The organism is Muricoccus vinaceus (assembly GCF_042433125.1).
Taxonomy (GTDB): domain Bacteria; phylum Pseudomonadota; class Alphaproteobacteria; order Acetobacterales; family Acetobacteraceae; genus Roseomonas; species Roseomonas vinacea.
Map to the genome: position 1 here is coordinate 1 of NZ_JBHLVZ010000010.1, position 55878 is coordinate 55878.

The window sequence follows — 55878 nt, forward strand, 5'->3', positions numbered from 1 at the left end:
ATCGCCTGCGATCGTCGCCCCAGCGCGATCGCCTGCGATCGTCGCCCCAGCGCGATCGCCTGCGGCCGCAGCTCCCTGATCCGCCTGTTCGCGGCCCTGTTCCTTCTGCTGGCGGCGGGCTGCGCGGCGCCCTCGCCGCCGCGGGAGGCCCCGATTGCCTATCCACCCTCCGTTCGCGCCCGCCTGCTGCGCATCGTCGAGGCCGAGTGGACCGAGTGGGGTCGCATCGCCGCCGGTCCCGGCCTGCCCCGTCCCGCCAGCGGCGCCGAGGGCTCTCCCAACGCCTTTCCGCGCGTCCTAGCCTATTGGCGGGCCGTGCCGGACGAGGAGGCGGCAGCGGCCATCGCCCGCAACCGTGCGCGCTGGTCCGCCCAGCTTCCGGTCCAGCTTCTGAACCAGCCATCAGGGTGGACCAGCGCCCCGGCCGAGGGGGTCTGGTCCGAGCCCGCCTGGTCCGCCGCCTTCGTGTCCTTTGTGATGCGCTCGGCGGGGGTGGACGAGCGCGAGTTCCATGCTTCCGCCGCCCACGCCTTCTACCTTGACGCCATCCTGCGCGATGCCCGTGAATTTCCCGCGCAAGCGCCCTTTGTCCCGCATGACCCCGCCGCCCGTGCGCCCGAGCCCGGTGACCTCATCTGCGCCGACCGTTCCCGTCGCCCGCTTCCCTCCTGGCGGGAAAGGGTGCCGGAAACCGGTCTGTTCCGCCCCATGCACTGCGACATCGTGCTGCGCACCGCGCCCGGCACGGCGGAGGCGGTGGGTGGCAACATCGCCGATGCCGTGACGATGAGCCTGTATGCCACCGACGCGGCCGGCTTCCTTCTTCCGCGCCCGGCCGGCGAAGCCGTGGTCTTCGCGGTGATCGAGAATCGGCTTGGCCGCATCCCGCCGTTTCATTTTTCGCCGGTTATCTCAATGAGCAGCGTCGCGCCCTTTCGTTAACCCTCTGCTACAAAGGGTTGCGCGAAGGAAGCTTTTCCCGCGTTTGTGCGAATTCCTGCGCATTCTCCGCATGAACCTGCGGAAAGGGGATCGACAATATCTTCGGATATAACCATCTTCCGCGCCACGCGCTGACCTGGACGGCTTAATGCCGTGCGGGGGCCGCGCGGATTCTGGTATCCCCAAAGGAGGGAATAATGGCCGATTCAGGCGAAGCTGCGTCCAAGCGGAAGTCTGCCTTTGATCTGGACTCCATGAGTGCGCAGGAACTGACCGCCCTGATCGAGGCTGCCGAGGCGAAACGTGCCGAGAAGCAGGATGAGGCGAGGGCCGCGCTGATCGAGGAGTTTCGTGGCAAGGCTGCCCAGCTTGGCCTGGAACTGAACTCGCTCATTCCCGGCGCCGGCGCCGGGGCGCCTTCCTCCTCCCCCGCTCGGCGCACCCGCCGGGATGCCGGGGGTTCCGTTGCCGTGCGTTTCCGCGGGCCGAATGGTGAAACCTGGAGTGGTCGCGGCCGTATGCCTCGCTGGCTTTCGGCCATGGAAGCCGAAGGTCGTAAGCGGGAAGAATTCCGCCTCTGAACGGCACGCCCGCTTAGCGAGGTGATTTTTCATTTCACGATGTCCGGGACCGCCGTGGAAACGGCGGTCCGTTGATTTGTGTTTTCATCAGATAAAACGAAAATCTGTTGTGCTGAATTTCGTCTGGTGCGGCCGCGCTACAAGAATTCCGGGTATGCCCAAACAATCCGCCTCCACCTCTCATAACCGGCACCTGTCCGGAAAAGTCGCGTTATCGGGCGCCACATCGGCTTGGGCCGCCAGCCCGGCATTCTTTCCCCGTGCGAGCGGCGCCGACGCCTTGCCACCTGCCCAATGCGCGCTCCTCCTCCACTCCCGCAAGCCGGAGAAAGCGGTCACGCCCTTTCAGACCAGCGCCAGCATGGCCTGATGCACCGGCCCCTCCGCCAGCGAATAGGCGGTGGCGAAGTGGTTCGTCCCTTCGAGCACGATCGGCGTGACGCCGAGCCGCTGCGCGAAGTCCCGCGACTGCCGGATGAACTCGGGGCTCTCCGCCGTGCCGTAGCCGATCACCACCGGCGCCGCGATCCGCCGGACATGGTGAACCGGGCTCAGCGCCAGCGCCTCTGCCGCTTCCAGCGCCACATAGGCCCCACGTGCCGAGAGAAGCGCGGGTTCCAGGTCATACAAGCCCGACAGCAGCGTGACCGAGCGCAGAAGCGGCCCGACGCGCGGATCGGTGGCCGCCACCGCCGCCACATGCGCGCCGGAGGAGTGGCCGGACAGGTGCAGCGGCCCACGCCTGGCTGCCCAAAGGCAGGCCGCCACCACGTCCTCCACCATATGGGGCAGCCGGAACTCCGGCAGCAGGCGGAAGTCGGGCACGGCCACGTCCAGCCCCGCCGCCACCAGCGCCGGCGCCGCCATCCCGGCATCCGCCCGTGTCAGGCTCCTCCAGGCGCCCCCATGCACGTGCAGGTGAATTCCCCGCGCGGGCGGCGCCGCGCGGTAGAGGTCCAGCAGCCCCGCCCCGGTGTCGTGCACCTCCGGCGGATGCGCCGCGCGCGCCGCGGCGGTGTCCGCGGCATAGCGCGCGATCCAGTCCGCCGCGTCCTCGGCCCAGACCCGCTGGTCATAGGCCGCGTCCAGCCCGGCCTGGTCGTAGTCGCGCCAGATCTTCATGCCCGCCAATCTGCGGGCCGCCCGCGACGCGTCAAGCACCTCACCCCGACGCGACGGACCCCCATAAACCGGCGCCACGCCTTCTCGCTGCTCGCAGCCGCCCCGCTTGCCCGCCTCCGGGCGGCGCCGGCGCAGGCATGTGGGGTGAACTTCCTGCTCTCCTCCATCCGCGTCCTGACGGCCTGCGCGCCCAACACCCGACGGAAGGCACGCGGCCGGAATGCGGGGAAGGGCGTGAAGCCAAACGTCATCCCCGGGCGCCTCGCCTCTGGCGGATCTCTGCGCGCATGGGCTTTTCGGCTGGATGGCCCGGCGCGGCGGTTGGTCAGGCTCCAGGCCCCTCCACCGCCACCCACCAGGAAAAGGCGCGGGAACCGCCAGGCGCCAGCAGCACGATGCCGGGCTTGCCGGAGAACGCCCCGTCCCAGCCCAGCGGGGCGGCCGTACCGCACCAGGGCTCCAGGCACAGGAACGCCGCGCCTCCCGGCTTGGACCAGAGGCCGAGGTCGCCGTAGCCCTCCCATCCCATCTCCAGAGCGGCACCGGGCGCGGCGTAGCGGATGCGGCGGCCCGGGAAGCCGGGCAGCACGATGGCGTCGGCATCGAACAGGCGAGGATGCAGCGGCAGGGTGCCGCCGGTCAGCGGGATCCGCTCCGCCGCGTCCAGCAGCCCGCCGCTCAGCCGCCGCGCCTCCAGGACCCCCGATTCCAGTCCCGGGAAGAACAGCGAGTGCCCCTCCGCCGAGGCCTCCCCCGGCAGGGGCCAGGCGAAGGCCGGATGGGCGCCGAGACTGAAGGGGAGGGGGGCCTCGCCCGGGTTGGACACGGTCGCGGTGCAGCGCAGCCGCCCCGCCTCCACCACCCAGTCCAGCTCCAGGGTGAAAGGAAAGGGATAGGCCGCCCGTGTCGCCGCGTCGTCGGCCAGGCGCAGGGAGCAGCCATCAGAGTCGCGCCGCAGCCACTCGAAGCGCCGGTCGCGCGCGAAGCCGTGCTGGCTCATCCGGTGCTCGCGGCCCGCGTGGCGGAGAACGTCCCCCGGCAGCCGCCCCACCAGGGGAAACAGCACGGGCGCATGCCGCGGCCATGCCGGGCCCGCCTGCCAGAGCCATTCCCCGCCCGAGGCATCCTGCAGGGACCGCAGCTCCGCTCCCTCCGCCGAGACGGCGGCGGTCAGCCCTTGGCTTCCGAAACGATGGAGCTCGCTCATGCACCCAGGGATGCGATGCCGGCGCCCCGCACGCAACCCGCAACCCCCCAGGCGCGTCCCTGTCACAAAGGGCCATGTCCGCAAGGGTGGCACCCGGCCCATGACGGAGACGCCATGCTGCAAGTCCTGCCTGCCGGCCTCGGCCGCGCCCTGTCCCGCATGCGGCCCGGCATCAACGCGCTGCTTTTCGCCGGGGTGAACGTGCCGGCGGTGATCGAGGTGACCAGCCCGGCCTTCCTGCAGGGGGGCGCGATCCCGCCCTTGTACACGGCCGACGGCGCCGGCCTGTCCCCGCCTTTGTCATGGCGCGGCCTTCCAGCCGACGCCGCCGCCTTGCTGCTGGTGGTGGAGGACGCCGACAGCCCGACACCGCGTCCTATGGTGCACGCCATCGCAACCCGCCTGCCGCTGGTAGGCGCGGGGCTCGCCGCCGGGGATCTGGAAGGAATGCCCGGCCTGGGGCTCGGCCGGAACTCGTATTTCCGCAGGGCTTGGCTGCCGCCCGATCCGCCCCCCGGCCATGGGCCGCACCGCTACGCCTTCCAGGTCTTCGCCCTGCGGCGGCGTCCGGAAGGGCTGGGAAGCAACCCCGGCCGCGGCGCCGTGAGGGCCGCCCTCGGGCAAGGGGTGATCGCGAAGGGGTGCCTGATCGGCACCTATGCGCGATCGGCCGAAACCCGGCGCCGCCGGGCCGGCACCCTGATCAGCCGAGGATCTCGCTGACAATCTGCCGGATCTCGGCCTCGCTGAGCGTACCGGCGGAACCGGGGCGCGGGGTGGTGTGGGCGGTGGAAAGAGGCTGGCGATGGGCCAGCGGGCTGGTGTTGGTCTGCATAATCAAATGTTTCTTCTTTGTTTGGCCCGGACGGCGTTTCCGCGTCGCCAGGACGTCTCATGGGCCACCATGGCCCGCACCCATTTCGGAGCGGGCATCGGGCGGCCCCGTGTCACGGCCGTGACGATCACGGCCGAGGTTGCCAAAGCCGCCGGAACTCCCGGCGGATTGCCTTGGCGAAAGATCCCGGCGGAGGGGGCAGGGGCGTCACCGGGCCAATGGCCATGCGACACCCCATACCCGGCCGCGCGGGCGGTTTGGATCACCCATCAACGGGAGGCGGCCCGGGCCGCCCCGTGTCCAGATCGAAGAAGGGCTCAGCCCATCTGGAGGTTGGCGGCGGACATCTTGCCCTTCGGGTCCTTCTGGACCTCGAAGGAGAGCTTGTCACCCTCGTTCAGGCCGCGAAGCCCCGCACGGGTCACGTCCGAGATGTGAACAAAAACGTCCTTGGAGCCATCATCCGGCTGAATGAAGCCGTAGCCCTTGGTCGCATTGAACCACTTCACGGTTCCGGTCGGCATCGATCGCACATCTTTCGCAAGGAGGTTGCCCCACGGGCCGGCCCCGGCCAGGAGGCAGGAACCGGCAGGAAGTCGGGCCCGGTCCGCCCCTGAGGGGCGAGGAACGCGGTCCGGACCAGCGTGGCGCACTGGATTTGGGGCCGCATGAAGGAATTGCAACCTCCGTCGGCCCTGGACCGCTTTCCCGCGCCCTGTGGTTCCGGCGGATGGGCCGGCGCATCTGCCGTGGCGGCCTTTTCCGGTGTCTTTTCCCTGGCCTTCCCACGGGGAAGCCGTCATATAGCCGCCCGCCGGGCTGGACCGCGAAGGTTCCGCCCGCCCTCCGCGTATGCGGTGGGCTGACAGGAACGGCCACGCCGCGGCGTTTCCGGCCACATGGACACCCGTCGCGCAGGAATGGCGCGCGGACCCCATGCCGCCCGAAGCGCCGGGGAACCCCCCACCCGAAGCGCGGGCGGGGCGGGCGCAGAGACCCTTCATCCCATCCGTGTCGCAACACCGTCCCATCAGGCAATCCGGCCGGATGGGGCCGACAGGATGCACGCATGTTCGACAACTACTACCGCAAGGACATCGAGTGGGGCGGCAAGACGCTCACCCTCGAGACCGGCAAGGTGGCCCGCCAGGCCGACGGCGCCGTGATGGCCCGCCTGGGCGACACCATCGTCCTCTGCACCGTGGTCGGCGCCCGCAACGTGAAGCCGGGCCAGGACTTCTTCCCGCTGACCGTGAACTACCAGGAAAAGGCCTATGCGGCCGGTAAGATCCCCGGCGGCTTCTTCAAGCGCGAGGGCCGTCCCTCCGAGAACGAGACGCTCGTCTCCCGCCTGATCGACCGCCCGATCCGCCCCCTCTTCCCCGAGGGCTTCCGCAACGAGATCCAGGTGGTCGCCACCGTTCTCTCGCATGACCTCGAGAACAACCCGGACGTGGTGGCCATGGTCGGCTGCTCCGCCGCGCTGACCATCTCGGGCATTCCCTTCTTCGGCCCGATCGCCGGCGCCCGCGTGGGTTATGCCGGGGGTGAGTACATCCTCAACCCCACCATGGAGCAGGTGAAGACCAGCGAGCTCGACCTCTTCGTCGCCGGCACCGCCGAGGGCGTGCTGATGGTGGAGTCCGAGGCCAAGGAGCTGTCCGAGGACGTGATGCTCGGCGCCGTGGAGTTCGGCCACAAGGCCTTCCAGCCGGTCATCCAGGGCATCATCGAGCTGGCCGAGCGCGCCGCCAAGGAGCCCTGGGCGCTGACCGAGGTGTCGGACGCCGAGCGAGCGCTGAAGGCCCGCATCGCCGAGATCGGCGCCGCCGACATGGCCGAGGCCTACAAGGAGACCGTCAAGCAGAGCCGCTACGCCAAGGTCGGCGCGGTGAAGAAGGCGATCGCCGAGAAGCTGGAGGCCGAGGGCTACGACGCCGCCGCCGCCAAGGGCCTCATGAAGGGCCTCGAGGCCGACGTGGTGCGCAACACCATCCTCGACACCGGCATCCGCATCGACGGCCGCGACACCAAGACCGTGCGCCCCATCGTGGCCGAGGTCGGCGTGCTGCCGCGCTCGCACGGCTCCTCGCTGTTCACCCGGGGCGAGACGCAGGCCTTCTGCGTGGCGACGCTGGGCACCGGCCAGGACGAGCAGATCATCGACGCCCTCGCGGGCGAGTACCGCGAGGACTTCATGCTGCACTACAACTTCCCCCCCTACTCGGTGGGCGAGACCGGCCGCATGGGCTCCCCGGGCCGGCGTGAGATCGGCCACGGCAAGCTCGCCTGGCGCGCCATCCACCCGCTGCTGCCCGAGAAGGACAAGTTCCCCTACACCATCCGCGTGGTGTCGGAGATCACGGAAAGCAACGGCTCCTCCTCCATGGCCACCGTTTGCGGCACCTCGCTGTCGCTGATGGACGCGGGCGTGCCGCTGAAGCGTCCCTGCGCCGGCATCGCCATGGGCCTGATCAAGGAGGAGAAGGGCTTCGCCGTGCTGTCCGACATCCTCGGCGACGAGGACCACCTCGGCGACATGGACTTCAAGGTGGCCGGCTCCGAGCAGGGCATCACCGCCCTGCAGATGGACATCAAGATCACCTCCATCACCTTCGAGATCATGCGCATCGCGCTGGATCAGGCGAAGGACGGGCGCATCCACATCCTCGGCGAGATGGCCAAGGGCCTGTCCGGCTCCCGCGGCGAGGTCGCGGCCACCGCGCCGCGCATCACCGTGATCCAGGTGCCCAAGGACAAGATCCGCGAAGTGATCGGCACGGGCGGCAAGGTGATCCGCGAGATCGTCGAGCAGACCGGCACCAAGATCGACATCGAGGACGACGGCACGATCAAGATCGCGTCGAGCAGCACCGAGGCGACCCAGGCCGCGATCGACCGCATCCGCGGCATCACGGCCGAGGCCGAGGTGGGCGCGATCTACAACGGCACCGTGGTGAAGGTGGCCGACTTCGGTGCCTTCGTGAACTTCCTCGGCGCCAAGGACGGCCTGGTCCACATCTCCGAGCTCGGCCAGGAGCGGGTGAGCCGCACTGGGGACGTCGTCTCGGTGGGCGACAAGGTGAAGGTCAAGGTCATCGGCTTCGACGACCGCGGCAAGGTGAAGCTGTCCATGCGGACGGTGGACCAGCAGACCGGCGCCGACATCACGGAGCAGGTCGGCGCCAAGCGCCCCCGCCCCGAGGGTGAGGAAGGCGGCGATCGCGGTGGCGACCGGGGCGGCGAGCGCGGCCCCCGCCGCGAGCGCGACGGCTTCCGTGGCGGCGACCGCGGCCCCCGCCGCCAGGACTGACCGGCTCCGCGGGGACGGTTCGCCGTCCCCGTGAGGGCATCCGTTGAAAACACGGCTCGTAAGAAGCGTTATGCCGGGCCGGGGGACTGTTTCATTCCCCCGGCCCGCGCCATATGCGGCCCTCGTTAACCCATGTTTGCCCCTGTTGCAGGAACATCCCGGCTGTGAAGGCGATCAACACCATCCGCATGGGCGGTGCCGACGTCCTGCCCCTCGTCGAGGGTGGCAAGGGCGTTTCGGCGTCCAACGGCGCATCCTGCGGCAACTGGGCTGCGGAGGGAGGAATCGGCACCTTCTCCGCCGTCAATGCCGACAGCTACGATGCCCAGGGGCGGATCATCCCCCAGGAATACCACGGCAAGACCCGGCGCGAGCGCCACGAGGAGCTGGTCGCCTACGGCATCGCCGGCGGTATCGCCCAGGCGCGGGAGGCTTATGAGCGCTCCAACGGCCAGGGCCGGGTTCACGCCAACATCCTCTGGGAGATGGGCGGTGCGGAGCGCGTGGCGCGCGGCATGCTGGAGGGGGCCAAGGGCCTCATCAACGGCATCACCTGCGGCGCCGGCATGCCCTACCGCCTGGCCGATATCGCCAGGGAATACCGGGTCCACATCTATCCCATCGTTTCCTCCTCCCGCGCCTTCGCCGCGTTGTGGAAGCGCGCCTATTCCAAGGCCAGCGAGTGGCTGGGCGGCGTGGTCTACGAGGACCCCTGGCTGGCCGGCGGCCACAACGGCCTGTCCAACTCCGAGAACCCGCGCGTGCCGGAGGATCCCTTCCCCCGCGTGCTGAAGCTGCGCCAGCAGATGCGGGAGTTCGGCCTGGGCGACGTGCCGATCATCATGGCCGGCGGTGTCTGGTGGCTGGAGGAATGGCAGGACTGGCTCGACAACCCCGAGCTCGGCCCCATCGCCTTCCAGTTCGGCACCCGCCCGCTGGTGACCCGCGAGAGCCCGATCCCGGATGCCTGGAAGCAGCGCCTGCTGACCCTCAAGCCCGGCGACGTGTCGCTCCAGAACTTCTCCCCCACCGGCTTCTATTCCAGCGCCGTGCGCAACGACTTCCTGCGCGAGCTGGAGGGACGCAGCCACCGTCAGGTGGCCTATACCGCCCAACCCATCGGCGAGCACTCGGCGACCTATGGCGTCGGCCCCCGCAAGCGCCCCGTCTATCTCGTGCCGGCCGATCTCGAGCATGTCCGCCAGTGGGAAGCCGAAGGCCATACGGAGGCGCTGCGCACCCCTGACGACACGCTGATCTTCGTCACCCCCGAGACCAGCCGCCAGATCGTGGCGGACCAGATCGCGTGCATGGGCTGCCTTTCCCAGTGCCGCTTCTCCAACTGGGCCCAGCACACGGACGATCACTCCAACGGCAAGAAGGCCGATCCCCGCTCCTTCTGCATCCAGAAGACTCTGCAGGAGATCGGCCATGGCGGCGATCCCGAGCACAACCTCATGTTCGCCGGCCACAACGCCTATCGTTTCGCCCAGGATCCCTTCTACTCCAACGGGTTCATCCCGACGGTGAAGGAACTCGTGGGCCGGATCATGACCGGGCGCTGAGCGACCCGGCCCGTGCGGCATCGAACGGCCCGGTCCCCGCGAGGGGGCCGGGCCGTCCTCATTCCGTGATGCCGCGCTCCTGGGCCGCCGGGTGACATTCCGTCGGCCGGAAGCCTAGTTTCGCCGCAACAGGAGTCCCCGGGACTCCAGGCGGAGACAGGCGATGCTCGAACTCAAGATCAACGGCCAGGCGAAGCAGGTGGACGCCGAGGGCGACACCCCGCTGCTCTGGGTGCTGCGCGACACGCTCGGCATGACCGGCACGAAATATGGCTGCGGCATCGCGCAATGCGGCGCCTGCACGGTGCTGGTGGACGGCAACGCCACCCGCTCCTGCGTCACCCCCGCGGAAAGCGTGGTGGGCATGGAGGTCACCACGATCGAGGCGGTGGAGCAGGACCCCGTCGGCGCCAGGGTGGTGGAGGCCTGGACCGCCGGGCAGGTGGCCCAGTGCGGCTACTGCCAGTCCGGCCAGGTCATGGCGGCGACCGCGCTGCTCAAGGCCACGCCGAAGCCGACCGACGAGGACATCACGACGGCCATGACCAACCTGTGCCGCTGCGGCACCTACAACGCCATCGCCGCCGCCGTGCGGCAGGCCGCGACGGCCTGAGCGGGAAAGCGCGCATCATGGACGGCATGAACATTCCCCCCACCGACGCCATCCTCGGCCGGCCCCCGGCCGAGGTGACGATCCCCGAGAACGGCGTCGCCAACCTGTCCCGCCGCGGCCTCTTCGGCATCGGCGCCGGCGCGCTGCTGCTGGGCACCCTGGCCGGCAACCGGACCGCCCGCGCGCAGGGCGAGGGCATGGCCGCCGCCGCCCCGCGCCCCGGCAGCCAGGTCGCCGCCTTCCTGGAGATCCGCGGGGACGGCAAGGTCCGCCTCCTGTCGCCCTTCGTGGAGGGCGGCCAGGGCATCGCCACCGCCATGGCGCAGATCGTGGGCGAGGAGCTGGACTTCGACCCCGCGCACTTCATCGTGGACTGCGCGCCGCCCGGCGCCGACTACCTCGTGGTGAACGGCCGGCGCCTCACGGGTGGCAGCCTTTCGGTCCGCTCCAGCTACGCCACCATGCGCCAGCTCGGGGCGAGCGCCCGCAACATGCTCGTCCGCGCCGCCGCCGCGCGGCTGGACGTGCCGGAGGGCGAGCTGGCCACGGAGCCCGGCCGCGTCGTCCACAAGGCGTCGAACCGCTCCCTCGCCTATGGCGAGCTGGCCGAGGCCGCGATGAAGCTGCAGCCGAGCGAGGTCGCCTCGCTGCGCGACCCCGCCACCTTCCGCTGGATCGGCAAGCCCGTCGCCCGGCTGGACGCGCGGGACAAGTCCACCGGCCGGGCCGAGTACGCCATCGACCTTTCGGTCGAGAACATGCTCCAGGCCGCCGTCACCCACGCGCCGCGGCTGGGCCAGGAGCCGGGCGACCTCGCCAACGAGGCCGAGGTGCGGGCCATGCCGGGCGTGCACTCCATCCACAGGCTGCCCGGCGCCGTCGCCGTGCTGGCCGACCGCTGGTGGCGCGCCCGCAAGGCGGTGGAGGCCCTGAACGTCACCTGGACGGAGGGGCGGAGCCCCCGCGCTCTGCCGGCCGACTTCTCCTCCGCGGGCATGCTCGCGGCGCTTCGCGCGGAGAAGGGCGCCGGCAACCCGGCCGAGGAAAGCGGTGACCTCGCCGCCGCCTTCGCGGGCGCGGCCAGGACGGTCGAGGCGGAATACGATGCGCCCTACCTCGCCCACGCGCAGCTCGAGCCTCCCTCCGCCATCGCGCGCTTCAACGGGGATGGCACGCTGGATCTCTGGCTGCCCAACCAGGCGCCCGAGATGTTCCAGGCCACCGCCGCCGGCATCGCCGGGCTGGAGCCGGCGAAGGTGAAGATCCATTCCCCGATCCTCGGCGGCTTCTTCGGCCGGCACTTCCTTTACGACGCCTCGGCGCCCTATCCGCAGGCCATCGCGCTGGCCAAGGCCGTGAACCGCCCGGTGAAGGTGCTCTGGACGCGCGAGGAGGAGTTCCTGCGCGACGGCCTGCGCCCCATGGGCTTCGTGCGCTTCAAGGGCGCCGTGGGCGCGGACGGCATGCCCGTCGCGTTCCAGGCCGCCGCGGTCGGGGAAGGACCCATCGGCCGCTACTTCACCCCCAACCAGCCCATCGATTCCTCGATGGTGGAGGGCATCGCCGGCAAGCCCTACGCGATCGGCGCGAAGCGCGTGGACTGCGTGAAGGTGGCCCAGCCCCCGATCATCGCCTTCTGGCGATCGGTCGGCCACTCGATGAACGACTTCTTCTACGAGTCCTTCCTCGACGAACTCGCCGCGGCCGGCGGCAAGGACCCCTTCGAGATGCGGCTCGCGATGCTCCGCGACAGCCCGCGCCACGCGACGCTGCTGCGCGCCGTGGCGGAGCTGTCCGGCGGCTGGAAGCGCGGCCCCTTCGACGCCGAGGGCGGCCGACGCGCGCGCGGCGTGGCCATGGCCTCGCCCTTCGGCTCGGAGGTCGCGACCATTGCCGAGGTCTCGATCACCGATGGCGAGATCCAGGTCCATGACCTGTGGATCGCGATCGACCCGGGCCGCGCCGTGAATCCCGCGATCATTGAGGCCCAGGTCCGCTCCGCCGCCGCCATCGGCCTGTCCTCCTCCCTTCTGGAGGAAGTGACCTACGAGGGCGGGGCCCCGCAGCAGCGTAACTTCGACGCCTACACCATCCTGCCCCATGCCCGCATGCCGCGGGTGCATGTGCGCGTGGTGGAGAGCGGCGCGGCGCTGGGCGGCGTGGGGGAGCCGGGCGTGCCCGGCGTGCCGCCCGCGGTGGCCAATGCGGTGGCGGCGCTGACGGGACAGCGCATCCGCAGCCTGCCCATGTCGAAGACCCGCCTCGGCTCTGCCTGAGGGACGGGGGCGGGGCGTTTAGCGCCCCGCCCCCTCCCGCGTGAGGGCATCTTCCACCGCGCGCGCCACCGCGAGCAGTCGCCGGTCGCCTCCGTTCTCTCCCGTGAGCATCAGCCCCACGGGCGCCTCGCCCTCCGCCTGGCAGGGGATGCTGATGGAGCAGCGGTCCAGGAAGTTCGCCACGGACGTGTTGCGCAGCAGCAATCTGTTGATCCGGTTGAAGGCGTCCGCTTCGGCCAGTTCCGCGATGGCGGGCGGCGTCAGCGGGCAGGTGGGGGCGAGAATGGCGTCGAGGGGTGCCGTGCGCGGGGCGATCGCCGCGATGATCCGTGCCCGCTCGGCCATCAGCTCAATCAGGTCTGTCGCCGACATGCTGGCCCCGCCCTCGATCCGCGCCAGGATCAGCGGGTCGTAGCGGTCGCGCGCCCGGCCGATCAGCTCGCGGTGCAGCGCCCAGGCCTCCGCCGCGGCGAAGCCCCCGGCGGCGTTGGCGGCCGGTATCTCCGCGATCTCCGGCAATGCCACGTCGATCAATCGCGCTCCCGCCGCCTCCAGCCGCCGCAGCGCGATCTCGAAGGCCGCGGCCACGGGCGGCGCGATGCCGTCGAACAGATAGGTCGCGCTCGGCAGGCCCAGCCGCAGCCCTTCCAGCGGCATGGCCGGGGGAGGGGACTCGTCGTCTTCCCCGGCCATCACCGCGTCCAGCACCGCGCAGCAGGCGACGGAGGGCGCCAGCGGACCGATGCTGTCCAGCGTGGCCGAAAGCGGGAAGGCCCCGGCCAGCGGCACGCGTCGCGCGGTGGGCTTGAAGCCCGTGATGCCGCAGAGCGCCGCCGGCACCCGGCAGGAGCCGCCGGTGTCCGAGCCGATTGCGCCGAACCCCATCCCATCTGCGACCGCCACCGCCGCGCCGGAGGAGGAGCCCCCCGGCGCCCGGCCGGTCTCGCGGTCCCATGGCGCGCGCGGGGTGCCGTGATGCGGGTTTAGTCCCGTGCCGGAAAAGGCGAACTCCACCATGTTGGTGCGCCCCAGCACCACGAAGCCCGCGCGTTCCAGCCGCGCGATGGCCGGCGCGGTCGCCGTTGCCGGCGCCGCGTCCCGCCGCGCGACGGAGCCCGCCGCCGTCACCGCGCCCGCCTGGTCGAACAGGTCCTTCACCGAGATCGGGATGCCCGCCCAGGGGCCGGGCGCGCGGGCCACGCGGCGCAGCTGGTCCATCGCTCCCGCCGCCGCGCGCGCCGCCTCCGCCTGCACGGCCACGAAGGCGCGCCCCCCCTCGCCATCCGGTGCCGCGATGCGCTCGAGTGCCTCCTCCACCAGTTGCGCGGAGGTCGTGTCGCCCATGGCCAGGGCGTCGGCGGCGGAGAGTAGGGTCCTCATGTTCCGAGGATGCGGCCTGCATGACCTAACGGCAATGCGAGCGCCGTTGACAACCCAACGAGCAGGGAAGCAATTTAAGAATAACCATTGGGTTACCGGCGGCCGGATTTATCGGCAACGGAACCCTGAATGAATTCGGGAGAGTGTCCATGTCCATTCAAGCCCCCCGCCGGGCCCTGTTGCTCGGAGCGTTGGCCGCACCCTTCATCGCCGGCCGCGCCTCCGCCCAGACCGTTACGCTGCGCTCCGCCGATGTTCATCCGGATGGCTATCCCACGGTGGAAGCCGTGAAGTTCATGAGCAAGCAGGTGGAGGAGCGCTCGGGCGGGCGACTGCGCATCCAGGTCTTCGGCTCCCGCCAGCTCGGCGAGGAGAAGGACACGCTGGAGCAGACGCGCTTCGGCGTGATCGACCTGAACCGCGTGAACTCGGCCAGCCTCAACTCCCTGATCCCCGAGACGGTGATCCCCGGCCTGCCCTTCCTGTTCCGCGACGAGCCCCACATGCACCGCGTGCTGGATGGCGCCATCGGCGAAGACATCATCTCCGGCGCCACCCGCCACGGCCTCGTGCCGCTCGGCTACTATGACAGCGGCGCACGCTCCTTCTACACGCGCGCCAAAGCGATCCATGAGCCCGGCGACCTGCGCGGGCAGAAGATCCGCGTGCAGGCCTCGGACATGTGGGTGGCGATGATGCGCGGCTTCGGGGCCAATCCCTCGCCGCTGCCGACCGGCGAGGTCTACTCCGCTCTCCAGACCGGCGTGGTGGACGGGGCCGAGAACAACTACCCCTCCTACCAGTCCTTCCGGCACTTCGAGGTGGCGAAGTTCTACTCCGTCTCCGAGCATTCCATGGCACCGGAGGTGCTGGTCATGTCCAAGCGCTCCTTCGACCGCCTGCCCAAGGACATGCAGGAGGTGCTGCGCCAGGCGGCCAAGGACAGCGTGCCCGAGATGCGGCGCCTCTGGCAGGCCCGCAGCGAGGAGGCCAAAGCCGCCGTCATCGCAGCCGGCGCCCAGATCAACACCCTGGACAAGGCGCCCTTCGAGCGCGCCATGGGCCCGGTCTACGATCGCTTCGTCAGCGATGCCCGCATGAAGGGCATCGTCGCCCGCATCCGCGAGACGGCCTGAGCATGCTGGCCAGCACGCAGCGCGGCCTTTCGGCCGCGCTGGATGCCGTATGCCGCGTGACCCTTTTCGTTGCGGGCGTGGCCCTGCTCGCGATGGTCGCGGTGGTCGCCTATGCCGTTTTCGGGCGCTTCGTGCTGAACGATACGCCCGAATGGGCGGAATCCGTGGCGATGATGCTGATGGCCTGGACCATCATGGGCGCCGCCGCCGTGGGCGTCCGCGAGGGCTTCCACATGGGCTTCGACACGCTGAAGGCCCTGCTGCCGGCCCCGCTCGAGCGGTTCTGCGACATCGTCTCGGACCTTTGCATCACCGGCTTCGGCATCGGCATGGCCTGGTTCACCGGGGAACTCGCGGCGGAGGTGTCCGATACCACGCTTCCCACCATCGGGCTGAGCGGGGCGGTGGAATACCTGCCGCTGGTGCTTGGTGGCGTGCTCATCACCCTGTTCGGGATCGAGCGGCTCCTCGCTCATGCAGCCGGCCTGCGGGCGCCGGCGGACATGCACCCCAAACCCATCCTGACCGACGCCTGACGCTGGCCGCGGCGCGGAAGAGAACACACCCATGGATATTGCGGTCCTGCTCGGCAGCTTCACGCTGCTGCTGCTGATCGGCACGCCCGTCGCCTTCGCGCTGGGCATCGCCGCCTTCGTCACCGTGCTCTGGATGGACCTGCCGGCCATCGTGGTGTTCCAGCAGATCGCCTCCGGCATGAACATCTTCTCCATGCTGGCGATCCCCTTCTTCATCTTCGCCGGCGACCTGATGATGCGCGGCCAGATCGCGGACCGCCTTGTCGCGCTGGCCTCCGCCATGGTCGGCCACCTGCGCGGGGGCCTGGGCCAGGTGAACGTGGTGGCGGCGACGCTGTTCGGCGGCGTCTCGGGCTCCGCGGTGGCGGATGCCTCGGCCATCGGCGGCGTGATGATCCCGCAGATGCGCGCCCGCGGCTACGCGCCGGACTACGCGGTGAACGTCACCGCCAACGCGGCGCTGATCGACCTGCTGATCCCGCCTTCCCACAACATGATCCTCTACGTCATCGCGGCCGGCGGCGCGATCTCGGTGGCGGACCTCTTCACCGCCGGGCTCCTCCCGGGCCTGCTGCTGATGCTCGCCATCATGTTCGTCGCCTGGCTTGTCGCGGTGCGCCGGGGCTACCCGCGCGAGCAGTTCCCGGGCTGGTGGGCGCTGCTGCGCCTGGCGGTCGGTGCGACCCCCGGGCTGATGCTGATCGTGATCATCTTCGCCGGCGTGCGCTCGGGCATCTTCACCGCCACCGAAAGCGCCTGCGTGGCCGTGATCTACGCCATGCTGGTCATCGGCCTGGTTTACCGCAGCCTGACCTGGGAAGCCTTCCGCGAGGCGGTGCTGGGTGCCTGCCGCACCACCGGCATGGTGCTGCTGATCATCGGCACGGCGTCCGCCTTCGGCTGGCTGATGGCGCTGATGCAGGTGCCCGTCGCGGCGGTCGCCATGATGAAGAGCATCACCTCCGACCCCCTGGCCATGCTGCTGCTGATCAACGTGGTCCTGCTCGTGCTCGGCACCTTCATGGACATGGCGCCGCTGATCATGATCGGCACGCCGGTCTTCCTGCCGGTGGCCGTCGCGGCCGGGATGGACCCCGTGCAGTTCGGTATCGTGCTGATCCTGAACCTCGGCATCGGCCTGATCACGCCGCCGGTGGGCCCCCTGTTGTTCGTTGCCTGCGCGGTGGGCAAGGTCTCCATGTGGGAGGCCACCCGCACCAGCGCGCCCTTCTACCTCGCGAGCTTTGTGGTTCTGATGGCCGTGACCTACATTCCCTGGATCTCGCTCTGGCTCCCGTCCGTTTTCCGCTGAGGCCCGCATGACCGACAAGACACGCCCCGTCCTTCTCACCGGGGCGTCCGGCAACCTCGGCCGCGCGCTCGCGCCCGCGCTGACGGCGGCCGGCTACACGCTCCGCCTGACCGACATCGCCCCCTTCCCGGACGCCGTGCCGGGGGGCGCCGCCTTCACGAAGGCGGATCTGAACGACGGCCCCACCATCCTGCGCCTGGCCGAGGGGTGCCAGGCGATCCTGCACTTCGGCGGCATCAGCACCGAACATCCCTTCGAGGTGGTGCTCGGCCCCAACCTCCGCGGCCTGTTCCACATCTACGAGGCCGCCCGGCGCGAGAAGGCACGCGTCCTTTTCGCCAGCAGCAACCACGCCATCGGCTTCCACGAGCGCCCGGCGGGCAACGGAGAGCTGCTGGACGCCGACTGCGCCTTCCGCCCCGACAGCTTCTACGGCCTCTCCAAGGCCTATGGGGAGCTGATGGGACGCCTCTACTGGGACAAGCACGGGGTGGAGAACCTCAACCTCCGCATCGGCTCATCCTTCCCCGAGCCGGCCGACGCGCGGATGCTCTCCACCTGGCTCTCCTATGCCGACCTCGCGCGCTGCATGGAGAAATTCCTGGAAGCGCCGCGGATCGGCCACGCCGTGGTGTGGGGCGCATCCAAGAACCCCGCCACCTACTGGGGCAAGGACCACCGCGACCGCATCGGCTGGGAGCCGCAGGACACCGCCGAGGCCTTCCGCGAGAAGGTCGGGACCAAGGTCTCGGGCGACCCCGTCACGGAGCGCTACCAGGGTGGCGGCTACACCGCCATGGACTACACGCGCGCGACGCCCTCGCCCAAGGACCAGTTCTCCCTGGACTGATCCCGCGTGATCGAGATCGCCGGCGGCGATTGGCGCGCGGCGCTGCTGCCCGCGCGCGGCGGCGCTCTCGCGGCGCTGTCCCACGCGGGCCACGACGTGCTGGCCCCGCTGCCCACCGGCGCCGACCCCAACGACCACTGGGCCGGCGCCTTCCTCATGCTGCCCTGGACCAACCGGCTCGATCAGGGTCGCCTGCCGCATCCCGGCGGGATCGCGCGGTTTCCCTGCAACCGCGTCGCCGAGCGCACGGCCCTGCACGGCCTGTCGCGCGAGCACCCCTGGCAGGTCGAGAGCGCGGAGCGCCACCGGGCCGTGCTCTCGCAGCGCATCGACATCGCGCCCTTTCGCTACGCCGCCCGGATGGAGGTGACGCTGGCGCGCGGCTTCTCCCTCGCCCTCACGGTCACGAACGAAGGGGTGGACGGAATGCCCTTCGGCACGGGGTGGCACCCCTTCTTCATGCGCCCGCCCGGCACGCGCCTTTCCTTCCGCGCGACGGGCGCGATGGAGCGCGACGCGCGCAACCTGCCCGTCGCCGTTCTCCCGTCGAACGGCATCGACGGCGGGGAGGACGCCTTCGCGGGTGCCGACACGCACTTCACCGGATGGGACGGCACCGCGCGCCTCGAACTCGGCGCACGATGCTTCGTGCTGCGCGGGGAAGGCGCCTGGTCGCGCAACCTTCAGGTCTTCGCACCGCGCGGCGCCGGCGTGATCTGCGCCGAACCCGTGAGCCACGTGCCCGACGTGGCCAATCGCCCGGGCTTTGCGCCGCTCGGTGACGTCAGGCGCTTGGTGCGCGGCGCGGCGATCGCGGGAGGCGTCGTGCTGCTGCCGCTGGCGTGATGCAGGCGGCAACCTTCGCGGATCGCGCCGCGTTCGGCAGCGGATCGCGGAGTTTTCAACCATGGCATCCGGCACGGCCCGCAAGACCGACCCCAAGCTCTGGGACAAGGTGAAGGCGCGTGTCACGCGCGGCAGCAAGGGCGGCGATCCCGGCGAATGGTCCGCGCGCAAGGCGCAGCTTGCCGTGGCCGAATACAAGAAGGCCGGTGGCGGCTACGAGGGCGGCAAGAGCGCGGAGAACCACCTTTCCCAATGGACCAAGGAGGAGTGGGGCACCAAGTCCGGCAAGGAGAGCGGCAAGACGGGCGAGCGCTACCTGCCGAAGAAGGCGCGCGAGTCCCTGAGCGAGTCCGAATACGCCCGCAGCACGGCCGCGAAGCGGCGTGACAGCGCGGAGGGCAAGCAGTTTTCCCGCCAACCCGCCGATGTCGCGCGCAAGACCGCGAAGGCACGCGACACCGGGCGCGCGGCGCCTGCGAAGGCCGCATCCTCCACGCGCAAGACGGGCACGGACGCCGCCGCGAAGAAAACTGTTGCGAAGAAGCCCGTCGCCACGAAGCCGGCCGCAAGGAAGGCTCCCGCCGCGGTCCGTGCGCCGGCGGCGCGGAAGGCCCCCGCACGCAAAGCCGCTGCGCCGAAGGCCGAGGCCGCCGCGAAGCCGCGCAAGGCCGCTGCTGCACCCAAGCCTGCATCGAAGTCGCCGGCAGCACGCAAGCCGGCGCCCACGGCCACCAGCCGCGCGCGAAAGACCGCCACCGCCAAGCCCGCCGCCGGCCGTAAGCCTGCCGCCACGCCGCGCAAGCCCGCCGCCAAGGCGTCCGCCCGCGCCACCCCGGCCGCGCGCCGCAAGGCCTCCCCCGCCACCAAGGCCCAAGCCAAGGGAAAGACCAAGTGAGCGACCACAGCCCCGATCCGCAGCAGGTCCTCCGCGACTTCCGCGCGGCGGTGAACATGGATCCCTCCACCCTCAGGGACTGGCTCGACACCGAGGAGAGCCGCGCCGTCGGCTTCGTGCACGAGGGTGAATCCGAGTCCGTCGGCCACGAGATGGGTCAACACATCCTTCGCCTGCTGGAGAACCCGCCCGGCGAGCCGTCGGAGGAGGATGTCGCCCATATGCGCAAGGTGGTCGGCTATGTTCACCGCCACATGGCGCAGGGTCCGCAGGAGGACATCGCGCACTCCCGCTGGCGCTACAGCCTGATGAACTGGGGCCACGACCCCATGAAGGGCCCGGGCGCCCGCCAGGATGCCGCGCCCGAAGCCAGCCCCGCTCCCGCCCGCAAGCGCGCCGCCCGCAAGCCTGCCGTCCGCCAGCCTGTGGCGCGGGAAACGGCCGCGCGGAAAACGGCCGCCCGCAAGACGCCCGCGCGCCGTGCGGCATCCGGGCCCACCGCGAAGCCCGCTTCCCGCGCCGCCGCCAAGGCGCCGGCCGCGCGCAAGGCCGAAGAAGCCAGGACCACGGGATCGCGCCGCACCGCCGCGAAGCCCGTCGCCGGCACGGCGGCCAAGGCTCCGGCCCGCCGTGCCGCGGTCGCCCCCGCGAAGCGCGGCGCCGCCAAGCCGGGCGCGGCCCGCGCCGCCGCATCCAAGACCGGTGCGTCCAAGATCAGTGCGCCCAAAACCGGCACATCCAGGACCGGCACATCCAGGACCGGCACATCGAAAACTGGTGCGGCCAAGCGGAGCGCCACCAGGACCGCGGCGGCCCGCGCCACCAAGGCCCCTGCGCGCCGCGCGGCGAAAGTCGCCGCGCCCGCCCGTCCGGCGGCCAAGCCGCGCGCCGTTGCCAAGGCTCCGGCTCAGGCAACGAGGGCGGGCGCGAGCCGCACCGCCGCCAAGCCCCGCACCCGCCCGGCTCCGGCCAAGGCGCCGGCCGCCCGGAAGTCCCAGGCCGGAAAGCCGGCGGCGACGAAGGCGGGTGCCGCGAAGCCCGCGTCCCGCAAGACCCCGCCGCGCAAGCCCGCGCCCCGCAAGCCCCCCAGCCGCCGCTCCTGAGATCCCCGGGTTCCACCGCGCGGGCGGGCGGCGCAAGATGACCCGATGGAACGCGCGCTTGTCCTCGGGGCCGGGATCATGGGCCTCTCCGCGGCCTGGGCACTGGATGCCGCCGGCCACCGCGTGACGGTGGTCGAGCAGGATGCCATTCCCAATCCGCGCGGCGCCTCGGTGGATGACCACCGCCTGATCCGCCACGCCTATGGTGCCGCCACCGGCTACATGCGCATGGTGGACGAGGCCTACGCCGCCTGGGATGCCCTGTTCGAGGCCATCGGGGAGCGTCCCTATGCCGAGACAGGCGTTCTGGCCCTGGCCGGCGGCACGGCGCCCAACACGGACTGGTTCGCCGCCAGTCGCCGGGCACTCCGTGGCCACGCGCTCGTGCTTGAGGACCTGTCCCCGCAGGCTCTGGAGGCCCGCTTCCCCTGGCTCCGTGCCCAGGGGCTCACGGAAGGCTTCCACATGCCGCGGGGTGGCGTGCTTCTCGCGCGCCGCATCGTGGCCGGCCTCGCACGGCACCTCCGGTGCCGCGGCGCCACTTTTCTCCGGGGCCGCGCGACCGCCGTCGATCCCGCCCGTGCCCGCCTTCGCCTGTCCGACGGCACGATGACCGAGGCGGACCGCTTGGTGGTCGCCGCCGGTCCCTGGGCACCACGCCTGCTGCCTGGTCTCGCCGCCCGCGTCACCCCCTCCCGCCAGGTCGTCGTCTACCTTGAACCCCCGCCCGAACAGCGCGAGGCTTGGTCGAGGGCTCCCATGGTGCTGGACCTTTCGGCAAGCGGCGGCTTCTACGCCGTGCCTGCCGTGGCCGGCACGGGGCTCAAAATTGGCGACCACCGCTTCTCCTGCCGGGGCGATGCCGATGACCCCCGCGACGTGACGGCGGAGGAGCGCGACGCCATCCTCGCTCTCGCCCTGCCGCGGCTGCGCGACGGCGCCGCCTACCGCGTCACGGGGGCCCGCGCCTGCTATTACGACGTGGCGGAGGCCGAGCGCTTTGTCGTGGAACCGCTGTCGGACCGCTGCGTCGTGATGAGCGGCTTCTCCGGGCACGGCTTCAAGTTCGCCCCCGCCCTGGGCCGCGCCGTTGCCGCCGCGCTGGACGATCCCGCGCGCATGGCGGCTCTCCCCGCCTGGGCGGCGGGAGAATCCGCCAGGGCATGGGATGCCGCCGCATGATGCCCGCCGCCGAAGCCCTGGCCCTGGCCCTCACCCGCCTGCACGACCTGCCCGCGCTTTCCGCGCGCCTCGGCACCCCGCTTGAGGCCGGGGACATCGCTGCCATCCTGGAGGAAGCCGCCCGCTTCGCCGAGGAGCGCATCTCCCCCGGCCGCCTGGAGGCCGACCGCGCGGGCTGCGCCCTGGAGAACGGCGTCGTCCGCACGCCCGCGCATTATCGCCCCCTGCTGGAGGAATGGCGCGCCGCCGGCTGGCAGGGCATCGCCGCCCCGGAGGTGCATGGCGGCCAGGGCCTGCCCCACGCCCTGCAGACGGCGGTGTTCGAGCTGGCCACCTCGGCCGACATGGCCTTCGCGCTGATGCCCATGCTGAGCGCGGGCGCCATCGAGCTCCTGTGCCACCACGCCACCCCCGAGCAGGCCGGGCGCCTGCTGCCGCCGCTGGTCTCCGCCGCCTGGAACGGCACCATGTGCCTGACCGAGCCCCAGGCGGGCAGCGATCTTTCGGCGATCCGCACCCGCGCCGTGCCGGACGGGCAGGGGGGATACCGGATCACCGGCAGCAAGATCTATATCACCTGGGGCGAGAACGACCTGGCGGAGAACACCCTCCACCTCGTCCTCGCCCGCCTGCCGGAGGCCCCGCCGGGCTCGCGCGGCATTTCTCTCTTCGCCTGCCCGAAGGTTCTGCCCGACGGCCGCCGCAACGCCCTCCGCTGCGGCGGCATCGAGCGCAAGCCCGGCATCCACGCCTGCCCGACCTGCACCATGATCTTCGATGAGGCCGAGGCCGAGCTGGTCGGCGAGCCCCACCGGGGCCTGGCCGCCATGTTCTCCATGATGAACGCCGCCCGCCTCGCCGTGGGGGTGGAAGGGGTGGGGCAATGCGCCCGCGCCACCCTTCTGGCCGAGGCGTATGCCGCCGACCGCGTGCAGGGCGGCCGCCCCATCGCGGAGTACCCGGATGTGGCGCGCATGCTGTCCGAGATGCGCGCCGTGACGCAGGCCGCACGCCTTCTCTCGCTCGACGCCGCCATCTGCATCGACCGCGCCAGGGCCGGCGAGCCCGGCGCCGAAGCCCGCCTTGCCCTGCTGACGCCCATCGTGAAGGCCTGGTGCACCGATCGCGGGGTGGAGGTGGCGGGCATCGGCATCCAGGTCCATGGCGGCGCCGGCTATGTCGAGGATTCCGGCGCCGCCCAGATCTGGCGCGATGCCCGCATCGCGCCGATCTACGAGGGCACCAATGGCATCCAGGCCATGGACCTCCTGCTCCGCAAGCTGCCCCGGGCCCTGCCGGACTTCCTGGCCCTGGCGGAGGAAGCCGGCGCCGCCGATCCCGCCCTCCGCGCCCCGGCCGAAGCCCTGGCCCGCGCGGCCGAACGCCTTTCCACCGCCTCGCCCGATGAAGCGGGCGCCGCCGCCGCGCCCTTCCTGGATGCCGCCGGCTGGGTGCTCGGCGGAGCCTGGCTGGCCCGGGCCGCGGCGGCCGAGCCGGCGCTCGAGGCCGATGCCGGGTTCTTCCTCCGCCGCCTGCTTCCCCGGGCGGAAGCCCGCCTGGCCGAGGCGCTGGCGCCGGCATGAACGCGGCCCGCCCGCCCATCACGCCCGCACAAAGGCGGGCATTCCTGTGCCGCCGCACCCTTGCGCCTCCGCGATCCACGCAAACATCCTGGCAGTCCCTGCCCGCCGGAGTCCGATGAACGCCCTGAGCCGCCCCTCACTGCGACCTGAGCGGCCGCATGCCGTGATCATCGGGGCCGGGCCGGGCGGCCTCGCTTCGGCCATGCTCCTCGCCTCGCGCGGGCTGCGCGTGACGGTCCTGGAAAAGGATCGCGTGGTCGGCGGCCGTAGCCGCACGCTCGAAACGGAAGCTGGCTACCGGTTCGACCTCGGCCCCACCTTCTTCCTCTATCCCCGAATTCTCGGCGAGATCTTCGCGGAATGCGGCACCAAGCTGGAGGAGGAGGTGGAGCTGATCCGCCTCGACCCGCAATATCGCCTGGTCTTCGAGGCGGCGGCCGGCAACGTCACCGTCGACGCCACGCCCGACCTGGCCCGCATGGAGGCGCAGGTCGCCAAGATCGACCCGCGCGACGCCGCTGGCGTGCGCCCCTTCATGGAGGAGAACCGCCGCAAGCTCGCGGCCTTCCGCCCCGTGCTGGAGCGCGCCTTCACCAAGGCGACCGACCTGATGGCGCCGGACATGCTGCGCGCCCTGCCGCTGCTCAAGCCGGGCCGCTCGGTGGATGCCGACCTCCGCCGCCACTTCCGCGACCCGCGCACGCGCCTGGCCTTCTCCTTCCAGTCGAAATACCTGGGGATGAGCCCGTTCCGCTGCCCCAGCCTCTTCACCATCCTGTCCTTCCTCGAATACGAGCACGGCGTGTTCCACCCGCGCGGCGGCTGCGGCAGCGTGGCCACCGCCATGGCGCGCGTGGCCGCCGACCTCGGCGTCGAGTTCCGCCTGAACACCCCGGTGGACCGCATCACCTTCGATGGTGACCGCGCCACGGGAGTGGAGGCCGGCGGCGCGGTGATCCCCGCGGATTCGGTGGTGCTGAACGGCGACTTCGCCCATGCCATGCCGCGGCTGGTGCCGGACGCGATCCGCCGGAAGTGGTCGGACAAGCGGATCGGGCAGGCGCGCTATTCCTGCTCCACCTTCATGCTCTACCTCGGCGTGGAGGGCGAGCTGCCCGACCTCGCCCACCACTCGATCCTGCTGTCCGAGGAATACCAGCGGAACATCCAGGAGATCGAGGAGGGCATCGTGCCGCAAACGCCCTCCCTCTACCTCCACCATCCCAACGCCACCGACGCGACCATGGCCCCGCCCGGACATGCCAGCCTCTACGTCCTCGTTCCCGTGCCCAACCTGACGCATGGCCACGAGTGGACGGAGGCCGACACCGCCCGCTACCGCAAGCTCGCGCTCGACCGACTGCGCGGCCTGGGCGTGCCCGACATCGAATCCCGCATCCGCTACGAGCGCGTGGTGACGCCGCGCGACTGGCGCGACGAATATGCCGTGGGTTATGGCGCCACCTTCAATCTCGCGCATGATCTCCGCCAGATGCTGATGTTCAGGCCCGGCAACCGGTTCGGCGACACCAAGGGGCTCTACCTCGTGGGCGGCGGCACGCATCCGGGCTCCGGTCTGCCGGTGATCTATGAGGGCGCGCGGATCAGCGCCGACCTCCTGTTGCGCGACCTCGGCCGCGCACCCGTTTCCACGAGGATCTGAGCATGGCCAAGGTAGCCGTCATCGGTGGGGGTCTCGGCGGCCTCGCGGCGGCCTGCGTGGCGCAGGCGCGCGGCCATCAGGTAACCCTGTTCGACAAGAACGAGTGGCTGGGCGGCAAGGCCGCCGTGCTGAACCTCGAAGCCCCCGCGACGCCCGCGGGCCGCAACGGCGGCACCTTCCGCTTCGACATGGGCCCGACCATCCTCACCGTGCCCCGCGTGCTCCGCCGGATCTTCGCCGAGGCCGGGCGCGAGCAGGCGCGCGACCTGCCGCTGATCCGCCTCGACCCCCAGTGGCGCTGCTTCTTCGAGGACGGCACGCGGATCGACCTGTCCGAGAACGTCGATGCCATGGCGCGCGAGATGGAGAGCTTCGCCCCCGGCAACGGCGAGGGCTACCGCGCCTTCCAGCGCGAATCCGAGAACCTGCACCGCATCTCCGAGGGCTTCTTCTTCTGGAAGTCCGTGGAGGACCTGACGGACACGATCGACTTCAAGTCCAATATGCAGGCCAACACGCTGAAGGACGTGATGGCGCTGCGCATGGGCAAGACGGTGGCCAAGGTCATCCGCGGCCACGTGCCCGACGCCCGCCTCGCCCAGATGCTGGACCACTACACCCAGTATGTCGGCTCCTCCCCCTATCTCGCCCCTGCCGTCATCTGCGGCATCGGCGACATGCAGGCGAGCGAGGGCATCTGGTACCCCGTGGGCGGCACGCGCGCGGTGGCGGAAGGGCTGGCCAAGCTCGCCGAGCGCCTCGGCGCTGAGCTCCGCCCCTCCACCGAGGTCACCGGCCTCGACCTGCGCGACAACGGCACCCGCATCGCCGGCGTGGTCGCCAAGGGCGAGATCATCCCCTTCGATGCCGTGATCTCCAACATGGACGCCATCCGCACCTACAAGGAGCTGGTTGGCGGCAAGACCGGCAGGAAGTACGAGAAGAAGGGCTACAAGCCCGCCTGCTCCGGCGTGGTGCTCTATCTCGGCCTCAACAAGCGCTACGATCATCTCGGCCACCACGACTTCGTCTTCTCGCGCGATGCGGAGGAGGAGTTCGACGCCATCTACAAGAAGGGCATCCCCGCGCCCGATCCCACCGCCTACCTTGCCGCACCCTCGGGCACGGACCCCTCCGTCGCGCCCGATGGCGGCGAGGCGCTCTACGTCCTCGTGCACACCCCGCATCTCCGCCCCGGGCAGGACTGGTCGAAGATGCTGCCCGAATACCGGCAGGTGATCCTGGACAAGCTCAAGCGCACCGCGGGCATGGAGGACATCGAGGAGCGCATCGTCGTGGAGCGGGCGCTGACGCCGCAGGACATCCACGAGCGCTACAAGGTGCTGGACGGCGCCATCTACGGCCTGGCCTCCCACGGCGCCTTCCTGGGTGCCTTCAAGCCCGGCAACCGCTCCCGCCAGGTGAAGGGCCTCTACCTCGCCGGCGGCGCGGCCCATCCCGGGCCAGGCATGCCGATGGTGATGATGTCCGGCTGGATCGCGGCCGACGCGCTGGACCAGGACATGGGCGGGCGCGGCATGTCCCCCGAGGCCGAGCGCGCCGGCACGCGCGATGCCCTTCTGGCCCGCCAGATGGCGCCGGCGGCCGAATAGGATGGCCGAGCCGTCGCCCGTCACGCTCAGGGACGCGCGGCTCTTCGCCTTTTTCCACGTCGTCTTCTCGCGGCATTTCCGTCGGAGCATGGGCGCGCTGCGCGTGCCGCCCTGGGGCATTCCGCAGGAGCATCGCGGCCGCCCGCTGATCGTGCTGGCCAACCACCCGTCCTGGTGGGACGGCGTGGCCTTTATGCTGCTGGCCGCGCGCCTTTTCCCGTCCCGCCACGTCTTCATCCCCATGGCGGCGGAGGCCCTGCGCAAGTACCGCTTCATGCGCCGGCTCGGCGTTTTCGGGATCGAGCCCGGCGCGCGGGGCGCGGCCGCCTTTCTCCGAACCGCCACCGAAGTCCTGGTGGCGCCCCGCGCCATGCTCTGGATGAACGTTCCCGGCCGTTTCCAGGACGTGCGCGAGCGCCCCGTCGCCATCGTCCCCGGCGTGACCCGCCTGCCCGAGATCGCGCCCGGGGCCATCATCCTCCCGCTCGCCCTCGACTACGTCTTCTGGACCGAGAGCCGCCCCGAGATGCTCGCCGCCTTCGGCCCCCCGATGGAGGCCCGCGACCTCCTGGCGCTCGACCGCGACGCGCGGGAAGGGGCGCTGCGCGATGCCCTGACCGCCACCATGGACCGCCTGACCGCCGAAGCCCTGACCCGCGATGCCACCCGCTTCGATGTGGTGGCCGAGGGCGCGGAGGGCATGGGCGGCCTCTACGACCTGTGGCGCCGCGCCCGCGCCCTGGCCCGGGGCCGGCGCTTCGACCCCCGGCATGTGCGCGACGCAAAATCCGGGTAAACTCCCCCGCGTGACGCCAGAAGCAGCCGACAGGGGGGATGTGCCGTGATCGACATCCTCGCCCTCCTCATCGCCACCTTCCCCGCCAGCATGACGGCCGCCAACCTCGTCCTGCTTGGCCGGGCCGAGGGCACCCCCGCGCCCGGCACCCTCGTCTCCATCCTCGTCCCCGCCCGCGACGAAGCCGCGAACATCGCCGCCTGCCTGGACGCCGCGCTCGCCAGCGCGGGCGTCGCGATCGAGGTGCTGGTGATGGACGACGGCTCCACCGACGGCACCGCCGAGCAGGCCGCGGCCCGCGCGGCCGCCGACCCCCGCCTTCGCCTCCTCCGGGCTCCTCCGCTTCCCCCGGGCTGGACGGGCAAGGTCCACGCCTGCGCCCGCCTCGCCGAGGCGGCCCGCGGCACCCACCTCCTGTTCATCGACGCCGACGTGCGCCTGGCCCCGGACGCCGCCGCCCGCATGGCCGCCCATGCCCGTGCCAACAACCTCGCCCTCGTGTCCGGCGTCCCCCGCCAGCGCATGGGCACGGTGGGGGAGGGGGTCACGGTGCCCGCCATCAACCTGATGATGCTGGGCTACCTGCCCGGCGCTGGCCGCGCCTTCACGAACCACCCCGCCATGGCCGCCGCCTGCGGACAGCTCCTGATGGCCGAGCGCACCGCCTATGATGCCGTGGGCGGCCACGCCGCCTTCCGCCACCGCCTGCACGACGCCCTGGCCCTCTCGCGCAACCTCCGGGAAGCCGGGCACCGGACCGAGGTGGTGGACGGCAGCCGGCTCGCCGGTTGCCGGATGTATTCGGGCTTCGCCGAGGCCTGGGCCGGCTTCATCAAGAACGCCCGCGAGGGCATGGCCACGCCCGCCGGCCTGCCGGTCTGGACCGTTCTCCTGGCCGGGCCCCACCTCCTTCCCTGGCTGCTCCTTCCCAGCCCCTGGGCCATCGTTGCCCTGGCCCTCTCCCTCCTCACCCGCGCCGCCATCACCTTGCGCGTGCGCGAACCGCTCTGGACCATCCCCTTGCATCCCGTGACCGTCGCCGTGGCCCTCGCCATCCAATGGACCGCCCTGGTCCGCTCCGCCCTTGGCCGCCCCGCCGGCTGGAAAGGCAGGGCCTATCGGCCGGCGGACGGCACATGAGCGACGAGGCGATGACCGCGGGCGTCGCGGCGGGCGCCCCCACGCGCGGCCCGGATTCCGAGAACTTCCCCGTTGCCTCCCGCCTCCTGGCCCCGGCGGTGCGCGGCCGCGTGCTCGCCTTCTACCGGGTGGTCCGCCTGTCCGACGACATCGCGGATTCCCCCGACCTCGCCCCGGCCGAGAAGCTCCGCCGCCTGGACGCCATCGAGGCCGCGCTGGACGGCGCGCCCGGCGTGCCCGAGGCGGCGGCACTGCGCGCCAGCGGCGCGGGCGTGGACGAGGCCCGCGCCATGCTCACCGCCTTCCGCCGGGACTCCCGCAACGAGGGCTGCGAGGACTGGGACGCCCTGCTGGACTATTGCGCCCATTCGGCCGTCCCCGTCGGCCGCATCCTGCTCCGCCTCCATGGCGAGGGTGCCGGGCCCGTCCCCGCCGCCGATGCCCTCTGCACCGCGCTGCAGGTCCTCAACCACCTGCAGGACATGGGCGAGGACCGCGCGACGATTGGCCGCATCTATCTCCCTCGCGCATGGATGGACGAGGTCGGGGGCGAGGAGGCCGTCTTCACCGACCCCGCCCCCCGCCGCGCGCTCCTTGATGCCCTGCTGGACCGCTGCGAGGCCCTGCTCGACATCGCCTCCGCCCTTCCCGCCCGCCTCCGCAGCCGCCGCCTGGCGCTGGAATCCGCCACCACCATCGGCTGCGCCCGGCGCCTCCTCGCCCGCCTTCGCGCCGCCGACCCCATGGCCGGGCGCGTCGCGCTCAGCAAGGCGGACACCGTGGCCGCCCTGCTCGCCTCCCCCCGCCCGGCCTCGGACGCCGCCATCGTCCGCGCGGCCGTCGCCCGCGCCGGCTCCTCCTTCTCCCGCGGCATGGCCTCCCTGCGCGGGGAGCGCCGCCGGGCGCTCTACGCCGTCTATGCCTTCTGCCGCGCGGTGGACGACATCGCCGACGGCGCGGCCCCCTTCGCGGAGAAGCGCCGCTTCCTGGCGGACTGGCGCCGCAAGCTGGACGCGCCCGACTGCGCCCTTTCGCGCGAGCTCGCCTGGGCCCGTGCCCGCTTCGACCTGCCCCAGGCCGAATGCATCGCCATGATCGAGGGCATGGAAACCGACGCCGCCGCGCGGCTGCGCCTGCCCGACGAGGCCGCGCTGGAGCTCTACTGCCGCCGCGTCGCCGGCAGCGTCGGCGCCATGTCCGTGCGCATCTTCGGCGCGCCGGAGGCCGTGGAGTTCGGCCTCGCCCTTGGCCGCACGCTGCAACTCGTCAACATCCTGCGCGACATCGACGAGGACGCGGCGCGGAACCGCGTCTACATCCCCCTCTCCTGGCTCGGCCCCGACGCCGCGGCCGAGGAGCTGATCGCCCGCCCCGACCTGCACGAGGCCTGCCACCGCCTGCTCGGGCGTGCGGAGGCCGGCTTCGCCGCCGCCGAGGCCGAGCTGACCTCGGCCAATGCCGGGCCCCTCCGCCCGGCGCGCGTGATGATGTGGGCCTACCGCCGCATCCTGGACCGCCTGATCGCCCGCGGCTTCCACCCGCCGCGCCTCCGCCCGCGCCTGGGCACGGCCGAGCGCGCGCGGCTGGCGGCCATGGCGCTCGGCTGGGGCTAGGTGGTCAGGCGGCGTCCCGCAGCCCGGCCCGGATCGCGGCCAGCATCGCCTCCGGCCGCTCGGCGCCGGAGATGATCACTTGTTGCCCCAGGATCACCGCCGGCACGCCCCCCAGCCCACGCGCCCGGGCGGCGTCCTGCTTCACCTCGGCCGCCCATTCGTCCCCCGCCAGCATTGACGCCGTGCGGCCCGCCGGCAGCCCCGCCGTATCGCCGATCGCGGCCAGCACCGCGCTGTCCCCGATGTCCCGCCCTTCCGCGAAATAGGCGGAGAACACCGCCTCCGCCGCCGCGTCGGCCAGCGCCGCCCCGCCCTCCTCCATGGCGAGCCGGATCAGGCGGTGGCTGTTGAGCGAGTTGGGCGTCCGTTCGATGCGCTCGAAGTCGAAGCGCAGCCCGTCCTTCGCGCCCTCCGCCGCCAGCCGCGCGTCCAGTTCCCGCCCGCGCTCGATGCTGCCGAACTTCCGCGCGCGGTATTCCGCCCGGGGCATCCCGCCCGCGGGCATATCGGGGTTGAGCTGGAAGGGGTGCCACTGCCGCGCCAGCCGCAGGCCTTCCCCGGCCAGAACCGCCAGCGCCGCGTCCAGCCGCCGCTTGCCCACCCAGCACCAGGGGCAGACGGTGTCCACCACCACCAGCAGCGTTGCCTCGGCCGTCCTCGCCATCGCGCGTCTCCCTTGCCCTGTCGGGGCGATGCAACCATTTCTCATCCGGTCAGGCCACCGGAGCACGCGGCAGGGGCCTTCACCCGCTCGTGAACCGGCGACTGGCCCGGCTCAGGCGTTTCGGCCGCAGACAAGAACGTGGGTGACTATCGTGTTGCGTCAGGGATTTCTGCTCGCCGGGCTGCTGGCACTCGGCGGGTGCTGGGAAGACACCCCCAAGGGCCAATCCATCAATCCCCTGGCCGCGAACGCCCAGGGCGCCGGCGCGGCGGCTGGCAGCGCTCGCATCCGCGCCGCGGCGGAGGAGCGCGTGCGTGGCATCGCCCGTGAGCAGGACGGCCTCCGCTTCCGCGCGGTGGAGGTGCACCGCCAGGTGGCGCCGAACACCTATGCCGTTTGCGGGCAGGCCACTGTTTCCGGCGGCGCCATCTTCATTCCCTTCGTGTCCGTGGTGAAGACGGGCGGGGAGGCGCTGGAGGTGGAGCAGTTCGTCGGGCGCACCAACCTCGAGGCCACCCGCGTTTACGTGGAGCTGGTGAACCGCTGCTTCGATGGCGGCGGCCCGGCGATGCGCGCCGGAGGCGTGCCGGTCGGCCAGCCGACGCCGCCCCTGCCCATGGGCCTGCCGATCCTGGAACAGGTCGGCGAAGCGCCGCCGCCCGCGCCGGAGCTCGTCTCGGCCTCGGCCGCCCCGCGCCCCATGGCGGGCGGCACGCTGGTCATGCGCCAGAACGGCAACCTCCGCTCCACGCCCGGTGGCGGCGGCGGCGTGCTGCGGGTGGCGCGCCCGGGAAGCACGCTCACCATCTTCGGCACCGCCCCGGGTGGCTGGTATCAGGTCGGGGATACCGCGCCGGAGGGCTGGATCCACGGCAGCCTGGGATCCGTGCAGGGCAATACGCTGGCGGTTGCCCAGTAGGGCGCGCCGGCGCTCAGTCCACCTGCGCGCCAGAGCGCCGGACAATCTCCCCCCAGCGCGCCACATCCGCTTCGTGGATGCGCCGGAACGCCGCCGGCCCGGCATCGGCGGGCGGCGTGATGCCCTGGCTGTCCTTGAGCCACGTCACGAAATCCGGCTCCGAGATGATGCGCGCCACCTCCCGCGCCATGCGCTCCTGTATGGGGGAGGGAAGGTGCGGCGGCGCCAGCAACCCGTACCAGGTGCTGCTCTCGAAGCCCGGAAGCCCGCAGGCGTCCTCGACCGTGGGCACGTCCGGAAGGGGCGCGAGGCGCGTCCGCGTGGTCACGCCCAGGGCGCGTAGCTGGCCCTGCTGCACCGGCCCGATGCTCGGCCCACTCTGGTTGAAGAAGAAGGCCGATTCCCCCGACAGCAGGGAGATCATCGCCGGACCCTGCCCGCGATAGGGCACGTGCAGCACGTCGATCCCCGTGGCGGAGGCGAACTGCACGGCCGAGAGATGGGTGGAGGCCCCGTTGCCCGTGGAGGCATAGGCCAGCCCGCCCGGCCTCGCCTTGGCCGCCGCGATCAGGTCGCGGCAGGTCCGGATGTCCGGGGTGTGCTGCGGATTGACCAGCAGCACGTTGGGCACGTCGCCGAGGATGGCGACATGCGTCACGTCCTGCAGCGGATCGAAGGGCAGGGACTTGTAGAGCGTCGCGTTGATCGCGTGCGTGCCGGCCGTGGCCAGCAGGAAGGTGTAGCCGTCCGGCCGGGCGCGGGCGACGTATTCGGAGGCGATGTTGCCGCCGGCCCCCGTGCGGTTGTCCACCACCACGGGCACGCCGAGTGCGCGCGACAGCGGCTCCGCCAGCTTGCGCGCGTAGATGTCCACGCCCGAGCCGTTGGGAAAGCCGCCCATGATCGTGATGGGCCGGTGCGGCCAGGGCGCCTCCTGCGCCGCGGCTGGCAGGGCAAGGGCGGCGAGCGCCGCGAGGGCAAGCGCGGTTCGGCGGAGCATGGGCGGGGTCCTTTCCTTCGGTGCCAGGTCAGGCGAAGTCGCGCGGGCGGATGCCCGCGTGGAAGTAGGTGATCATCGCGTAGATGTCGTAGACCGGCCGCCCGGTGGCGCGCTGCACGGCCGCGGCATAGGGCGGCATGTTCGTGCATTCCAGCACGATGGCACCCACCTCCGGATGGCGCGCCACCAGGCGCTGCGCGGCCTCCACCACGTCCTGCTCCGCCAGGTCCACGTCCATGTCCTCCTTTTCCGCGCGGATCAGCACGCGGAAGAACTCGCGCCCGCTCTCGGTGCCCTCCATGGGGATGTCCGCCGGCACCCCCACCGCCGCCAGATGGGCCGGGCTCAGGCTGGAGCCGGACACGGTGACCAGCCCCACCCGCTGCCCCGGCGGCAGCAGCGCCTGCACCCAGGGCACCTGCATCAGGCTGCTGGTCGCCACGGGCACGCCGACCTCCGCCGCGATCTCCCGCTGGAACACGGACAGGAAGCCGCAATTGGTGGTGATGGCCTCCGCCCCCTGCGCCACGAGGTCCCGTGCCGCCTCCAGGAAGTCGGGCAGGAGGCCGCGTGCTCCCTGCAGCACCACCTTTTCCGGGCTCGCGCCCCGGACCACGCGGTAGAGCACGGGAAAGGACCAGGTGCCGCCATTGCCCATGTCCCCGTGGATGCGGGGAAAGCGCGCCTCCAGCATCAGGATGCCCAGCGGCGCGCCGTAGAGCGCGCGGCCGCCGCGCGCGACGCCGCGCCGGCGCGGGGGGGAGAGGGGGAGGGAGGTCATGGTCGCTGTCCGGCCCTTGAGGTGGGTATCCCGAGGAGCATAGGGCGGGCCAGCCCGCCTGTGGCACCTCCCGCGCCGGGATCCCCGCTGCGCCGGGCCCGATCTGCCCAGGATCGCGCCACTCCTGCCGCTGCCTGACCGCGAAGCGTGCGCCGGGCCGTTCCGGACCGCCCCTTCCCCTGGCACGCCGGTTGCGCTGGGCTGGGCGCTTTACGGAAGCCCCCGATGCCCGACTCCCAGGACACCCCCTTCGTCGCCGGCCTGTTCCACGTCGCCGTCAAGACCAGCGACCTCGCCGCCACCCTCGCCTTCTACAAGGGCGTGCTCGGCCTCGCGGAAGCGCACCGTCCCGATTTCGGCTATCCCGGCGCCTGGCTCTCGGTGCCGCTGCCGGGCGGCCAGGCGCTGCTGCACGTCTATGCCGGCGGGCCGGCGCTGGGCCCCGAGGGCGTGGCGCCTAGCGGCACCGCCGCCATCGACCACGTCTCGCTCGCCTGCCGCGGCTACCACGCCTTCATCGGCCGCTTCCGGGAGGCGGGGCTGGACTGGCGCGAGTTCCTCGTGCCCGGCACCACCCTCTGGCAGCTCTTCGTCTACGACCCCTCCGGCGTGCAACTCGAACTCACCTTCGACGGCGCCTCGGAAACCGGCGGATCGCCGGACATGTCGGACGGGCGGCGCTACGTCGCCGGCAGCAGCTTCTTCGATCCGCAAACCTATCCGAAGCTCCCGTGAAGGCACCCGCATGAACCCTTCGATGAACCGGCGCGCCCTGCTCGGCGCCGCCGCCGCCACGCCCTTCCTGGCCCGTGCGGCGGCGGCGGCCGATGCCGTGAGGATCGGCGTCTTCAACGTCTCATCCGCCCTGCCCTTCTACGTCGCGCGCGAGCGCGGCTTCTTCGCGGAAGCCGGCCTGGCGGTGGAGGCCGTGCCGCTCCAGGCCGCGCCGCTCATCGTGCAGGCCATGGTGTCCGGCGACCTCGACGGTGCCTCCAACCTCGTCACGCTGGAGGGCGCCAACATCAACGCCCGCCGCGCGAACACCGCCATCTACTTCGCCCTCAACGGCCAGAGCGACCGTTTCCGCATGGAGCAGTTCGTGGTCCGCCCCGGCTGGAACGCGACCACGATCCGCGACCTCAAGGGCGCGCGCATCCTGTCCGCCCCCGGCCCCGCCAACATGTCCGCCGCCCGTGCCGTTCTGTCCTCCGTCGGCCTTCAGGAAGGCCGCGACTACACCCTCTCGGAGCAGCAGATGGGCGTGCATGTCGGCGCGCTCGCCGCCGGCACCTTCGATGCCGCCTACACGCTGGAACCCCAGGCCACCATCGCCGAGCGCCAGGGCGCCGCGCGGCGCCTGGAGGCGGGCGTGATCGCCACCCACCTGATCGGCCGCCCCGATGCCCAGGCCTGGGCCGCCGGCGCCGCCTTCACCGGCAAGTTCCTGGATGCCAGACCCGAGGTCGCCGCCCGCTTCGCCGGCGCCTGGGCCAAGGCCTGCGCCACCATCCGCACCGACGCCTCCGTGCGCGACCTGCTGGTGCCCTTCATGCAGACCTCCGCCGAACTCGCGCCCACCGTCCCGCTCGTGAACTTCGCGATGGTGCGCGACATGGCCCCGCAGGAGATCGCCGACTTCCAGAAGTTCGTGGACCTCGCCGTCGCCCAGGGGGTGGTGCGGAGCGCGATCGACGTGAAGTCCTTCCTGCGCCCGCTGTGACGCCCATCACCCCCCGGGAGGCCGCGGTCACCGTCCGCGGCCTTTCCAAGTCCTTCCGCGGCCAGCCCGTCCATGCCGGGCTGGACCTCGACCTGAGGCGCGGCGACATCCTGTCGGTCTTCGGCCCCAACGGCTGCGGCAAGTCCACGCTGATCAACATGATGGCCGGGCTGCTGGAGGCGGATGCCGGCAGCGTCCTGTTTGACGGCCGCACCGTGCGCGAGGCCCGCATCGGCTATGTCTTCCAGAACTACCGCGAGGCCCTGCTGCCCTGGAAGCGCGCCGCCGACAACATCCGCTACCCGCTGCGCCTGCTGCGCCAGCCCCGCGCCCAGGTGGAGCGGCGCCTTCAGGCCCTGGTCGCCGCCTTCGACGTGCGCTTCGACCTCAACCGCTATCCCTACGAGCTTTCGGGCGGCCAGCAGCAGCTCGTCTCGGTCATGCGGGCGCTGGCGGTGGAGCCGGAGGTGCTGTTCCTCGACGAACCTTTCTCGGCGCTGGACTACGAGACCACCCTCTCGCTCCGCGAACTCCTCGGCCGCGTGCTGAAGGAGAACCGCATCACCGCCATGCTCGTCTCCCACGACCTCGAGGAATCCATCGCCCTGTCGGACCGCGTGCTGATGCTGACCCGCAGGCCATCCCGCATCGTGGACGACGTGCCCGTGCCGCTGGCCTGGCCGCGCGACGCCGCGACGCTGTCCTCGCCGGACTTCGTGGCCATCAAGCGCCGCTGCCTGGATGTCTTCACCGCCTCCGTCCGTGCCAGGCCGGAGGCCGCGTGATGCGCGCGCTGGTCCCCCCGGTTCTGGGCGCCCTCGGCTTCATCGCCTTCTGGCAGGCGGCGGTGCTGCTGCGCGTGGCGGATCCCGTGCTGCTGCCATCGCCGGCCGAGACGGCGCGCGACACCTGGGCGGCACTGGCCACGGGCACGCTGGCCCATGATCTCGGCCGCACCGTCTGGCGCACCCTGCTCTCCTTTGCCATCGCCTCGGCCATCGGCGTGCCGCTCGGCGTGGCCCTCGGCGCGCAGGAGCGCCTCTACCGCGCGGTGGAGTTCGTGGTGGACTTCTTCCGTTCCACCCCCGCCTCCGCCCTCTTTCCGCTGTTCCTGGTGCTGTTCGGCACGGGTGAGGCGACCAAGATCGCGGTGGCCGCCTTCGGCGCGGCCCTCGTCATCCTGTTCAACGCCGCCTATGGGGTCATGAACGCCCGCCGCACCCGCGTCCTGGCCGCGCGCGTCATGGGCGCGGGTTCCGCCCGCATCCTGGTGGACGTGCTGGTCTGGGAGGCACTGCCGCAGATCCTGGTCGGCATGCGCCAGGGCGTCTCCCTGGCGCTGGTGATCGTGGTGGTGGCGGAGATGTTCATCGGCTCCACCGACGGCCTCGGCCAGCGCGTCATCAACGCGCAGATGCTGTTCGAGAGCGGGCTGATGTACGGCGCCATCTTCGTGGCCGGCGCGCTGGGCTACGTGCTGAACCTGCTTTTCCTTCTGATGGAGAAGCGCTTCGTCCACTGGTCCGGGAAGTAGCCCGCCGACCGTTCCGCCTGCCCGTGCCAAACCCCCGACGCTTCGAGCCGTTTTCCCGGACGGAAGGGGGGGCGCCATGCGCCACCCCCGATGCCTTCTGCCGAAAGGGAACCGGACATGGCCGATGCAACGCACCGCAGGGTCGCCATCCTCGCGACCGACGGGGTCGAGCGGGTGGAGCTGACCGAGCCGCTGAAGGCCCTGAAGGCCGCTGGCGCCGATGTTGCCGTGGTGTCGCTGAAGGCGGGCGAGATCCAGACCATGGATCAGGACGTGAACCCCGCCGAGAAGATCGCGGTGGACCTGGAGGTGGCCGACGCCCATGCCACGGCCTTCGACGCCCTGGTCCTGCCGGGCGGCACCACCAACCCCGACAAGCTTCGCCTGGACGAGACGGCCGTCGCCTTTGTCCGCGCCTTCGCCGAGGCCGGAAAGCCCATCGCGGCGATCTGCCACGGCCCCTGGACGCTGATCGAGGCCGGGGTGGTGAAGGGGCGGCGCATGACCTCCTACCCCTCGCTCAAGACCGACCTCCGCAATGCCGGAGCCACCTGGGTGGACGAGACCTGCGTGGTGGACGGCAACTTCGTCACCTCGCGGAACCCGAAGGACCTGCCCGCCTTCTGCGAGAAGATGGTGGAGGCCGTGTCGCGCACGCCGCGGCGGGTGGCGGCCTGATCGGCCGGAGCCTTGCCCGGAAGGCGCGGCCCCTCACTCCCCGCCGGGAGGGGGGGTGCGCCGGCGCTTGCTGGAAAACACGCTCAGAAGCTCGAGCCGCTGGAGCACCACCAGCACGAGCACGACGACGACGAAAATGACAAGCCCGATCAGGGGTGACTCGATCATCCTGCTCCGCCTTCTTCAGTCCGCGCGGCCGATGCGCCGCGCGGCGGTGCGCGCTCCTTCATCAACGCGCGCGCACCCCGAAGTTGCGGGTCCTCAGCCCCGCCCGTGGCAGTGCTTGTACTTCTTGCCCGAACCGCAGGGGCAGGGCGCGTTGCGGGGCGTGCGGTCCCAGGTGGCGGGATCGTTGGGGTCCACCCCCTCGGCCACCCGGGGCGCCGTCACCGGGGCCGCGGCGCCGTACTCGCCGGCCACCGCGTCGTAGCCCAGCAGCGGGTCGCCCGAATCGGGCGCCGGGTGGCGCGCGTCCATCACGGAGATCGGCTCCGGGCTCGGCAGGGGCGCGCCGGTGGGGATGTCCACCTGCATCAGCCAGCGCGTGGTTTCCTCCCGCATCTCCGCCAGCATGGCGTTGAACAGGTTGAAGGCCTCGCTCTTGTACTCGTTCAACGGGTCGCGCTGGCCATAGGCGCGCAGCCCGATGCCCTGGCGCAGATGGTCCAGGGAGAGCAGGTGGTCCTTCCAGACCTTGTCGAAGACCATCAGCAGGATGGACTTCTCCACCTCGCGCATCCGCTCGATGCCGATATTCGCCGAGCGCGCCGCATAGGTGGTGTCGGCGGCCTCGTGCAGGCGCTCGCGGATCTGGGTCTCGTCGATCCCCTCCTCGCGGCCCCAGTCCGCCAGCGGCAGGTCCAGGCCCAGCACGTCCAGCGCGCGGGTCTGGAGCACGTCCATCTTCCACTGCTCAGGGTACGCGTTCTCGGGAATGGCGGCGGCGACCATGTCGTCGATCACCTCGCGCCGCATCTCGGCCACGGTTTCCTGCACGTCGGCGGCCTGCATGAAGGACTTGCGCTGGGCATAGACCTCCTTGCGCTGGTCGTTCATGACGTCGTCGTACTTCAGCAGGTTCTTGCGCGTGTCGAAGTTCCGCGCCTCGACCTTCTTCTGCGCCTTCTCCAGCGCCTTGTTGATCCAGGGGTGGACGATCGCCTCCCCCTCCTTCAGGCCGAGCTTCTGCAGCATCCCGCCCATGCGGTCCGACCCGAAGATCCGCATCAGGTCGTCTTCCAGGCTCAGGAAGAAGCGGGACGCGCCCGGGTCGCCCTGGCGGCCGGAGCGGCCGCGAAGCTGGTTGTCGATGCGGCGGCTCTCGTGCCGCTCGGTGCCGATCACGAAGAGCCCGCCGGCGGCCTTCACCTTGGCGGCGCTTTCCTCCACCTCGCGGCGGATCTCGGCCAGGCGCGCCTCGAACTCGGGGCCCGCGGGCTCGCCCGCGAAGCTCGCCCGCGCCAGCATCTCGGCATTGCCACCGAGCTTGATGTCGGTTCCGCGCCCGGCCATGTTCGTCGCGATCGTCACCGCGCCCGGGCGGCCGGCCTGGGAGATGATGGCCGCTTCCTGCTCGTGGTAGCGGGCGTTCAGCACCTGGTGCGGCACGCCCTTCTTCTGCAGCAGGGACGAGATCAGCTCGGACTTCTCGATGCTGGTGGTGCCCACCAGGCAGGGCTGGCCGCGCTCGCGCGCCTCGGCGATCAGCCCGGCCACCGCCTCGTACTTCTCGATGGCGGTGCGGTAGACCTCGTCGTCGGAATCGGCGCGCGACACCGGCAGGTTGGTGGGGATCTCCACCACCTCCAGCTTGTAGATCTCGGCGAACTCGTCGGCCTCGGTGGCCGCGGTGCCGGTCATGCCCGCCAGCTTGGGGTAGAGGCGGAAGTAGTTCTGGAAGGTGATCGAGGCCAGCGTCTGGTTCTCGGGCTGGACCGTCACGCCCTCCTTGGCCTCGAGTGCCTGGTGCAGCCCGTCGGAATAGCGGCGGCCTTCCATCATGCGGCCGGTGAACTCGTCGATGATGACGATCTTGTCCTGCCGCTCGATGTAGTCGACGTCGCGCGCGAACAGCGTGTGGGCGCGCAGCGACTGGTTCACGTGATGGACGACCGTGACGTTCTGGAAGTCGTACAGATCGCCTTCCTCCAGCAACCCGACCTCGGCCAGGGCCGCGGTCACCACCTCGTTGCCCGCCTCCGTGAGGGAGACTGTCTTGTTCTTCTCGTCCTTGTCGTAGTTGGCCGGGTCCTTGGCGATCTCCGCCACCACCACGTTCACGCGGTTGTAGAGGTCCGAGGTGTCGTCGGTGGGCCCCGAGATGATCAGCGGCGTCCGCGCCTCATCGACCAGGATGCTGTCCACCTCGTCCACGATGGCATAGGCGAAGGGGCGCTGGACCATCTCGCCCAGCGAGTACTTCATGTTGTCGCGTAGGTAGTCGAAGCCGAACTCGTTGTTGGTGCCGTAGGTGATGTCGCAGGCATAGGCCTCGCGCCGCTGCGGGTCGCTCTTGCCGTAGACGATGGTGTCGGTGGTCAGGCCCAGCCAGGTGTAGAGCCGCCCCATCTCCTCCGCGTCGCGGGAGGCGAGGTAGTCGTTCACGGTGACGACGTGGACGCCCTTGCCCGTCAGGCCGTTGAGGTAGCAGGGCAGGGTGGCGACCAGGGTCTTGCCCTCGCCGGTCTTCATCTCGGCGATGCGGCCCTCGTGCAGCACCATGCCGCCGATCAGCTGCACGTCGAAGTGCCGCATGCCCAGCACGCGCTTGCTGGCCTCGCGGCACACCGCGAAGGCCTCGGGCAGCAGGCTGTCCAGCGTCTCGCCCTTGGCGATGCGCTCGCGGAACTCGGGGGTCTTGGCCTTGAGCGCGTCGTCGGAGAGGGCGGCGATGGCCGGCTCCAGCGCGTTGATGGCGGGCACCCGCGCCCGGTACGCCTTGAGCGCGCGGTCGTTCGAGGTGCCAAGGATGGCGCGGGCGAGGCGGGCGAACATCGGGTCGGGCAGTCTCCGGGGCAGGGCTGGGGCATCGCCTGGGGGCCGCCACCGGGAGGACCGCGGCGCGGCCGGCAGGAGGGGGGCCTCACAGGGCCCTGCGTGCAGGGGGAGAGATAGGGAAGGGGGGGCGGCGGGTCAACGAATGCCGTGGAATGGCGGCGCCGAGGGGCGATACGGCGCCCGCCCGTGATCCCCGGCCCACAGCCCGCCCGCCTTTCCTCGGGGGAGGGGGCTGCCACGGGGCCGCCTTGTGAGGGCGCCCCCCCTCCGCCATGTTGCGAACCCCTCCGCCAAGGCTTTCCCCATGCGCCGCCTGCTTCTTTCGACCGCCCTCCTCCCGGCCTGCCTGTTCTCCGGCCTGGTCCTCGCCCAGACCCCGGCCCCGGCGGCCGCGCCCCCGCCACCAGCCAGCGCACCGGCCGCCGCCAATCCCCAGCCCGCCGATCCCGTGGTGGCGCGGGTGGAGGGCCAGGAGATCCGGCTTTCCGACGTGCGGGACGCCGCCGCCGAGCTGCCGGACGAGCTGAAGAACGCGCCCTCCGCCATGATCTTCCCGCTGATCCTGGACCAGCTCGTGGCCCAGAAGGCCCTGGTGGCCCGGGCCCGGGCCGAGGGGCTGGAGCGCGACCCCGACGTGCGGCGCCGCGTCGCCCGCGCCACCGAGCAGGAGCTCCAGCAGGCCCTTCTCCGCCGCGAGGTCGCTCCGGCGATCACCGAACAGGCGCTTCGCGCCCGCTACGACCGCGAATCGGCCAACCGCCAAGGCGAGGAGGAGATCCACGCCCGCCACATCCTGGTGCCCACCGAGGCAGCGGCGAAGGAGGCCCTGGAGGAGGTGCGCCGCCCTGGCGCCGACTTCGCCGAGGTGGCCAAGCGCCGCTCGACCGGCCCCGGCTCCGAGCAGGGGGGCGACCTCGGCTTCTTCAAGAAATCCGACATGATCCCCGAATTCGCCAACGCCGCCTTCGCCCTCCAGCCCGGCCAGATCAGCCCGGCGCCGGTGCAGACCGCCTTCGGCTGGCACGTCATCAAGGTGGAGGAGCGCCGCACGGCGCCCGCCGCCTCCTTCGAGGACAGCCAGGAGGCGCTGCGCCAGGCGGCCTTCGAGGAAACGGTGAACGGCGCCGTGGAGCGCATCCGCAACGCCGCCCGGGTGGAGCGCTTCAACATGGACGGTTCCCCCATCCGCGCGCCTGGCCTCATGGAGGGCGCGACTCCGCCCGCCGCTCCCGCACCGGCTCAGCGGCGCTGAGGGCGAGATGGCCATGGACATCCCCGTTTCCCCCCTCCGGGTGGACCTGCCGCCCCTTCCGGCGCTGAAGGGCGTGCGGCTGGGCACCGCCGCCGCCGGCCTTCGCTACAAGGGCCGTCCGGACGTGATGATGATGGAGTTCGCCCCTGGCACCACGGTCGCGGGCGTCTTCACCAGCAACAAGTGCCCGGGCGCCCCGGTGGACTGGTGCCGCGCGGCGCTGAAGGGCGAGGCCGCCCGCGCGCTGGTGGTGAATGCCGGCAACGCCAACGTCTTCACGGGCCGCGCGGGCGTGGTGGCCTGCGAGGCCACCGCCGCGGCCGCCGCCTCGCTGGCGTGTTGCGAGCCCTCCGAGGTGTTCCTGGCCAGCACGGGCGTGATCGGCCAGGTGCTGCCGCACGAGAAGCTGGCCGGCGCCCTGCCCCCGCTGCACGCCTCCCTGAAGGAAACGGGCTGGGCCGATGCCGCGCGCGGCATCATGACCACCGACACCTTTCCCAAGGCATCCGCCCGCACGGCCACGATCCATGGCACCAAGGTGACGATTCTCGGCATCGCCAAGGGCAGCGGCATGGTGGCGCCGGACATGGCGACCATGCTGGCCTTTGTCGCGACCGACGCCGCCATTCCGGCCGCCGCCCTGCAGTCGGCGCTCCGGCGCGGGGTGGAGACGAGCTTCAACCGCACCACGGTGGACAGCGACACCTCCACCTCGGACACCGTGCTGCTCTTCGCCACGGGGCAGGCCGCGCACGACCGCGTCTCGGCCTTCCCGGGCGAGGCGCTGGACGACTTCCAGGCGCAGCTCGACGCCGTGCTGCTCGACCTCGCGCTCCAGGTGGTGCGGGACGGGGAGGGGGCGCAGAAGCTGGTGAAGGTGACGGTGCGCGGCGCCGTGTCCGACAGCTCGGCCAAGCGCGTGGCGATGGCCATCGCCAACTCGCCCCTGGTGAAGACTGCCATCGCGGGCGAGGACGCGAACTGGGGCCGCATCGTCATGGCGGTTGGCAAGGCCGGGGAACCGGCGGACCGGGACCGGCTTTCCGTTGCCGTGGGCGGCACCTGGATGGCGCGCGATGGCGGCGTGGTCGAGGGCTACGACGAGGCCCCGGTGGTCGAGCACATGAAGGGCCGGGAGATCGACGTCGAGGTCGACCTCAACCTGGGCCGTGGCGAGTCCACCGTTTGGACCTGCGACCTGACCCATGGCTACATCGACATCAACGGCGCCTACAGGTCCTGAACCCATGGCCAAGCCCAGCCGCGTCCTGCTCGGCCTGCTCGGCCATCCCATCTCCCACTCCGCGGCGCCCGCGATGATGGAGGCGGCCGGGGCCGCGACCGGGCTCGATGTCCGCTACCACCTGATCGACGTGGCGGGGGCGGCGCCGGATGTCATCGGGCGCATCCTGGACGGCGTGCGGCTCATCGGCTTCGCGGGGATCAACGTCACCTTTCCCTACAAGCAGACCGTCATCCCCTTCCTCGACGCACTGGACCCCGGCGCGGCGCAGGTCGGCGCGGTGAACCTCGTCACGGTGCGGGACGGCAGGCTGACGGGCCACAACACCGATGCCACCGGCTTTCTTTCGGGGCTGCTGGGTACCGTGGGGAATGCCGTGCAGGCGGGCCCCGCCGTGCTGGTCGGGGCCGGGGGTGCCGGACGCGCCATCGCCTGGTCGCTGGCGCGGGCCGGCGTGCCGGAGGTGCGGGTGGTGGACCAGGACCCCTCCCGCGCCGCTTCCCTGGCCACCGAGGCCTCCGGTTGGGGTGGCGGACGCTTCCTGCCTGCCGAGGGAATCGCCGCGGCCATGGCGGGCGCTTCGGGGGTGGTGAACGCCTCTCCCGCCGGGATGCTGCCCGACACCTCCAGCCCGGTAAATCCGGCGCTGCTGCGCGGTTCCATGTGGGTGGCCGACGCCGTCTACCATCCACCGGTGACGCCGCTGCTGGCCGCCGCGCGGGCGCTGGGCTGCGCCATCATGTCCGGGCGAGCCATGTCCGTCGGGCAGGCGGAGGATGGCTTCCTTCTTTTCACCGGGAAGCCCGCGCCGGAGGGCGTGATTGGCGCTGCCTTTGACGCGCATGTGAGGTAAAGCGCGCGTGAACCGTGAGGGGGTGCCCGCGGCACCTCGAGGGGAGAGAAACAATGATCACCAAGCGGAGCCTCGGCTTGGCCGCCATCGGCCTGACCGCCGCCCGAAGCGCCTCTGCCCAGGGAATTGCCCAAACCGGCGAGTGGCCGCAGCGCCAGGTCACGCTGGTCGTGCCCTGGGCACCCGGCGGCTCCACGGACACGCTGGCACGCGTGCTCGCGCAGCGCGTCTCGGCCGATGCCGGCCGGCCCGTCGTGGTGGACAACCGGCCGGGCGCCTCCGGCACGGTCGGCCACAACACGGTCTCCCGCGCGCAGCCCGACGGGTACACGCTGCTGCTGGGCACCAACTCCACCTATGCGATGGCGCCCTTCCTGCTGAACTCCATTCCCTATGACAATGATCGCGGCTTCACGCCCATCGGGCTGCTGGCCACCAACGCGCAGTATTTCTGCGTGCATCCCTCGGTCCGCGCGAACAACATCGCGGAGCTGATCGCGCTGGCCAAGGCACAGCCCGGCAAGATCAGCTACTCCTCCTCCGGTGCTGGATCCTCCGCGCATCTGGCGGTGGAACTGCTGAATGCCGAGGCCGGGATTGAGATGCTGCACGTGCCGTATCGCGGCGGCGCGCCCGCGCTGCAGGCCTTGATCGCGAACGAGGTCCAGCTTTCGGCGGTTGATGCCGTTTCGGCGCTGCAGCCGATGCGGGCGCAGGCGGTGCGCGCGATCGCGGTTTCCTCCGCCCAGCCCGACCCGGCGGCACCGGAGGTCCAGCCCGTCGCCACGGCCGTGCCGGGCTACGAGTGCTCCACCGACTTCTCCCTGTTCGCGCCGCCGGGCATGGCTCCCGCGCTGCAATCCCGCATTCAGGCGGCCTTCGCGCGCGCGCTGGAGAGCGCGGAGGTGAAGGAGAAGCTGGCGACCCTGGCGATCCGTCCGGTGGGCGGCAGGCCTGAGGAGTTCCCGGCCTATCAGAAGCGCGAAATGGAGAAGTGGGGCGGAATCATCCGGGCGCGGAACATCAAGCCGGACTGAGGGGCGGCTTCCTCACCGTCATGCCTGCCTTCCGGACGGCGGGAATCCTCGCCATCGGTGTTTGTGTCCCTTTGATCGCTACGTCCGGGCGGCGGTGTTGAAGGGATGACCGCCCCGGCGCGCAGGCCGGGGCGGTCATCGGGCCGGCTCAGGCCAGCACGCGGCCGCGCAGGGCGGCGTGGTCGCGGCTGCCGCGGCGCGCGCCGATCACCGCCACGACGAGGCCGAGCAGCATCGTCAGGAAGATGGAGAACGAGGCCACCGAGGCGCCCTTGGCCGCCGCGTCCGCCGCCTCCCGGGCGCGCTGCGCGGCCTGCTGCAGGGCCTGCTGGACCTGCTGCTCGGCCTGGGCCACGCGCTGCTGCGCCTCCTGCGGGCTGATGTTGTACTCGGCGGCCACCACGGCGTTCAGCCGCTCGCGGTCGCCGCCAGACAGGTTGCCGTCGGCCACCCGTCGGCCCGCCAGCGTGGCGATCTCGGCCTTGCGCTGGTCCGAGGTCATGGCGGCGGGGGCGTTGCCGGTGCCGGCGAGCGCGCTCTGCACCCGGTCGATCACGCCCTGCGCCGCCGACTGGGCCGCGCCGGTGCTGGTGCGGTTGGCCACCTGCTCGCCGGCGGCGGAGGCCACCGAGCCCGCGCCGCGCGCGATGCCGCCGAGAGCGCCCGTCACGCCGCTGGCCGCGGTGGAAGCCACGCCGGCCACCAGGTTGCCCAGCAGCACCGCGGAGATCAGGAACGAGGCCGCCCACATGGCCATGCCGTGCAGGGTCGCGTCTGTGTTGCTGGCGGTGCCGGACAGGCGGGCCGCCGCATAGCCGCCCACGACCAGGCCGATCAGGTTGGAGACGAGAAGCCACAGGCCCGCGCCGATGCCGAAGCTGGAGGCGTCGGGGGTGTCGCGCGCGGTGGCGTCCACGAGGGTCGCGCCAACCGCGGCGCCGAGGACGTTGAGCATCAGGCCGATAGCCAGGGCCATGATGGCGCCGGCGAAGACCGCACCCCAGGAGATGCGGGGCAGTGGGGAAACGGCCGCGGGGGCCGGGCCGGGGTAGGTGGAGGACATCGGTTTTGTCTTTCAGGCCGCGTGCGGCCTCGGGTGATGAAACGGCCGGGCTTGGTGCCGGGCCGCGGAAGGGCTTGGACGGGCGGGCCTGTCGTCCGGTGCGGCCGCCAAGGCTGTTCTTCATGCCGACGGCGGCGTTCTGGACCTTGCCCCCGGCCGGCATGGCCGGGATGACGGACCTGCAACAAGGCGGCGGCGCGGCGGTTGCGGCGGTGCGGGGGGCGGGCCGGTTCAGGCGCACCATGCCGCTGGTGCGATCTGCACCTTGGAGAGAGCGCTCAGCCCTTGTCGGCGCCGATGCCCCGCTCCCGCGCCCAGACCACGAGCTGGGTGCGGGAACCGACCCCGAGCCTGCGGTACAATCCGTTGACGTGGTTGCGGACGGTGGTCCGGCTCAGGCCGAGGCGCCCGGCGATCGCCGTGTCGTCGAGCCCGCGCGAGACAAGGTCCAGTACCTCCCGCGCCCGGGCCGGCAGGGCGGACAGGCTCGGGCCAGCCTCGGCGGGCCCTTCCCCGGGGGCAGGGTGCGACAGGCGGTCCAGCACGGCGGAGGTGATGGTGCCGGCATCGGTCATCACCGCCGCCACGGCGGCGGCGACCTCGGCCCTGGCCCGTGCCCGTTCGGGCGCGCGGGGAGCCACCAGCAGCAGGCAGGATCGCCCGGCCAGCTCCACCGCCGCGGCGGACACCGCGCAGGCGAGCGGCGCGCCGCCCCGCACGTGGAGAAGGGCGTCCTCGTCGCTCAGCCGCCCTTCGCGGCGGAACCGCGCGACCAGGGCTTGCGAGGCCCCCGCATCGGCCCAGAGGGGCAGTTCCGCGGCGGTGCGGCCGAGCACGTCTGCCTCACCCCGGTTGGTGCCCCGGCAGAAGGCTTCGTTCGCCAGCAGGATGCGGAAGTCGTCGGTGGTGGCCATGAGCGCCGGCACCGGCAGGGCGCGGAAGGCGAGGGCGAAGCGCTCCTCGCTCTGGCGCAGCGCCTTCTCGGCGCTGCGGCGGCCATCGAGGTCGGCAAAGGTGAAGAGCATGCAGGCGGTGCTGCCGATCTCGATGGGCTGGCCCGCCAGCACGACGCACTTCTCGCGCCCGTCGGGCAGCTGGAGCGTCGCCTCCATCTGCGGGATGGTGCGGCCCTCGCTCAGGCGCTCCACCGCCAGTTCGCGCCGCGCCGCGCCATCGAGCACGTCCACGTCATAGGCGGAGCGGCCGACCACCTGGTCCTCCCGGTAGCCGGTCATCTCCAGGAAGCCGCGGTTGACGCGGACGTGGCGCAGGTCCGAGAGGCGGAGGATCAGGGCGGGGGCCGGGTTGGCGTTGAAGGCGCGCTCGAAGCGTTCCTCGGCGTCGTACCGCTCGGTCTCGTCGCGCAGGATCAGCACGCGCAGGTCGGGCAGCCCCGCCTCGTCGGCCAGCACCAGGCTGCGGATCCGGTGCGTCCAGCGGGGGTCCGGCTCGCCCGCGGGGGCGACCTCGACCACCACCTCGTCGAAGGCCTCGCCGGCCATGACGCGCTCCAGCGGGTACTCGCCCTCGGGCAGGCGGTGGCGGTTGCGATAGCGCAGGTCGAAGCGCTCGCGGTAGCCGGCGGCGGTGCCGCCCAGTCCGGCGATCCCGGCGACCCCGTGCATGGCCAGGGCGGGCTCGTTGGCCCAGACGATGCGCTGGTCGGCGGCGATCAGGATCACGCCGTCGCTGACGCCGCCCACAATGGAGCGCAGTTGCTGGGTGTCGGCATGGGCGGGCGGCGTGGACGGGTCCATGGCGGCAACAACGGGGAAGCGGAAGGCGGGTTGATGCGCCGGCATCATCCGGTTGGTGCATTGGTCTGGCTCAGGGACCGGAACCTTTCCGCCTTTCCGTCCGTTGGTGCAGGGCGGCCCGGACCGGGCGGCCTGAGGACATACAGGAGAAAGCGACGATGGATGAGGATCGGGTCGGCGGCATCGTCGACAAGGCGGCCGGCAACGTGAAGTCGGCGGCCGGTAATCTGACCGGCGACACCAAGCTGCAGGCCGAGGGGACGGCCGACAAGGCGACCGGCGCCGTCCGGAACGCCGTTGGCGGCGCCAAGGACGCGGTTCGCGACCTGGCCGACGACGTTTCGGAGAAGGCTTCCGATCTGGGGCAGCGGGCCAGCCGTGCCGTGGAAGAGGGGGCCGGTCCTGTTCTGGACCAGGTCGGGCGCAAGGCCGGCGAGTACAGCCGCGAGGCACGGGCGGCGGTGACGGCGGGGGCGGAGGGCGCCTCCAACGTGGTGCGCGGCTACCCGCTGGCGACGGTGGGCGTCGTGGCGCTGCTGGCCTTCTTCCTGGGCCGGTTCAGCTCGCCGGAGCCGCGGCCCTGGTACCGCCGCGACTGGCTCTGACGCTGCGGAAGGCCTGACGGCAGGCAAGCCGGAAGGGGTGGCCGCGGTGGCGGCCACCCTTTTTTGCATGGAGTTACGCCGCCGCGTCTGGCCTGAGCCGCCGGATGGGCTAGTCGGCGGCGCGGATGTTCAGGCGGCGCACCAGCTCGGTCCAGCGCTCGCGCTCCGTGCGGGCGGCCGTGGCCAGGGCGGCGCCGTCGCCCCGGCGGGGATCGACGCCCAGGGACAGGAGGCGGGCGCGAAGCTCGGCATCGCCCATGGCGTCCTCGGCGGCGGCGGTGATGCGGGCGGCGAGAGGGGCGGGCAGCTTGGCCGGGCCGAAGATGCCGAACCATGTTTCGGACACCAGGCCGGGCAGGCCGGCCGCCTCGGCGGTGGGCACGCCGGGGGCGAGGGGCGTTTCGGCGGCGGAGGTGACGGCCAGGGCGCGCACGGTGTCGGCCTGGATGTGGGTGGCGGCCGTGGCCGGCACGTCCAGCAGCACATGGACATCGCCGCGCCGCAGCTCGGCATAGACGGCGCCGGTGCCGCGATAGGGCACGTGGACCATGCCGAGATCGGCCAGGCTGTCCAGCAGGGCGCCGTTCAGGTGCGGCGTGGTCGCGACGCCGGAGGAGCCGTAGTTCACCTGGCCGCGCCGGGCCTTCGCCCAGGCGAGAAAGCCGCGCAGGTCCGTGACGGGAACGGTGGTGGAGACCAGCACGAGCGAGGGCGAGGCGCCGATGAGGGCGAGCGGGGTGAAGTCGCGCTCCACGTCGTAGGGCAGGTTGGCGCCGGTGGCGGGCGCGGTGGAGTGGATGGAGGAGGTGGCGAGGAGAAGCGTCAGGCCGTCCGGGGCGGCGCGGACCACCACTTCGGCGGCCGGAACGCCGCCTGCGCCGGGGCGGTTCTCGATCACGACGGTGGCGCCGAGGCGCTGGCCGAGGAGGGGCGCGAAGAGGCGCGACACGGCATCCGTCGCCCCGCCGGCCGGGAAGGGCACGATGAGGCGCACCGGGCGCGCGGATTGGGCGAGGGCGGGGCGTGCGAGGGGGGACAGGGCTGCGAGGGCGAGAAGGGGACGGCGGTTCATGGGTGCGAGGGTCCTTCAGGCCCGGAGCCAGCGGCGCAGGCGGGCGGGGGCCTCGGCCATGTCGGGTTCCGGTCCGCAATAGCTGAAGCGCAGGAAGTGGTTGCCGCGCCCGGGGTCGAAGTCCACGCCGGGGGTGGCGGCGATGCCGGCCTCGGCCAGCATGCGGGCGCAGAAGGCGGGGCTGTCGTTGGTCAGGGCGGACACGTCGGCCCAGATGTAGAAGGCGCCGTCCGCCTGGGCGATGCGGTCGAAGCCGGCTTCGGGCAGGGCGGCGAGGAGCAGGTCGCGCGAGCGGCGGTAGGCGGCGCGGTTCGCCTCCAGCTCGTCGGTGCAGTCGAAGGCGGCCTCGGCGGCGACCTGGGCGACGTGGGGGGCGGAGATGAACATGTTCTGCGCCAGGCGCTCCACCGGGCGGATCAGGTCCTCGGGCAGCACGAGCCAGCCGATGCGCCAGCCGGTCATGGAGAAGTACTTGGAGAAGCTGTTCACCACGATCGTGCTGGAGGAATGCGCGGCGGCGGTGGCTTCGGGCACGTCGTAGGAAAGCCCGTGGTAGATCTCGTCCGAGATCAGGCGGACGCCGTTGGCGTGGCACCAGCGGGCGACCGCGGCGAGTTCGGCGGGTTCCAGCATGGTGCCGGCGGGGTTGCAGGGGCTGGCGACGATCAGCCCGGCGGGGCGGGGGTCGAGGGCTTCCAGCATGGCGACCGTCGGCTGGAAGCGGGTTTCGGCGCCGCAGGGCAGGAGCTGGGGCACCATGCCGAGCGCGGTGAGAATGTTGGCGTAAGGGGGATAGTAGGGGGCGGCCATGGCCACGCGGTCCCCCGCGTCGAAGGCCGCCAGGAAGGCCAGCGGGAAGGCCCCGGAGGCGCCGACGGTGACGGCGATGCGCGACGCCTCCACCGACGCGCCGTAGTGGCTGGCGTACCGGCCGGCGATCCGGGTGCGCAGCGAGGGCAGGCCGAAGGCCTCGGTGTAGCCGAGCGAGTGGCCGGATTGCAGGGCGCGGATGGCGGCCTCGGCGGCGCCGCGCGGGGCGCCGGTGCCGGGCTGGCCGACCTCCATGCGGAGGATGCCGGGTTCGCCCGGGCGCAGGGCCGCGGCGCGGGCGTTGGCGGCCGCGATCACGTCCATCACCAGGAAGGCTGGCGCGTTGGCCCCCCGTCCGGTCTTGAGCAACTCAGTCGTTCCCGGTGGCCAGGCCGAGGCCGCGGGGATCGGCCACCGCCGAGCAGCCGGCGGCGGTGACGGTGCCCTGGCAGGTGACGGCGACGCCGCGGCCGGGCTCGGGGATGGCCGCCACCGCCTGAGCCAGGGAGGCGCGGCGCGCGAGGTGCAGCCCGGCCGGGCCGCCGGCCGCGGCCGGGGCGGCGCCCTGGCCGGAGCCGGCGCCGGCATAGCGCATGGCCTTCACGCTGAGGTTGGCGAGCAGGATGGCGCCGAGGGGCGGCGCCTGCACGCTGCCGAGGTTGGGCGCGGCGGCGAGCAGGAAGCCCATGCCCGGCACCATGCGGCCGGTGCCGAAAAGGTTGTTCAGGGTGAAGGCGCAGGCGACCGCCCCGCCGTCGCGATCCTGCACCACCAGGGCGGTGCTGGCGCCGGGGTTGCCGCCCGCGAGCGGCAGGGGCTGGCCGGCGGCCGCGGCGCGGAAGGCGGCCATGGTCGCGCCGCCATCCACCGAGGCGGGGAGCACGGCCAGGGTGTCGTCGCGCAGGCGTTCCTGCTGGGCCGGCACGGCCTGGGGAATGGCGGCGCGCAGCTCGGGCACGGTCAGGAAGCCGCCGGCGGCGGCGCTGCCTTCCGCCACGCGGCGGGCAAGGCCGCCCTGGTGGAAGTCGCCCACCCCGGCCGTGCGGAGCTGGCCCAGGGTGGTGGCGAGGTCGGGCTGGCGGAACGGGTCGCCCTCGCCGATCGCGGCGCCGCCCTGGCCCGTGAAGGCGGCGCGGGAGACGGGATCGGCCAGCAGCGGGCCGGACACGGCCGCGAGGTCGGCGGCGAGGGCGCGGGAGACGGGGGTGCCGAAGCGGGCGAGCTGCTCGGCGGGGGCGATGGTGCTCTCGAAGGGCAGGCGCCCCTGGCGGGCGTGCAGGGCGAAGAGGCCGCGCGCCATCAGGGGCACGGCGGCCGGGCGGTCGGCGCCCCGGGGCACGGCGCTGCGCTCGCCGGGCTGGAAGAGGAAGGCCTCCACCTCGTTGCGGCGGGGATCGTAGCCGAGGCAGGCGCCGCCGCCGCCGAGGCCGGCGCGCGAGGGGAGCGTGACGGAGAGCGCGAAGCCGGCCGCCGCCGCCGCATCGGCCGCCGAGCCGCCGGCCGAGAGCACGTCGCGCGCGACCAGGGCGGCGCGCGGTTCCTCGGCGGCCACGTTGCCCAGGAAGCCCCTGACATAGCCCTGCTGGCCCGGCTGGGCGGAAGGCCCGCCGGTGATGGCGTTGCTCACCCGGTCCACCGTGGAGCAGCCGGCCAGGAGGGCGGCGAGGGCGACCACCCCGGCCGCGTTGCGGAGGGGGGCGCCCGTGCGAAAGCGGCTCTTGCCTGCCATGTGGTCCCGGACCGTCCCTGCCGTGCATGTCATGGGGGGTGTTCCTGGCACCGGGCCTGCCCGTGGCGCAAGGGGGCGGGGGTGCGATCCTTTCGCGGCGCGGATGGAAAGAGGGACGGCCGCGGGCGCGGCCGGGCGGACCGTGGCCTCCGGGGTGGGGCGTGGTAGGCTCGGCACGTGAACAGGCCGCCATCCGGTCGGGTTATGAAGGCAGTGCAGCCATGAAGCGCATCGTGATGACCGGGCTGGCCCTGGCCCTGGGCTGGACCGCAGCCTTGGCGCAGGAGGCCGCACCGGGCTTCTCCCCCCGCCAGCGGGAGGAGATCGTCTCCATCCTGCGCGAGGCGCTGCGGTCGGACCCCTCCATCCTGCGGGAAGCGATCGGCGCCATGCAGGATGCGCAGCGGAGCGAGCAGGAGAACGCCCGCCGCGCGGCGCTCGCCGCCAGCCGCGACGCGCTGTTCAACGATGCGCGCGACCCCATCAAGGGCAACCCGCGCGGCGACGTGACCATCGTGGAGTTCTTCGACGCGCGCTGCACCTACTGCAAGGCGCTGCACCCGACCATGCAGGCACTTCTTCAGCAGGACCGCAACATCCGGGTGGTGATGAAGGACCTGCCGATCCTGGGGCCGAACAGCGTGCTCGCCAGCCGCGCGCTGCTCGCCGCGCAGCGCCAGGGCAAGTACGAGCCGCTCTATGACGCGCTGCTGCGGCTGCGGGTGGAGCCGACGGAGGCGGTGCTGCAGGCCGAGGCGCAGCGCGCCGGGCTGGACTGGGCGCGGCTGCGGCGGGACATGGACGACCCCGCGATCCAGGCGCGGCTGCAGGGCAACATCGAGTTGGCCCAGCGGCTGCAGCTCGAGGGGACGCCGGCGCTGATCATCGGCGACACCACCGTGCCCGGCGCGGTGGAGCTGCCTGAGCTGGAGCGGCTGGTCGCGGAGGCGCGGCGCCGTGGCTGAGGCGCCGGAGCACGCCCCCGAGCACGCCCCCGAGCACGCCAAGGAGGAGGGGCGCGGGCTGGCGACCGACTTCTCGCGGACCATGTCCTATGGCGGGTACCTGGACCTCGACACGCTGCTTTCCGCGCAGCGGCCTCTGTCGGACAAGCACGACGAGCTGCTGTTCATCGTCATCCACCATGTGCAGGAACTCTGGATGAAGCTGATCATCCGGGAGCTGGAGGTGGCGACGGCCTGCGTGCGGGAGGGGGACCTGCGGCCGGCCTTCAAGGGGCTGGCGCGGGTGTCGCGCATCCAGCGGCAGCTGGTGGAGGCCTGGGACGTGCTCTCCACCATGACGCCCGCGGACTACCTGGCGTTCCGCGACGTGCTCGGGCAGTCTTCGGGCTTCCAGTCCTGGCAGTACCGGCTGATGGAGATCCTGCTGGGGGCGCGGGACGAGTTCATGCTGAAGCCGCACGCGCATGACGAGGCGCTGACGGCGCGGCTGCGGGCGGCCTTCGAGGCGCCCTCGCTGTACCAGGAGGCGCTGCGGCTGGTGGCGCGGCGGGGCGTGCCCGTGCCGGCGGCGGTGCTGGAGCGGGACCCGGCGCTGCGGCACGAGGAGAACGAGGGCGTGGTGGAGGCCTGGGCCACGGTTTACCGCAACAGCACGGACTACTTCGACCTCTACGAGCTGGCGGAGGAGCTGGTGGACCTGGAGGACGCCTTCCAGCAGTGGCGCTTCCGGCACGTGACCACGGTGGAGCGGATCATCGGGATGCGGACGGGCACGGGGGGCTCGGCGGGGGTGGCCTATCTCAGGCGCGCGCTGGAGCGGCGCTTCTTTCCGGAGCTGTGGACGGTGCGTGGGCGGCTCTAGCGGCGCGGCGCGCGGGCGGGGATGATGCGGGGATGAAGGTCCTCGTTCTCGGCGCTGGCGTCACGGGTCTTGCTGCCGCGTATCTTCTGGCGCGCGATGGCCATGCGGTGACGGTGCTGGAGCGCCGCCGGGGCGTGGCGCTGGAAAGCAGCCACGCCAACGGGGGGCAGCTTTCCTATTCCTATGTGGCGCCGCTGGCAGGGCCGGGGGTGATCGGCAAGCTGCCGGGCTGGCTGCTGGACCGCGACAGCCCCGTGCGCTTCCGCCCGCGGCTCGACCCCGCGCAATGGGCCTGGGGCGCGCGGTTCCTGGCGGCCTGCAACGCGGGGGCGGCGGACCGGACCACGCGGCGGCTGCTGCGGCTTTCCTTTCTTTCGCGCGACCTGACGCGGGCGGCGATCGGGGACGAGGGGATCGACTGCGCCTTCCGGCACGCGGGCAAGCTGGTGGTTTACTCGGATCAGGCGGGGTTCGACGCCGCGCGGCGGCTGGTGGACTACCAGCGCAGCCTGGGCAGCGAGCAGGAGGCGCTGTCGCGCCAGCAATGCCTGATGGCCGAGCCCTCCCTGGCCGGGATCGCGCACCGGCTTTGCGGGGGCATCCTGACGCGGGGCGAGGACGCGGCGGAGTGCCGGCTTTTCTGCGCGGGGCTGGAGGCGGCCATGCGCGGGGGGAACCTGGCGGTGGATTTCCGCTTCGGCACGGAGGTGCGGCAGATCCTGGCGGTGGGCGGGCGCGTGGTGGGCGTGCTGACCGACCAGGGGGTGGAGGAGGCGGGCGCCGTGGTGCTGGCCATGGGGGCCGGCAGCGCGCGGCTGCTGGCGCCGCTGGGAATCCGGGTGCCGCTGTATCCGCTGAAGGGCTACAGCCTGACGCTTCCCATCGCCTCCGACGACGCGGCGCCGCGGATCAGCGTGACGGATTTCGCGCGCAAGGTTGTTTATGCCCGGCTGGGCCAGGACCTGCGGGTGGCGGGGATGGCGGACCTGGTGGGGCACGACACGCGCTTCGACCTTTCGCGGCTGGAGCTTCTGGTGCGCCAGGCGCGCAAAGCCTTTCCGGAGGCGGCGGACTGGACGGTGCTGCGGCCCTGGGCGGGGCTGCGACCGGCGACCCCTTCCGCGCTGCCGATCCTCGGGCCCGCGCCGGGGCTGGCCAATCTGCACCTGAACATCGGGCACGGGGCGCTGGGCTTCACCCTGGCCATGGGTTCGGCACGCGTGGTGGCCGATCTGCTCGCGGGGCGTGCAGCACCCATTCCGCTGGACGGTTTCGCGGCCTGAACGGCCTTGCGCGCGGAGGCGCCGCCGTCAGGATGCGGGGCAACCGGAACAGGGACAGGACACCCATGCGATTCGCACCGCTGCTTGGCGCGCTCGGCGCCGTGCTGCTCGCCTTCGGCGGGCCGGCGCATGCCCAGGCACCCGCGGCGCCGCCCGCCGTTGCACGGGGCGCAACGCCGGTCTTCGACGGGGTGAAGCAGCGCGACTACATCCGCTGCGGGGTGTCCCAGGGCACGCCGGGATTCTCCACGCCCAACAGCCAGGGCGGCTGGTCCGGCTTTGACGTGGAGTTCTGCCGGGCGCTCGCGGCTGCCGTGCTGGGGGACGCCAACAAGGTGCGCTACCAGCCCTATTCCGCGCAGCAGCGCTTCACGGCGCTGCAATCGGGCGAGATCGACGTGCTGTCGCGCAACACCACCTGGACCTTCCAGCGCGACATCCAGCTCGGCCTCGAATTCGTCGGCATCGCCTTCTATGACGGCGCGGGATTCCTGGCGCGGAAGTCGCCGGGGCTGGAGCGGTCGGTGCAGCTCGATGGTGCCTCGGTCTGCGTGCAGACGGGGTCCACCAACGAGCTGATCGTCGCGGACTTCGCGCGCGCCAACAACATCCGGCTGAACCCGCTGGTGTTCCAGAACCTGGAGCAGATCTTCGACGCGCTGTTCTCCGGTCGCTGCGACGCCATGAACTGGGACCGCGCGGCGCTGGCGGGCACGCGGCTGCGGGCGCCCAATCCCGACGAGTTCGTGCTGCTGCCGGAGGTGCTGAGCAAGGAGCCCTATTCGCCCGTGGTGGCGCAGGGCGACCAGCGCTGGCTGGAGATCGTGCGCTGGACGCTGTTCGCGCTGATCGAGGCGGAGGAGCAGGGCGTGACGAGCGCCAACGTGGCGGAGCGGCTGCGCAGCAATGATCCCAACACCCAGCGCCTCCTGGGGGTGACCGGCAACTTCGG

General features: G+C 71.9%; 51 protein-coding genes (1 of these 51 only partly in view). 36 read left to right on the forward strand and 15 right to left on the reverse strand.

All coding sequences use genetic code 11. The annotated features are described in order from the left end of the window. Together ACFFIC_RS08375 and ACFFIC_RS08380 are read left to right on the forward strand one after the other, a co-directional pair. Positions 1-942, forward strand: a 942-nt coding sequence (locus tag ACFFIC_RS08375) for a DUF2272 domain-containing protein (RefSeq protein WP_377049719.1), incomplete at its 5' end; no start/stop codon positions are given. 197 nt (positions 943-1139) lie between these two features. After that, on the forward strand, positions 1140-1523 hold the full coding sequence (locus ACFFIC_RS08380; protein WP_377049720.1) for an H-NS histone family protein: 384 nt from the start codon (positions 1140-1142) through the stop codon (positions 1521-1523). 345 nt (positions 1524-1868) lie between these two features. Here ACFFIC_RS08380 and ACFFIC_RS08385 read toward each other — a convergent pair whose 3' ends face one another. Further along, positions 1869-2645 carry an alpha/beta hydrolase gene (locus ACFFIC_RS08385; protein WP_377049721.1) on the reverse strand — a complete coding sequence of 259 codons (777 nt, stop codon included), beginning with the start codon at positions 2643-2645 and terminating at the stop codon, positions 1869-1871. A 325-nt stretch (positions 2646-2970) separates the two neighbouring features. After that, on the reverse strand, positions 2971-3852 hold the full coding sequence (locus ACFFIC_RS08390; RefSeq protein WP_377049722.1) for an aldose 1-epimerase family protein: 882 nt from the start codon (positions 3850-3852) through the stop codon (positions 2971-2973). A 114-nt stretch (positions 3853-3966) separates the two neighbouring features. Here ACFFIC_RS08390 and ACFFIC_RS08395 point away from each other — a divergent pair, with 114 nt between their 5' ends. Further along, positions 3967-4575, forward strand: coding sequence for a YbhB/YbcL family Raf kinase inhibitor-like protein (locus ACFFIC_RS08395; protein WP_377049723.1), 609 nt, complete (start codon positions 3967-3969; stop codon positions 4573-4575). Here the strand turns inward: ACFFIC_RS08395 and ACFFIC_RS08400 are convergent. Together ACFFIC_RS08400 and ACFFIC_RS08405 are read right to left on the reverse strand one after the other, a co-directional pair. Then, entirely contained in the window at positions 4556-4687 is a 132-nt protein-coding gene (locus ACFFIC_RS08400; protein ID WP_377049724.1) for a hypothetical protein, read from the reverse strand. The two genes, ACFFIC_RS08395 and ACFFIC_RS08400, sit on opposite strands and share 20 nt — an antisense overlap. A 317-nt stretch (positions 4688-5004) precedes the next feature. After that, positions 5005-5211 (reverse strand): cold-shock protein, encoded by a 207-nt coding sequence (locus ACFFIC_RS08405; protein ID WP_043830510.1) that lies wholly within the window; start codon positions 5209-5211, stop codon positions 5005-5007. 545 nt (positions 5212-5756) lie between these two features. Here ACFFIC_RS08405 and pnp point away from each other — a divergent pair. The 4 genes from pnp to ACFFIC_RS08425 all read left to right on the forward strand — a co-directional run bounded on the left by pnp (position 5757) and on the right by ACFFIC_RS08425 (position 12454). Further along, the gene (gene pnp / locus ACFFIC_RS08410; RefSeq protein ID WP_377049725.1) at positions 5757-8000 is read left to right on the forward strand and encodes a polyribonucleotide nucleotidyltransferase; all 2244 of its coding nucleotides are present in this window, start codon (positions 5757-5759) and stop codon (positions 7998-8000) included. Positions 8001-8164: 164 nt separating this feature from the next. Next, a complete protein-coding gene (locus tag ACFFIC_RS08415; protein ID WP_377049726.1) occupies positions 8165-9565 on the forward strand; it encodes an NAD(P)H-dependent flavin oxidoreductase in 1401 nt (466 codons plus the stop codon). Positions 9566-9728: 163 nt separating this feature from the next. Beyond that, positions 9729-10178, forward strand: coding sequence for a (2Fe-2S)-binding protein (locus ACFFIC_RS08420; protein ID WP_377049727.1), 450 nt, complete (start codon positions 9729-9731; stop codon positions 10176-10178). Positions 10179-10195: 17 nt separating this feature from the next. Further along, entirely contained in the window at positions 10196-12454 is a 2259-nt protein-coding gene (locus ACFFIC_RS08425; RefSeq protein ID WP_377049728.1) for a xanthine dehydrogenase family protein molybdopterin-binding subunit, read from the forward strand. Positions 12455-12472: 18 nt separating this feature from the next. Here ACFFIC_RS08425 and ACFFIC_RS08430 read toward each other — a convergent pair whose 3' ends face one another. Next, entirely contained in the window at positions 12473-13834 is a 1362-nt protein-coding gene (locus ACFFIC_RS08430) for an amidase (protein WP_377049729.1), read from the reverse strand. Positions 13835-13983: 149 nt separating this feature from the next. On the opposite strand from ACFFIC_RS08430, the gene ACFFIC_RS08435 reads away from it, so the two are divergent. From ACFFIC_RS08435 to ACFFIC_RS08500, 14 genes are all read left to right on the forward strand, one after another. After that, positions 13984-14970 carry a TRAP transporter substrate-binding protein gene (locus ACFFIC_RS08435; protein WP_377049730.1) on the forward strand — a complete coding sequence of 329 codons (987 nt, stop codon included), beginning with the start codon at positions 13984-13986 and terminating at the stop codon, positions 14968-14970. Between the two features lie 2 nt (positions 14971-14972). Then, positions 14973-15506, forward strand: coding sequence for a TRAP transporter small permease (locus tag ACFFIC_RS08440; RefSeq protein ID WP_377049731.1), 534 nt, complete (start codon positions 14973-14975; stop codon positions 15504-15506). A 31-nt stretch (positions 15507-15537) separates the two neighbouring features. Continuing rightward, on the forward strand, positions 15538-16818 hold the full coding sequence (locus ACFFIC_RS08445; protein ID WP_377049732.1) for a TRAP transporter large permease: 1281 nt from the start codon (positions 15538-15540) through the stop codon (positions 16816-16818). 7 nt (positions 16819-16825) lie between these two features. Further along, complete coding sequence (locus ACFFIC_RS08450) at positions 16826-17668, forward strand: NAD-dependent epimerase/dehydratase family protein (RefSeq protein WP_377049733.1); 843 nt, start codon at positions 16826-16828, stop codon at positions 17666-17668. Between the two features lie 6 nt (positions 17669-17674). Then, positions 17675-18514: an aldose epimerase family protein gene (locus ACFFIC_RS08455; protein WP_377049734.1), complete on the forward strand. Its 840-nt coding sequence runs from the start codon at positions 17675-17677 to the stop codon at positions 18512-18514. Between the two features lie 61 nt (positions 18515-18575). Further along, positions 18576-19409 carry a hypothetical protein gene (locus ACFFIC_RS08460; RefSeq protein WP_377049735.1) on the forward strand — a complete coding sequence of 278 codons (834 nt, stop codon included), beginning with the start codon at positions 18576-18578 and terminating at the stop codon, positions 19407-19409. Then, complete coding sequence (locus tag ACFFIC_RS08465) at positions 19406-20512, forward strand: DUF3140 domain-containing protein (RefSeq protein ID WP_377049736.1); 1107 nt, start codon at positions 19406-19408, stop codon at positions 20510-20512. Before ACFFIC_RS08460 ends, ACFFIC_RS08465 begins: the two co-directional genes overlap by 4 nt. A 45-nt stretch (positions 20513-20557) precedes the next feature. After that, a complete protein-coding gene (locus ACFFIC_RS08470; protein WP_377049737.1) occupies positions 20558-21694 on the forward strand; it encodes an FAD-dependent oxidoreductase in 1137 nt (378 codons plus the stop codon). After that, positions 21691-23277, forward strand: coding sequence for an acyl-CoA dehydrogenase family protein (locus ACFFIC_RS08475; RefSeq protein WP_377049738.1), 1587 nt, complete (start codon positions 21691-21693; stop codon positions 23275-23277). Before ACFFIC_RS08470 ends, ACFFIC_RS08475 begins: the two co-directional genes overlap by 4 nt. Before the next feature lie 115 nt (positions 23278-23392). Then, on the forward strand, positions 23393-24940 hold the full coding sequence (crtI, locus tag ACFFIC_RS08480; protein WP_377049739.1) for a phytoene desaturase family protein: 1548 nt from the start codon (positions 23393-23395) through the stop codon (positions 24938-24940). A 2-nt stretch (positions 24941-24942) separates the two neighbouring features. Then, positions 24943-26553 (forward strand): phytoene desaturase family protein, encoded by a 1611-nt coding sequence (locus tag ACFFIC_RS08485; RefSeq protein WP_377049740.1) that lies wholly within the window; start codon positions 24943-24945, stop codon positions 26551-26553. 1 nt (position 26554) lies between these two features. Further along, a complete protein-coding gene (locus ACFFIC_RS08490; protein ID WP_377049741.1) occupies positions 26555-27349 on the forward strand; it encodes a lysophospholipid acyltransferase family protein in 795 nt (264 codons plus the stop codon). 45 nt (positions 27350-27394) lie between these two features. After that, a complete protein-coding gene (locus ACFFIC_RS08495) occupies positions 27395-28489 on the forward strand; it encodes a glycosyltransferase (RefSeq protein WP_377049742.1) in 1095 nt (364 codons plus the stop codon). Continuing rightward, complete coding sequence (locus ACFFIC_RS08500) at positions 28486-30102, forward strand: squalene/phytoene synthase family protein (protein ID WP_377049743.1); 1617 nt, start codon at positions 28486-28488, stop codon at positions 30100-30102. Before ACFFIC_RS08495 ends, ACFFIC_RS08500 begins: the two co-directional genes overlap by 4 nt. 4 nt (positions 30103-30106) lie before the next feature. On the opposite strand, the gene ACFFIC_RS08505 is transcribed toward ACFFIC_RS08500, so the two are convergent. Next, positions 30107-30766: a DsbA family oxidoreductase gene (locus ACFFIC_RS08505; protein ID WP_377049744.1), complete on the reverse strand. Its 660-nt coding sequence runs from the start codon at positions 30764-30766 to the stop codon at positions 30107-30109. Positions 30767-30908: 142 nt separating this feature from the next. Between ACFFIC_RS08505 and ACFFIC_RS08510 the strand changes: the two genes are divergently transcribed. Next, positions 30909-31685, forward strand: coding sequence for an SH3 domain-containing protein (locus ACFFIC_RS08510; RefSeq protein ID WP_377049745.1), 777 nt, complete (start codon positions 30909-30911; stop codon positions 31683-31685). Between the two features lie 13 nt (positions 31686-31698). Here ACFFIC_RS08510 and ACFFIC_RS08515 read toward each other — a convergent pair whose 3' ends face one another. Beyond that, the gene (locus tag ACFFIC_RS08515) at positions 31699-32685 is read right to left on the reverse strand and encodes a Bug family tripartite tricarboxylate transporter substrate binding protein (protein WP_377049746.1); all 987 of its coding nucleotides are present in this window, start codon (positions 32683-32685) and stop codon (positions 31699-31701) included. A gap of 28 nt (positions 32686-32713) precedes the next feature. Beyond that, positions 32714-33466, reverse strand: a complete 753-nt coding sequence (locus tag ACFFIC_RS08520) for an aspartate/glutamate racemase family protein (RefSeq protein ID WP_377049747.1) — start codon at positions 33464-33466, stop codon at positions 32714-32716. Between the two features lie 225 nt (positions 33467-33691). On the opposite strand from ACFFIC_RS08520, the gene ACFFIC_RS08525 reads away from it, so the two are divergent. From ACFFIC_RS08525 to ACFFIC_RS08545, 5 genes are all read left to right on the forward strand, one after another. Further along, positions 33692-34201, forward strand: coding sequence for a VOC family protein (locus ACFFIC_RS08525; protein ID WP_377049748.1), 510 nt, complete (start codon positions 33692-33694; stop codon positions 34199-34201). A 10-nt stretch (positions 34202-34211) separates the two neighbouring features. Next, complete coding sequence (locus ACFFIC_RS08530; protein WP_377049749.1) at positions 34212-35186, forward strand: ABC transporter substrate-binding protein; 975 nt, start codon at positions 34212-34214, stop codon at positions 35184-35186. Next, positions 35183-35971 (forward strand): ABC transporter ATP-binding protein, encoded by a 789-nt coding sequence (locus ACFFIC_RS08535; protein ID WP_377049750.1) that lies wholly within the window; start codon positions 35183-35185, stop codon positions 35969-35971. Before ACFFIC_RS08530 ends, ACFFIC_RS08535 begins: the two co-directional genes overlap by 4 nt. After that, complete coding sequence (locus tag ACFFIC_RS08540; protein WP_377049751.1) at positions 35971-36720, forward strand: ABC transporter permease; 750 nt, start codon at positions 35971-35973, stop codon at positions 36718-36720. The genes ACFFIC_RS08535 and ACFFIC_RS08540 overlap by 1 nt, the downstream gene beginning before the upstream one ends. A gap of 117 nt (positions 36721-36837) precedes the next feature. Continuing rightward, entirely contained in the window at positions 36838-37398 is a 561-nt protein-coding gene (locus ACFFIC_RS08545) for a type 1 glutamine amidotransferase domain-containing protein (RefSeq protein ID WP_377049752.1), read from the forward strand. Positions 37399-37431: 33 nt separating this feature from the next. Here the strand turns inward: ACFFIC_RS08545 and ACFFIC_RS08550 are convergent, their stop codons facing one another. Beyond that, positions 37432-37566 carry a hypothetical protein gene (locus ACFFIC_RS08550; protein WP_377049753.1) on the reverse strand — a complete coding sequence of 45 codons (135 nt, stop codon included), beginning with the start codon at positions 37564-37566 and terminating at the stop codon, positions 37432-37434. 93 nt (positions 37567-37659) lie between these two features. After that, positions 37660-40392, reverse strand: coding sequence for a preprotein translocase subunit SecA (gene secA / locus ACFFIC_RS08555; RefSeq protein WP_377049754.1), 2733 nt, complete (start codon positions 40390-40392; stop codon positions 37660-37662). Positions 40393-40699: 307 nt separating this feature from the next. Between secA and ACFFIC_RS08560 the strand changes: the two genes are divergently transcribed. The 4 genes from ACFFIC_RS08560 to ACFFIC_RS08575 are packed head-to-tail and all read left to right on the forward strand — an operon-like array spanning position 40700 to position 44780. Then, positions 40700-41647 (forward strand): peptidylprolyl isomerase, encoded by a 948-nt coding sequence (locus tag ACFFIC_RS08560; RefSeq protein ID WP_377049755.1) that lies wholly within the window; start codon positions 40700-40702, stop codon positions 41645-41647. A gap of 7 nt (positions 41648-41654) precedes the next feature. Next, positions 41655-42890: a bifunctional glutamate N-acetyltransferase/amino-acid acetyltransferase ArgJ gene (gene argJ / locus ACFFIC_RS08565; protein WP_377049756.1), complete on the forward strand. Its 1236-nt coding sequence runs from the start codon at positions 41655-41657 to the stop codon at positions 42888-42890. 4 nt (positions 42891-42894) lie between these two features. Beyond that, a complete protein-coding gene (locus ACFFIC_RS08570) occupies positions 42895-43743 on the forward strand; it encodes a shikimate dehydrogenase (RefSeq protein ID WP_377049757.1) in 849 nt (282 codons plus the stop codon). Positions 43744-43796: 53 nt separating this feature from the next. Further along, positions 43797-44780, forward strand: a complete 984-nt coding sequence (locus ACFFIC_RS08575; RefSeq protein ID WP_377049758.1) for a Bug family tripartite tricarboxylate transporter substrate binding protein — start codon at positions 43797-43799, stop codon at positions 44778-44780. Between the two features lie 148 nt (positions 44781-44928). Here the strand turns inward: ACFFIC_RS08575 and ACFFIC_RS08580 are convergent, their stop codons facing one another. Together ACFFIC_RS08580 and ACFFIC_RS08585 are read right to left on the reverse strand one after the other, a co-directional pair. Continuing rightward, positions 44929-45843, reverse strand: coding sequence for a hypothetical protein (locus tag ACFFIC_RS08580; RefSeq protein WP_377049759.1), 915 nt, complete (start codon positions 45841-45843; stop codon positions 44929-44931). Between the two features lie 278 nt (positions 45844-46121). After that, the gene (locus tag ACFFIC_RS08585) at positions 46122-47648 is read right to left on the reverse strand and encodes a PAS domain S-box protein (protein WP_377049760.1); all 1527 of its coding nucleotides are present in this window, start codon (positions 47646-47648) and stop codon (positions 46122-46124) included. Positions 47649-47758: 110 nt separating this feature from the next. Between ACFFIC_RS08585 and ACFFIC_RS08590 the strand changes: the two genes are divergently transcribed. Beyond that, a complete protein-coding gene (locus ACFFIC_RS08590; RefSeq protein WP_377049761.1) occupies positions 47759-48205 on the forward strand; it encodes a CsbD family protein in 447 nt (148 codons plus the stop codon). Positions 48206-48314: 109 nt separating this feature from the next. Here ACFFIC_RS08590 and ACFFIC_RS08595 read toward each other — a convergent pair whose 3' ends face one another. Genes ACFFIC_RS08595 through ACFFIC_RS08605 form a run of 3 tightly spaced genes read right to left on the reverse strand, consistent with a single transcriptional unit; the run spans position 48315 to position 51849 of the window. Further along, positions 48315-49277 carry a Bug family tripartite tricarboxylate transporter substrate binding protein gene (locus ACFFIC_RS08595; protein WP_377049762.1) on the reverse strand — a complete coding sequence of 321 codons (963 nt, stop codon included), beginning with the start codon at positions 49275-49277 and terminating at the stop codon, positions 48315-48317. A gap of 15 nt (positions 49278-49292) precedes the next feature. Next, complete coding sequence (locus tag ACFFIC_RS08600; protein WP_456306929.1) at positions 49293-50456, reverse strand: pyridoxal phosphate-dependent aminotransferase; 1164 nt, start codon at positions 50454-50456, stop codon at positions 49293-49295. Between the two features lies 1 nt (position 50457). Further along, positions 50458-51849 carry a gamma-glutamyltransferase gene (locus ACFFIC_RS08605; protein WP_377049763.1) on the reverse strand — a complete coding sequence of 464 codons (1392 nt, stop codon included), beginning with the start codon at positions 51847-51849 and terminating at the stop codon, positions 50458-50460. A 188-nt stretch (positions 51850-52037) separates the two neighbouring features. Here ACFFIC_RS08605 and ACFFIC_RS08610 point away from each other — a divergent pair, with 188 nt between their 5' ends. From ACFFIC_RS08610 to ACFFIC_RS08625, 4 genes are all read left to right on the forward strand, one after another. Beyond that, positions 52038-52781, forward strand: a complete 744-nt coding sequence (locus ACFFIC_RS08610) for a DsbA family protein (RefSeq protein WP_377049764.1) — start codon at positions 52038-52040, stop codon at positions 52779-52781. Beyond that, entirely contained in the window at positions 52774-53643 is an 870-nt protein-coding gene (kynA, locus tag ACFFIC_RS08615) for a tryptophan 2,3-dioxygenase (RefSeq protein WP_377049765.1), read from the forward strand. Before ACFFIC_RS08610 ends, kynA begins: the two co-directional genes overlap by 8 nt. Positions 53644-53675: 32 nt before the next feature. Further along, positions 53676-54926, forward strand: coding sequence for a D-amino acid dehydrogenase (locus ACFFIC_RS08620; protein WP_377049766.1), 1251 nt, complete (start codon positions 53676-53678; stop codon positions 54924-54926). Between the two features lie 65 nt (positions 54927-54991). Continuing rightward, positions 54992-55878 carry the 5' portion of an amino acid ABC transporter substrate-binding protein gene (locus ACFFIC_RS08625; protein WP_377049767.1) on the forward strand. The gene runs 163 nt beyond the window's last position, so the window shows 887 of its 1050 coding nt (coding positions 1-887); it begins with the start codon at positions 54992-54994; its stop codon lies beyond the right edge, outside the window.

What these genes read in the sequence shown, in the direction of transcription:
- ACFFIC_RS08380 (WP_377049720.1), top strand. Translation starts at nt 1,140, where the DNA reads ATGGCCGATTCAGGCGAAGCTGCGTCCAAGCGGAAGTCTGCCTTTGAT.
- ACFFIC_RS08385 (WP_377049721.1), bottom strand. Translation starts at nt 2,645, where the DNA reads ATGAAGATCTGGCGCGACTACGACCAGGCCGGGCTGGACGCGGCCTAT.
- ACFFIC_RS08390 (WP_377049722.1), bottom strand. Translation starts at nt 3,852, where the DNA reads ATGAGCGAGCTCCATCGTTTCGGAAGCCAAGGGCTGACCGCCGCCGTC.
- ACFFIC_RS08395 (WP_377049723.1), top strand. Translation starts at nt 3,967, where the DNA reads ATGCTGCAAGTCCTGCCTGCCGGCCTCGGCCGCGCCCTGTCCCGCATG.
- ACFFIC_RS08400 (WP_377049724.1), bottom strand. Translation starts at nt 4,687, where the DNA reads ATGCAGACCAACACCAGCCCGCTGGCCCATCGCCAGCCTCTTTCCACC.
- ACFFIC_RS08405 (WP_043830510.1), bottom strand. Translation starts at nt 5,211, where the DNA reads ATGCCGACCGGAACCGTGAAGTGGTTCAATGCGACCAAGGGCTACGGC.
- pnp (WP_377049725.1), top strand. Translation starts at nt 5,757, where the DNA reads ATGTTCGACAACTACTACCGCAAGGACATCGAGTGGGGCGGCAAGACG.
- ACFFIC_RS08420 (WP_377049727.1), top strand. Translation starts at nt 9,729, where the DNA reads ATGCTCGAACTCAAGATCAACGGCCAGGCGAAGCAGGTGGACGCCGAG.
- ACFFIC_RS08425 (WP_377049728.1), top strand. Translation starts at nt 10,196, where the DNA reads ATGGACGGCATGAACATTCCCCCCACCGACGCCATCCTCGGCCGGCCC.
- ACFFIC_RS08430 (WP_377049729.1), bottom strand. Translation starts at nt 13,834, where the DNA reads ATGAGGACCCTACTCTCCGCCGCCGACGCCCTGGCCATGGGCGACACG.
- ACFFIC_RS08435 (WP_377049730.1), top strand. Translation starts at nt 13,984, where the DNA reads ATGTCCATTCAAGCCCCCCGCCGGGCCCTGTTGCTCGGAGCGTTGGCC.
- ACFFIC_RS08440 (WP_377049731.1), top strand. Translation starts at nt 14,973, where the DNA reads ATGCTGGCCAGCACGCAGCGCGGCCTTTCGGCCGCGCTGGATGCCGTA.
- ACFFIC_RS08445 (WP_377049732.1), top strand. Translation starts at nt 15,538, where the DNA reads ATGGATATTGCGGTCCTGCTCGGCAGCTTCACGCTGCTGCTGCTGATC.
- ACFFIC_RS08450 (WP_377049733.1), top strand. Translation starts at nt 16,826, where the DNA reads ATGACCGACAAGACACGCCCCGTCCTTCTCACCGGGGCGTCCGGCAAC.
- ACFFIC_RS08460 (WP_377049735.1), top strand. Translation starts at nt 18,576, where the DNA reads ATGGCATCCGGCACGGCCCGCAAGACCGACCCCAAGCTCTGGGACAAG.
- ACFFIC_RS08470 (WP_377049737.1), top strand. Translation starts at nt 20,558, where the DNA reads ATGGAACGCGCGCTTGTCCTCGGGGCCGGGATCATGGGCCTCTCCGCG.
- ACFFIC_RS08475 (WP_377049738.1), top strand. Translation starts at nt 21,691, where the DNA reads ATGATGCCCGCCGCCGAAGCCCTGGCCCTGGCCCTCACCCGCCTGCAC.
- crtI (WP_377049739.1), top strand. Translation starts at nt 23,393, where the DNA reads ATGAACGCCCTGAGCCGCCCCTCACTGCGACCTGAGCGGCCGCATGCC.
- ACFFIC_RS08485 (WP_377049740.1), top strand. Translation starts at nt 24,943, where the DNA reads ATGGCCAAGGTAGCCGTCATCGGTGGGGGTCTCGGCGGCCTCGCGGCG.
- ACFFIC_RS08490 (WP_377049741.1), top strand. Translation starts at nt 26,555, where the DNA reads ATGGCCGAGCCGTCGCCCGTCACGCTCAGGGACGCGCGGCTCTTCGCC.
- ACFFIC_RS08500 (WP_377049743.1), top strand. Translation starts at nt 28,486, where the DNA reads ATGAGCGACGAGGCGATGACCGCGGGCGTCGCGGCGGGCGCCCCCACG.
- ACFFIC_RS08505 (WP_377049744.1), bottom strand. Translation starts at nt 30,766, where the DNA reads ATGGCGAGGACGGCCGAGGCAACGCTGCTGGTGGTGGTGGACACCGTC.
- ACFFIC_RS08515 (WP_377049746.1), bottom strand. Translation starts at nt 32,685, where the DNA reads ATGCTCCGCCGAACCGCGCTTGCCCTCGCGGCGCTCGCCGCCCTTGCC.
- ACFFIC_RS08520 (WP_377049747.1), bottom strand. Translation starts at nt 33,466, where the DNA reads ATGACCTCCCTCCCCCTCTCCCCCCCGCGCCGGCGCGGCGTCGCGCGC.
- ACFFIC_RS08525 (WP_377049748.1), top strand. Translation starts at nt 33,692, where the DNA reads ATGCCCGACTCCCAGGACACCCCCTTCGTCGCCGGCCTGTTCCACGTC.
- ACFFIC_RS08530 (WP_377049749.1), top strand. Translation starts at nt 34,212, where the DNA reads ATGAACCCTTCGATGAACCGGCGCGCCCTGCTCGGCGCCGCCGCCGCC.
- ACFFIC_RS08540 (WP_377049751.1), top strand. Translation starts at nt 35,971, where the DNA reads ATGCGCGCGCTGGTCCCCCCGGTTCTGGGCGCCCTCGGCTTCATCGCC.
- ACFFIC_RS08545 (WP_377049752.1), top strand. Translation starts at nt 36,838, where the DNA reads ATGGCCGATGCAACGCACCGCAGGGTCGCCATCCTCGCGACCGACGGG.
- ACFFIC_RS08550 (WP_377049753.1), bottom strand. Translation starts at nt 37,566, where the DNA reads ATGATCGAGTCACCCCTGATCGGGCTTGTCATTTTCGTCGTCGTCGTG.
- secA (WP_377049754.1), bottom strand. Translation starts at nt 40,392, where the DNA reads ATGTTCGCCCGCCTCGCCCGCGCCATCCTTGGCACCTCGAACGACCGC.
- ACFFIC_RS08560 (WP_377049755.1), top strand. Translation starts at nt 40,700, where the DNA reads ATGCGCCGCCTGCTTCTTTCGACCGCCCTCCTCCCGGCCTGCCTGTTC.
- argJ (WP_377049756.1), top strand. Translation starts at nt 41,655, where the DNA reads ATGGCCATGGACATCCCCGTTTCCCCCCTCCGGGTGGACCTGCCGCCC.
- ACFFIC_RS08570 (WP_377049757.1), top strand. Translation starts at nt 42,895, where the DNA reads ATGGCCAAGCCCAGCCGCGTCCTGCTCGGCCTGCTCGGCCATCCCATC.
- ACFFIC_RS08575 (WP_377049758.1), top strand. Translation starts at nt 43,797, where the DNA reads ATGATCACCAAGCGGAGCCTCGGCTTGGCCGCCATCGGCCTGACCGCC.
- ACFFIC_RS08580 (WP_377049759.1), bottom strand. Translation starts at nt 45,843, where the DNA reads ATGTCCTCCACCTACCCCGGCCCGGCCCCCGCGGCCGTTTCCCCACTG.
- ACFFIC_RS08585 (WP_377049760.1), bottom strand. Translation starts at nt 47,648, where the DNA reads ATGATGCCGGCGCATCAACCCGCCTTCCGCTTCCCCGTTGTTGCCGCC.
- ACFFIC_RS08590 (WP_377049761.1), top strand. Translation starts at nt 47,759, where the DNA reads ATGGATGAGGATCGGGTCGGCGGCATCGTCGACAAGGCGGCCGGCAAC.
- ACFFIC_RS08595 (WP_377049762.1), bottom strand. Translation starts at nt 49,277, where the DNA reads ATGAACCGCCGTCCCCTTCTCGCCCTCGCAGCCCTGTCCCCCCTCGCA.
- ACFFIC_RS08605 (WP_377049763.1), bottom strand. Translation starts at nt 51,849, where the DNA reads ATGACATGCACGGCAGGGACGGTCCGGGACCACATGGCAGGCAAGAGC.
- ACFFIC_RS08610 (WP_377049764.1), top strand. Translation starts at nt 52,038, where the DNA reads ATGAAGCGCATCGTGATGACCGGGCTGGCCCTGGCCCTGGGCTGGACC.
- ACFFIC_RS08620 (WP_377049766.1), top strand. Translation starts at nt 53,676, where the DNA reads ATGAAGGTCCTCGTTCTCGGCGCTGGCGTCACGGGTCTTGCTGCCGCG.